This is a genomic window from Streptomyces sp. NPDC057302 (assembly GCF_042667685.1).
Classification (GTDB): Bacteria; Actinomycetota; Actinomycetes; order Streptomycetales; family Streptomycetaceae; genus Streptomyces.
On record NZ_JBHUZJ010000003.1, the window covers coordinates 1 to 54,644 of the forward strand.

General features: G+C 70.3%; 49 protein-coding genes, 1 tRNA gene and 1 pseudogene. 22 read left to right on the forward strand and 29 right to left on the reverse strand.

Features of this window, described 5'->3' with window-relative positions; translation table 11 throughout:
• Positions 1 to 50 precede the first annotated feature (50 nt).
• Positions 51 to 2,834: an SUKH-4 family immunity protein gene (locus ACFUPX_RS03025; protein ID WP_383314882.1), complete on the reverse strand. Its 2,784-nt coding sequence runs from the start codon at positions 2,832 to 2,834 to the stop codon at positions 51 to 53.
• A 7-nt stretch (positions 2,835 to 2,841) separates the two neighbouring features.
• Positions 2,842 to 3,828 carry an SMI1/KNR4 family protein gene (locus tag ACFUPX_RS03030; protein ID WP_383314885.1) on the reverse strand — a complete coding sequence of 329 codons (987 nt, stop codon included), beginning with the start codon at positions 3,826 to 3,828 and terminating at the stop codon, positions 2,842 to 2,844.
• Positions 3,829 to 4,154: 326 nt separating this feature from the next.
• Here ACFUPX_RS03030 and ACFUPX_RS03035 point away from each other — a divergent pair, with 326 nt between their 5' ends.
• Both ACFUPX_RS03035 and ACFUPX_RS03040 read left to right on the forward strand, forming a co-directional pair.
• Positions 4,155 to 4,712, forward strand: coding sequence for a YwqJ-related putative deaminase (locus tag ACFUPX_RS03035; protein ID WP_383314888.1), 558 nt, complete (start codon positions 4,155 to 4,157; stop codon positions 4,710 to 4,712).
• Positions 4,713 to 4,767: 55 nt separating this feature from the next.
• Positions 4,768 to 5,289, forward strand: a complete 522-nt coding sequence (locus tag ACFUPX_RS03040; protein ID WP_383314892.1) for an SUKH-3 domain-containing protein — start codon at positions 4,768 to 4,770, stop codon at positions 5,287 to 5,289.
• A 3-nt stretch (positions 5,290 to 5,292) separates the two neighbouring features.
• Here the strand turns inward: ACFUPX_RS03040 and ACFUPX_RS03045 are convergent, their stop codons facing one another.
• Positions 5,293 to 6,615 (reverse strand): sensor histidine kinase, encoded by a 1,323-nt coding sequence (locus ACFUPX_RS03045; RefSeq protein WP_383314894.1) that lies wholly within the window; start codon positions 6,613 to 6,615, stop codon positions 5,293 to 5,295.
• A gap of 167 nt (positions 6,616 to 6,782) precedes the next feature.
• Between ACFUPX_RS03045 and ACFUPX_RS03050 the strand changes: the two genes are divergently transcribed.
• The 7 genes from ACFUPX_RS03050 to ACFUPX_RS03080 all read left to right on the forward strand — a co-directional run bounded on the left by ACFUPX_RS03050 (position 6,783) and on the right by ACFUPX_RS03080 (position 12,460).
• Entirely contained in the window at positions 6,783 to 7,640 is an 858-nt protein-coding gene (locus tag ACFUPX_RS03050) for a hypothetical protein (protein WP_383314898.1), read from the forward strand.
• Positions 7,641 to 7,667: 27 nt separating this feature from the next.
• Positions 7,668 to 7,739, forward strand: a tRNA-Gln gene (locus ACFUPX_RS03055).
• A 117-nt stretch (positions 7,740 to 7,856) separates the two neighbouring features.
• Complete coding sequence (gene glmU, locus ACFUPX_RS03060; RefSeq protein ID WP_383314901.1) at positions 7,857 to 9,314, forward strand: bifunctional UDP-N-acetylglucosamine diphosphorylase/glucosamine-1-phosphate N-acetyltransferase GlmU; 1,458 nt, start codon at positions 7,857 to 7,859, stop codon at positions 9,312 to 9,314.
• A 119-nt stretch (positions 9,315 to 9,433) separates the two neighbouring features.
• The gene (locus ACFUPX_RS03065) at positions 9,434 to 10,411 is read left to right on the forward strand and encodes a ribose-phosphate diphosphokinase (RefSeq protein ID WP_383314904.1); all 978 of its coding nucleotides are present in this window, start codon (positions 9,434 to 9,436) and stop codon (positions 10,409 to 10,411) included.
• Between the two features lie 219 nt (positions 10,412 to 10,630).
• On the forward strand, positions 10,631 to 11,221 hold the full coding sequence (locus ACFUPX_RS03070) for a 50S ribosomal protein L25/general stress protein Ctc (RefSeq protein ID WP_383314907.1): 591 nt from the start codon (positions 10,631 to 10,633) through the stop codon (positions 11,219 to 11,221).
• A 108-nt stretch (positions 11,222 to 11,329) separates the two neighbouring features.
• Positions 11,330 to 11,932, forward strand: a complete 603-nt coding sequence (pth, locus tag ACFUPX_RS03075; protein ID WP_383314910.1) for an aminoacyl-tRNA hydrolase — start codon at positions 11,330 to 11,332, stop codon at positions 11,930 to 11,932.
• 54 nt (positions 11,933 to 11,986) lie between these two features.
• Entirely contained in the window at positions 11,987 to 12,460 is a 474-nt protein-coding gene (locus tag ACFUPX_RS03080) for a hypothetical protein (RefSeq protein ID WP_383314913.1), read from the forward strand.
• A gap of 45 nt (positions 12,461 to 12,505) precedes the next feature.
• On the opposite strand, the gene ppc is transcribed toward ACFUPX_RS03080, so the two are convergent.
• Positions 12,506 to 15,238, reverse strand: a complete 2,733-nt coding sequence (gene ppc / locus ACFUPX_RS03085) for a phosphoenolpyruvate carboxylase (RefSeq protein ID WP_383314917.1) — start codon at positions 15,236 to 15,238, stop codon at positions 12,506 to 12,508.
• A 303-nt stretch (positions 15,239 to 15,541) separates the two neighbouring features.
• Between ppc and ACFUPX_RS03090 the strand changes: the two genes are divergently transcribed.
• Positions 15,542 to 16,558: an acyl-CoA desaturase gene (locus ACFUPX_RS03090; protein ID WP_383314921.1), complete on the forward strand. Its 1,017-nt coding sequence runs from the start codon at positions 15,542 to 15,544 to the stop codon at positions 16,556 to 16,558.
• Entirely contained in the window at positions 16,555 to 17,241 is a 687-nt protein-coding gene (locus tag ACFUPX_RS03095) for a TetR family transcriptional regulator (RefSeq protein WP_383314925.1), read from the forward strand. Before ACFUPX_RS03090 ends, ACFUPX_RS03095 begins: the two co-directional genes overlap by 4 nt.
• Positions 17,242 to 17,476: 235 nt before the next feature.
• Here the strand turns inward: ACFUPX_RS03095 and ACFUPX_RS03100 are convergent, their stop codons facing one another.
• Both ACFUPX_RS03100 and ACFUPX_RS03105 read right to left on the reverse strand, forming a co-directional pair.
• Positions 17,477 to 17,857 carry a VOC family protein gene (locus ACFUPX_RS03100; protein ID WP_383314928.1) on the reverse strand — a complete coding sequence of 127 codons (381 nt, stop codon included), beginning with the start codon at positions 17,855 to 17,857 and terminating at the stop codon, positions 17,477 to 17,479.
• A 4-nt stretch (positions 17,858 to 17,861) separates the two neighbouring features.
• Positions 17,862 to 18,701, reverse strand: a complete 840-nt coding sequence (locus ACFUPX_RS03105) for a trans-aconitate 2-methyltransferase (protein ID WP_383314931.1) — start codon at positions 18,699 to 18,701, stop codon at positions 17,862 to 17,864.
• 166 nt (positions 18,702 to 18,867) lie between these two features.
• Here ACFUPX_RS03105 and tamR point away from each other — a divergent pair, with 166 nt between their 5' ends.
• A complete protein-coding gene (gene tamR / locus ACFUPX_RS03110) occupies positions 18,868 to 19,365 on the forward strand; it encodes a MarR family transcriptional regulator TamR (protein ID WP_383314935.1) in 498 nt (165 codons plus the stop codon).
• Here tamR and ACFUPX_RS03115 read toward each other — a convergent pair.
• Positions 19,324 to 20,100 carry a LuxR C-terminal-related transcriptional regulator gene (locus tag ACFUPX_RS03115; RefSeq protein WP_383314939.1) on the reverse strand — a complete coding sequence of 259 codons (777 nt, stop codon included), beginning with the start codon at positions 20,098 to 20,100 and terminating at the stop codon, positions 19,324 to 19,326. The genes tamR and ACFUPX_RS03115 overlap by 42 nt on opposite strands.
• A gap of 273 nt (positions 20,101 to 20,373) precedes the next feature.
• Between ACFUPX_RS03115 and ACFUPX_RS03120 the strand changes: the two genes are divergently transcribed.
• The gene (locus ACFUPX_RS03120) at positions 20,374 to 20,829 is read left to right on the forward strand and encodes a GNAT family N-acetyltransferase (RefSeq protein WP_383314943.1); all 456 of its coding nucleotides are present in this window, start codon (positions 20,374 to 20,376) and stop codon (positions 20,827 to 20,829) included.
• Between the two features lie 2 nt (positions 20,830 to 20,831).
• Here the strand turns inward: ACFUPX_RS03120 and galK are convergent, their stop codons facing one another.
• The 3 genes from galK to galT are packed head-to-tail and all read right to left on the reverse strand — an operon-like array spanning position 20,832 to position 24,065.
• Positions 20,832 to 21,995: a galactokinase gene (galK, locus tag ACFUPX_RS03125; protein ID WP_383314947.1), complete on the reverse strand. Its 1,164-nt coding sequence runs from the start codon at positions 21,993 to 21,995 to the stop codon at positions 20,832 to 20,834.
• A gap of 22 nt (positions 21,996 to 22,017) precedes the next feature.
• Positions 22,018 to 22,986 carry a UDP-glucose 4-epimerase GalE gene (gene galE / locus ACFUPX_RS03130; protein ID WP_383314951.1) on the reverse strand — a complete coding sequence of 323 codons (969 nt, stop codon included), beginning with the start codon at positions 22,984 to 22,986 and terminating at the stop codon, positions 22,018 to 22,020.
• Entirely contained in the window at positions 22,983 to 24,065 is a 1,083-nt protein-coding gene (gene galT, locus ACFUPX_RS03135) for a galactose-1-phosphate uridylyltransferase (protein WP_383314955.1), read from the reverse strand. The genes galE and galT overlap by 4 nt, the downstream gene beginning before the upstream one ends.
• Positions 24,066 to 24,268: 203 nt before the next feature.
• On the opposite strand from galT, the gene ACFUPX_RS03140 reads away from it, so the two are divergent.
• Both ACFUPX_RS03140 and ACFUPX_RS03145 read left to right on the forward strand, forming a co-directional pair.
• Positions 24,269 to 25,951, forward strand: a complete 1,683-nt coding sequence (locus ACFUPX_RS03140) for a sodium:solute symporter family protein (protein WP_383314959.1) — start codon at positions 24,269 to 24,271, stop codon at positions 25,949 to 25,951.
• Positions 25,952 to 25,975: 24 nt separating this feature from the next.
• A complete protein-coding gene (locus tag ACFUPX_RS03145; protein WP_383314962.1) occupies positions 25,976 to 26,257 on the forward strand; it encodes a hypothetical protein in 282 nt (93 codons plus the stop codon).
• 22 nt (positions 26,258 to 26,279) lie between these two features.
• Here ACFUPX_RS03145 and ACFUPX_RS03150 read toward each other — a convergent pair whose 3' ends face one another.
• The 11 genes from ACFUPX_RS03150 to rsmI form a co-directional block, all read right to left on the reverse strand.
• Positions 26,280 to 27,005: a LuxR C-terminal-related transcriptional regulator gene (locus ACFUPX_RS03150; protein ID WP_383314964.1), complete on the reverse strand. Its 726-nt coding sequence runs from the start codon at positions 27,003 to 27,005 to the stop codon at positions 26,280 to 26,282.
• 262 nt (positions 27,006 to 27,267) lie between these two features.
• Positions 27,268 to 29,127: a PQQ-binding-like beta-propeller repeat protein gene (locus tag ACFUPX_RS03155; RefSeq protein ID WP_383314967.1), complete on the reverse strand. Its 1,860-nt coding sequence runs from the start codon at positions 29,125 to 29,127 to the stop codon at positions 27,268 to 27,270.
• 67 nt (positions 29,128 to 29,194) lie between these two features.
• The gene (locus ACFUPX_RS03160) at positions 29,195 to 31,015 is read right to left on the reverse strand and encodes a PQQ-binding-like beta-propeller repeat protein (protein WP_383314970.1); all 1,821 of its coding nucleotides are present in this window, start codon (positions 31,013 to 31,015) and stop codon (positions 29,195 to 29,197) included.
• 145 nt (positions 31,016 to 31,160) lie between these two features.
• Positions 31,161 to 32,987 (reverse strand): ABC-F family ATP-binding cassette domain-containing protein, encoded by a 1,827-nt coding sequence (locus ACFUPX_RS03165; protein WP_383314973.1) that lies wholly within the window; start codon positions 32,985 to 32,987, stop codon positions 31,161 to 31,163.
• 97 nt (positions 32,988 to 33,084) lie between these two features.
• Positions 33,085 to 34,428 (reverse strand): acyltransferase, encoded by a 1,344-nt coding sequence (locus ACFUPX_RS03170; RefSeq protein ID WP_383314977.1) that lies wholly within the window; start codon positions 34,426 to 34,428, stop codon positions 33,085 to 33,087.
• Positions 34,429 to 34,504: 76 nt separating this feature from the next.
• The gene (locus tag ACFUPX_RS03175) at positions 34,505 to 35,398 is read right to left on the reverse strand and encodes a 4-(cytidine 5'-diphospho)-2-C-methyl-D-erythritol kinase (RefSeq protein ID WP_383314980.1); all 894 of its coding nucleotides are present in this window, start codon (positions 35,396 to 35,398) and stop codon (positions 34,505 to 34,507) included.
• Positions 35,395 to 36,264, reverse strand: coding sequence for a 16S rRNA (adenine(1518)-N(6)/adenine(1519)-N(6))-dimethyltransferase RsmA (rsmA, locus tag ACFUPX_RS03180; RefSeq protein ID WP_383314983.1), 870 nt, complete (start codon positions 36,262 to 36,264; stop codon positions 35,395 to 35,397). The genes ACFUPX_RS03175 and rsmA overlap by 4 nt, the downstream gene beginning before the upstream one ends.
• Positions 36,265 to 36,638: 374 nt before the next feature.
• A complete protein-coding gene (locus ACFUPX_RS03185; protein WP_383314986.1) occupies positions 36,639 to 37,982 on the reverse strand; it encodes a ubiquitin-like domain-containing protein in 1,344 nt (447 codons plus the stop codon).
• 141 nt (positions 37,983 to 38,123) lie between these two features.
• Positions 38,124 to 38,999 carry a TatD family hydrolase gene (locus tag ACFUPX_RS03190; protein WP_383314989.1) on the reverse strand — a complete coding sequence of 292 codons (876 nt, stop codon included), beginning with the start codon at positions 38,997 to 38,999 and terminating at the stop codon, positions 38,124 to 38,126.
• Positions 39,000 to 39,044: 45 nt separating this feature from the next.
• Entirely contained in the window at positions 39,045 to 39,467 is a 423-nt protein-coding gene (locus ACFUPX_RS03195) for a hypothetical protein (protein WP_383314992.1), read from the reverse strand.
• Between the two features lie 195 nt (positions 39,468 to 39,662).
• Positions 39,663 to 40,589, reverse strand: coding sequence for a 16S rRNA (cytidine(1402)-2'-O)-methyltransferase (gene rsmI, locus ACFUPX_RS03200; RefSeq protein ID WP_383314997.1), 927 nt, complete (start codon positions 40,587 to 40,589; stop codon positions 39,663 to 39,665).
• Between the two features lie 62 nt (positions 40,590 to 40,651).
• Between rsmI and ACFUPX_RS03205 the strand changes: the two genes are divergently transcribed.
• The 5 genes from ACFUPX_RS03205 to ACFUPX_RS03225 all read left to right on the forward strand — a co-directional run bounded on the left by ACFUPX_RS03205 (position 40,652) and on the right by ACFUPX_RS03225 (position 47,470).
• Positions 40,652 to 42,391: a dolichyl-phosphate-mannose--protein mannosyltransferase gene (locus tag ACFUPX_RS03205; RefSeq protein WP_383315000.1), complete on the forward strand. Its 1,740-nt coding sequence runs from the start codon at positions 40,652 to 40,654 to the stop codon at positions 42,389 to 42,391.
• Positions 42,392 to 42,541: 150 nt separating this feature from the next.
• Complete coding sequence (locus tag ACFUPX_RS03210) at positions 42,542 to 44,173, forward strand: penicillin-binding transpeptidase domain-containing protein (RefSeq protein ID WP_383315003.1); 1,632 nt, start codon at positions 42,542 to 42,544, stop codon at positions 44,171 to 44,173.
• An 87-nt stretch (positions 44,174 to 44,260) separates the two neighbouring features.
• On the forward strand, positions 44,261 to 46,018 hold the full coding sequence (locus ACFUPX_RS03215; protein ID WP_383315007.1) for a penicillin-binding transpeptidase domain-containing protein: 1,758 nt from the start codon (positions 44,261 to 44,263) through the stop codon (positions 46,016 to 46,018).
• Positions 46,019 to 46,124: 106 nt separating this feature from the next.
• Complete coding sequence (locus tag ACFUPX_RS03220; RefSeq protein WP_383315010.1) at positions 46,125 to 46,622, forward strand: YbaK/EbsC family protein; 498 nt, start codon at positions 46,125 to 46,127, stop codon at positions 46,620 to 46,622.
• Positions 46,619 to 47,470, forward strand: coding sequence for an EamA family transporter (locus tag ACFUPX_RS03225; protein WP_383315013.1), 852 nt, complete (start codon positions 46,619 to 46,621; stop codon positions 47,468 to 47,470). Before ACFUPX_RS03220 ends, ACFUPX_RS03225 begins: the two co-directional genes overlap by 4 nt.
• 13 nt (positions 47,471 to 47,483) lie before the next feature.
• Here the strand turns inward: ACFUPX_RS03225 and ACFUPX_RS03230 are convergent, their stop codons facing one another.
• The gene (locus ACFUPX_RS03230) at positions 47,484 to 47,729 is read right to left on the reverse strand and encodes a DUF397 domain-containing protein (RefSeq protein ID WP_383315016.1); all 246 of its coding nucleotides are present in this window, start codon (positions 47,727 to 47,729) and stop codon (positions 47,484 to 47,486) included.
• Positions 47,726 to 48,568 (reverse strand): Scr1 family TA system antitoxin-like transcriptional regulator, encoded by an 843-nt coding sequence (locus tag ACFUPX_RS03235; protein WP_383315021.1) that lies wholly within the window; start codon positions 48,566 to 48,568, stop codon positions 47,726 to 47,728. The genes ACFUPX_RS03230 and ACFUPX_RS03235 overlap by 4 nt, the downstream gene beginning before the upstream one ends.
• Before the next feature lie 159 nt (positions 48,569 to 48,727).
• Here ACFUPX_RS03235 and ACFUPX_RS03240 point away from each other — a divergent pair, with 159 nt between their 5' ends.
• Complete coding sequence (locus tag ACFUPX_RS03240) at positions 48,728 to 49,177, forward strand: ATP-binding protein (protein WP_383315024.1); 450 nt, start codon at positions 48,728 to 48,730, stop codon at positions 49,175 to 49,177.
• A gap of 27 nt (positions 49,178 to 49,204) precedes the next feature.
• Here ACFUPX_RS03240 and ACFUPX_RS03245 read toward each other — a convergent pair whose 3' ends face one another.
• The 5 genes from ACFUPX_RS03245 to ACFUPX_RS03265 form a co-directional block, all read right to left on the reverse strand.
• Entirely contained in the window at positions 49,205 to 49,957 is a 753-nt protein-coding gene (locus ACFUPX_RS03245) for a hypothetical protein (protein ID WP_383315027.1), read from the reverse strand.
• 113 nt (positions 49,958 to 50,070) lie between these two features.
• Complete coding sequence (locus tag ACFUPX_RS03250) at positions 50,071 to 51,234, reverse strand: serine hydrolase domain-containing protein (protein WP_383315707.1); 1,164 nt, start codon at positions 51,232 to 51,234, stop codon at positions 50,071 to 50,073.
• Positions 51,235 to 51,269: 35 nt separating this feature from the next.
• Positions 51,270 to 52,037 carry an energy-coupling factor ABC transporter ATP-binding protein gene (locus tag ACFUPX_RS03255; RefSeq protein ID WP_383315030.1) on the reverse strand — a complete coding sequence of 256 codons (768 nt, stop codon included), beginning with the start codon at positions 52,035 to 52,037 and terminating at the stop codon, positions 51,270 to 51,272.
• Positions 52,025 to 52,786: a cobalt ECF transporter T component CbiQ gene (cbiQ, locus tag ACFUPX_RS03260; protein WP_383315033.1), complete on the reverse strand. Its 762-nt coding sequence runs from the start codon at positions 52,784 to 52,786 to the stop codon at positions 52,025 to 52,027. Before cbiQ ends, ACFUPX_RS03255 begins: the two co-directional genes overlap by 13 nt.
• Position 52,787: 1 nt before the next feature.
• Positions 52,788 to 53,861, reverse strand: a complete 1,074-nt coding sequence (locus ACFUPX_RS03265) for an energy-coupling factor ABC transporter permease (protein WP_383315036.1) — start codon at positions 53,859 to 53,861, stop codon at positions 52,788 to 52,790.
• Between the two features lie 199 nt (positions 53,862 to 54,060).
• Between ACFUPX_RS03265 and ACFUPX_RS03270 the strand changes: the two genes are divergently transcribed.
• Positions 54,061 to 54,402: an SsgA family sporulation/cell division regulator gene (locus ACFUPX_RS03270; RefSeq protein ID WP_383315039.1), complete on the forward strand. Its 342-nt coding sequence runs from the start codon at positions 54,061 to 54,063 to the stop codon at positions 54,400 to 54,402.
• 8 nt (positions 54,403 to 54,410) lie between these two features.
• Here the strand turns inward: ACFUPX_RS03270 and ACFUPX_RS03275 are convergent.
• Positions 54,411 to 54,644 (reverse strand): annotated as a pseudogene (locus tag ACFUPX_RS03275) (hypothetical protein); the annotation flags it as partial.

A 54,644-nucleotide genomic window follows, 5' to 3' on the forward strand; every position in this document is an offset into this window, starting at 1 on the left:
CCGGTGGGGGCGAGCGCCTCGTCGTGTGTGACGCCCAGGGGCGAGGTACTTCAGAGAAGCCCGTCCCACATCTGCTCGAGCAGCACCGACCACCAGCTCTCCGGCGACGCGAGCGCCGCCGGGTCCAGGGCAGCCAGCTGCCCCTGGAAGTCGACGGTCCAGCGGCCCGCCTGCTCCTGGTTGAGCCCGTAGCGAAGCCGCCACATGCGGCCCAGCAGCGCCAGGCAGCGCGCGAACTCGGGAAGCCCCGTGTTCACGAACTGCGGCGGCACCGGCGCACCGCCCGGCCCCGCCTCCACGGGCACGGCCACGATGTTCGCCGTCCCGTACTGGACGCAGATCGCGCGGCCGAAGTCACTGCCCATGACGAGATACGAGCCCGCGTCCGACGCCGCCTGCACCCCGCGCTCCTGCGCGGTCTCGGCGAGGGTCGGCACCGGACGTCCCGGCTGGGCCTGCGCCCAGAAGAACGGGCCGAAGTCGACGGGCAGACCCGCCACCACGAGCGTGTGCGCCACGAGGTCCGGCACGCCCTGCCGGGACACCGCCCGCTGGTCGAAGCGGAAGATGCCGGGCCCGAACGCGCCCACCAGCTCCTGCGCCACACCCTCCGGCGGAATCGGCGGCGCGGGCTGCACCTGCGGCAGCGGCGCCCGCACCGGGGCGGGGCGCGCGGGACCGTCCGCGACCTGGTGCAACTCGGCCTGGTGCGCGATGAGCTGCTGCATGCCCCCCTGCCGGGACGCGTGGTCCCTGCCGTACGGGGCGATGCTCGTGATCCGTGCCTGCGGCCAGGTCTCACGGATCATCCGGGCGCAGTACGCGCCGGGCAGCTCGCAGGACTCCAGCTCGGTGTGGAGTTCGAGCACCTGCTGCGGCGGCACGTTCATGCCCCGAAGCTCGTGCAGGATCTGCCACTCCGGGTGCGGGGTACCGGGCGCCGAGCGGCGGATGAGCTGCTGCTCGGAGCCGTCCTGCGCGCGGTAACGGAGTACGGCCTGGTAGCCGGGGCCGACGGTCGGCTGCCCGGTGGGCGGCTGCGGGTAGCCGTAGGGCTGCCCCTGCTGGGGCTGGGGAGGCGGCATGCCGGGTAGGCCCGGCCCCTGCGGCGGCATCGGCGCACCCGGGCCACCGACCGCGGGCCCGGCCAGCATGGTCGCGGCATGGTGCACGCCACCGCCGCCGGTACCGGGAGCACCCGGCGCGGCAGGCGGCTGCGGAGCACCCGGAGCACCCGGCGGACCGGGAGGCTGCGGAGCCCCGGGACCCCCCGGCGGCTTGATCCCACCAGGACCACCCAAGCTCGGATCGGCCAGCATGGTCGCGGCATGGTGCACGCCACCGCCACCGGTACCGGGAGCACCCGGCGCGGCAGGCGGCTGCGGAGCACCCGGAGCACCCGGCGGACCAGGAGGCTGCGGAGCCCCAGGACCCCCCGGCGGCTTGATCCCACCAGGACCACCCAAGCTCGGATCGGGCAGCATCGTCGCCGCATGGTGCACCCCACCCGGAGGCGTACCCGGAGCAGCGGGCGGCTGCGGCGTGCCCGGAGTCGCGGGCGGCTGAGGTCCGTCGGGGCCGAGCGCCGAGACCATCTGCGTCGGGACGTAACCGCCCGCCGGGGCGCCCGGAGCACCGGCACCGGACGGCGGCGGCGTACTCCCCGGCGCCACACCGGGAGTCCCCGGAGCGCTGGGCGGAGGCGGCGTACTCGCGCCGCTCCCACGGGCGGCGCGCGGCGGCTGCGCCTTGCTGGTCGCGGCGTCCGCGATGTCCCCGGCACCGGGCGGCACGGAGTGCTGGGCCGCGGCGGGAGCGGCGGGCGCGGCGGGAGCAGGCCCCTGCGGGTAGCCATACGCGGACGGGTCCGGCACGTTCACCCCCGGAGGCGGCGGCATGTTCACCGCGGCACCGGCGGGCGGCGGAGGCAGATTCGGCCCCGGAGCCGCTGGAGCCGCTGGAGCCGCTGGAGCCGCTGGAGCCACCGGAGCTCCCGGAGCCTGCGCACCGGGGCCCTGCGGATAGCCGTACGCGGACGCGTCCGGAACCCCGGGGCCCGCGGGCGGCGGCGGGGTGGAGCCGTCGAGCGCGGGTGCCACCGTCGTCGACGGAAGTCCGCTGCCACCGTGCATCAGCGCGGTCTTGGCCTCGGGCGCGACACCGCGCGGCGGAGCGTCGTCATCGTCACCGCCGACCAGCGGCGGCGCGAACACCGTCGCGGGCGCCTGCACCGAACGGTCGTCGTCGCCGGAGTCCGCGTTGGTGTCCGTACCGGCCCACGGGGTGGCCCCGACGGGCGTACCCGACGAAGCCCCGGCAGCCGGCCACGGCGTACCGCCACCGGGCGCTTCAGGAGCAGCGGACGCGGCGGACGCGGCGGGCGCCACGGGCGCCGAACCGCCGGCATCCCCTGACGAGCCACCCGCGCCAGCGCCGGCGCCGGCCCTGCGATCCGGAATGCCCAACTTGTCCGCCGCCTCCTGGAGCCACTCAGGAGGGCTCAACAGGAACGACGTCTGATTCAGGTCGACCCGCTCCGGCGGAGCCACGGCCGCATCCTCCGGCGCCGCGTCCGCGACCCCGTACTCCTCTTCGTACCGGCGGATCACCTCACCGACCGGCAGCCCCGGCCAGAGCGAGGCATCGCCGCTGTCGCGTGCGATGACGAGCCGCTGACGGCCGCCGTCGGACACCGGACCGTTCTCACGGTCCTCCGCCCACACCACGAAGCCGAGCTCGAACTCCCGCACCCGCACCTCACGGTGCTGATATCCGGGCACATCGCCGTTGATCCACTCCTCGGCGCGCTCCTGCGCCTGCGCGAAGGTCACCATCGACAAGTCACTCCCCCACCGGGACGGCACGCGCGAAGCCGCCGTCCACCATCAGGTTCGCCACGGTCTCCAGCTCCGGCGGATTACCCGCGAGCCGGGACAAGAACGCGTCGAAGTCGTCACCGCACGGCAGCAACAGCCGCTGCACCCGCTCCGCGGGCGCCCAGCCGTCCGTCTCCGAGACGTCACGTGCGTCGTCGTACGCGCAGAACCACACCGAACCGATCCGGTCACCCTTGACCTTCACGGCGAGAATGCCGCCCTGCACGAAGCCAACTCCCAAGTAGTCCTTGGTGAGATGGTCGCGCAGGCACTTGTTCACGTACACCAGGTCGTTGACCGCGGCCTCGTCCCGCACCGTGAAGAACGGCTGGTCGATCAGGAGGCCGAGCTCCGCGTCCAGCGCCGTGCCGACCGGCGCGCAGCCGCCCGCCGCCTTCAGGAAGGAACGGTAGGCACCGGGCAGCCGGTAGCCCAGCTCCTCCTCGGCGCCGACGATCTCCTGCTCGGTCACCGCCACCGACGACTTCGGCAGCGCGAGATGCGCGGGACGGGTCTCCTGGAGCGGGCGCGTGCCCCTCTTGTTCTGGTCCACCGGCGTCGTGGCGAGCCCGCCGTGATGCCGCAGGAGCGCCTTCACCTCCACCGGGACGAGTTCGAGGCGCCGGCCGCCCGGCACGTGGTGCCAGGTCCAGCCGTGCGGGGTCGCCACCGGCGGAATCGTGTCCCACAGGTCATGGTCCGCCGCGGCCATCGCCGCGTTCGCGGAGACGTAGTCCGTCAGACGCAGTTCGTCGACGCCGAAACCCTCCGGGGGCTCGGCGATCTCGGTGGCCGCACGCGCGTAGGCCGAGAAGTCCGGATAGCCGTGCTCGTCCACGCGCACACCCCTGGGATGGCGCGTGGCCCGGACCGGATCCGGGAAGTGCACGACCTGCCCGGCGTAGGCCGCGTTCGGCGGCGCGGCTTGCTGCCCCAGCCGACCTGTCGTCATGGCGGTTGCCCCCTGCGGCACTGTTAATGGTTCTGCGGATCACTGTGCGTGGATGCGCCGTACGTAGATTCTGCGTACTTCTTCCCGCGTTCCGCAGACTGCGGATGTCGACAGCCTATGCGCAAGGACGACACCGGTCACCGGGCCTCCGGTTCCATGACCAGCAGCCACCGAACCGTCACCGTGCGACGAAAGTGCGACGAACGTCAGGCGTGTCGCGGTGCCCCAGCTTCCGCACCACCCGCCCCATTTGGCAGGCTGTCCCCGCAACGCGGGGGCGTGGCACACGCGGTCACACCGCGAGTTGCGGGGAGGGAAGCACCACCATGCACATGGCACAGACCGGTCCGGCCGGCCACACTTCGGCCTCGACAGCGCCTTCGGCGACCGCCGAGAACCACACCGGCGCGGGGGACCCGCGCGTCGGCTGGAGCAGCACCTCCGCACACGCGCCCGCGCTGCGACAGCGCCGCGACGGCATACTTCCCACCGTCGCCGCCGCGCTCTCCGTCCGCGGCGCGACGCTCACCTGCACCGCGGGCCGCGGCGAGGAACCTCCCGCTCTGCACCCACTCGTACAGGACTTCCTCGACACCCTCACAAGCGGTCAGCGCGAACGCTTCACCGGCCGCTGCGCCGAGGCCATCCTCATCTCGCGCCACCTCACGGCGGCCGACGGCAGCCGCTCCAAACGCGCGGCCCGAAAACCGATGACCAACGGCGAGGCCCGCAAGGCCCTCAAGCACTCCAAACTCACCACCCGCCGCATCCGCGAGGACGGCGACCCCCTGCACGGCGGCTTCGCCCGCCCCTGCCGCTCCTGCACCGCCCTCACCTCGCACTTCGGCGTACGGATCGTGGACCCCACGTCATCGGAGTCCTGACCCCCACCACCGAACCGCCGACACCGCCGACCGCGAACCGCAACGAGGGCCGCCCATGCACACGGAACAGCACACCGAGAACCCCGCCCCGCAGAGCGCCGCGTCCCCCCGCTTCCCCGTCCCCGTCGATGCCGCCCTGCGCGCCGCCGGCTGGACCCCGGGGCGCTGGGACATAAAGCAGGCCGAGATCTGGGCCGACGTCCTGCGCCGCCACACCTCACCGGCGGGACATCAGCACGCGGTCTTTCCCGCCGCCGTCGAGGCGTGGGCCGAATTCGGCGGACTGCACATCACCCCGCAGGGCCCCGGCCGCCACCTGGCGCCCGCCTCCGTGCACCTCGACCCGCTGTACGGCCTCCACCTGGCCCGCACCCTCGGCGACCTCGGCCGGGCCCTGGACACCGAGGTCTGCCCCATAGGAGAGGAGACGGAGACCCAGGCCCTGCTCGCCATCGACGCCGAAGGGCGGGTCTACAGCCTCGACCACAGCGGCGACTGGTTCCTGGGCCCGCACATCGACGAGGCCCTCGCCACGCTGACCTCGGGCAGCCGGCCCGAGCGCCTGAAGGCGGGCTGAGCCCTAGGCGACCGCGGGCAGCACCGCGGACACCCGGAAACCACCCGCGTCCGTCGGCCCCGACACGAAGACACCGCCCAACGCGGTGACCCGCTCCTTCATGCCCACCAGGCCGTTGCCCCCGCTCGGCAGCCGGGCGTCCCCGGAACCCGCCTCCGGCGGCGGCTCGTTCTCCACCTGCATCGCGATCTCCGCGCCGCGGTGCGCGAGCCGCACATACGTCTTGGCACCGGCGGCATGCTTGTGGACGTTGGTCAACGCCTCCTGGACCACCCGGTAGGCGGTCTGCTCGACGTCCGGCGCGTACGCACGGGTCTCGCCCTCCACCGACAGGTCCACCGCCATCCCCGCCGCCCGGGACTGCCCCACCAGCTCCTCGAGCTCCTCCAGGCACGGCCCGTCCTCGTCCACCGCACGCGAGGCCGCCGCCGCGGCGGCGAACCCCACGGCGGCCAGCGGCACCACGTCGGACTGCGAACCGTGCCGGCCGCCCACCGCGGGCCTGCTCTCCCCGGTCCGCAGCACGCCGAGCATCTCGCGCAGCTCCGTCAGCGCCTGCCGCCCCATGTCACCGACGAGGGCGGCGTTCTTCACCGCCTTCTCGGGATCCTTGCGGGCAACGGCCTGCAAGGCGGCGGCATGCACGACCATCAGACTCACGCGATGCGCGACCACGTCGTGCATCTCCCGCGCGATCCGCGTCCGCTCCTCGTTGCGCGCCCACTCGGCCCGCTCCTCGGCCCGCTCGGCAAGGAGCTGCAGCTCCCGCTCCAGGCTGTCGGCGCGCTCCCGCAAGCTCTCCATGAGCCGCCGCCGGGCCCCCACGTACAGCCCGAGCAGAATCGGCGGCGCGGTCAGCCCGATGGACGTGGTGATCGCGATGAACGGTATGAACCCCTCCGCGAATCCCAGCTCTCCGTGCTCCATGTCCTGGCGCGTGCGCACCAGCGTCACGATGAGCGTCCCGAGCAAGGACATCCCGGCGAGCGAACCGATGATCCGCCGCGGCAGTTCGGACGCGGCCAGCGTGTACAGCCCCACGACGGTCAGGAAGATGCCCATCTGCGCGGGCGTGATCGCGATGGAGATGAGCACCACGGCGATCGGCCACCGCCGCCGCAGCACGAGCGAGGCCCCGGCGACCACCCCGAACGCGACCCCCACCCCCGTGGGCACCCCCGTGTCCCTCGCGAACGTGATCCCTTCGGCTCCGCACTCCGCCGCCGACGCCAGCGCGAGCCCCACATCCAGCACGGCACTGCGCCGCCGCTCCCACCACCACGGCCCGGTCACGGCCGCGCTGTGGTTCTCCCCCGTCGTGGTCATGCCGTCCAGCCTACGGGCGACAAGCCCTCCTTTTCCGGCGAGTTTCCGGCTCAGTGATCGAACGCACGCGCTGTTCGAGGGGAAGCGAAACCTGCCGTTTTCCCTCGAACTGTTGAACCGCCCGCCATTCCCGACCGGACGTCCGCATTCCGGACAAGAGTCGCCGCATGACGGAAATCACGGGCAAGTACGCCGACTTCGAGGACCTGCGGGAACGAGCGATCGCCTTGCGGCGGGAGGGGCTGAGCCTGCGGCAGATCTCCGCGGAGCTTGGAGTGCGCAACAAGGAGACCTTGAGCCGCCTCGTACAGGGCGAGCCCCCCGCCGAGTGGACCAAGCGCCCAAGGGCGAAGGACGACCTGCGGGACCGGGCACGCGAGCTGCGCCGCCAAGGCCGGACGTACAACGAGATCCGGGCCGAGCTGGGCTGCTCCAAGAGCTCGGTCTCACTGTGGGTACGAGATCTGCCGCACCCGGAGCCCAAGTGCACGCCCGAGGAGCAGCGCGCACGCATGAACGCCGGGCTTGCACGGCTCCGGGCCGACCAGGACCGCGAGCGCCGGGCGACCAAGCAGGCCGCGGCCGCGGAGATCGGCCGGCTGTCGGACCGCGAGCTGTTCATCGCCGGAGTGGCCCTCTACTGGGCCGAAGGGTCCAAGGACAAGCCGTACCGCCGCGCCGAGGCGCTGCAGTTCATCAACAGCGACCCGAATGTGATCCGGCTCCACCTGCGCTGGCTTGCGCTGCTCGGCGTCGAGCCCGACCGCTTGACCTTGCGGGTCAGCATTCACGAAGCCGCGGACGTGGCAGCCGCAGAGCGGCACTGGGCAGACGTCGTCGGTGTCGACGTCCGCGCGTTCAGCAAGCCGACCCTGAAGAAGCACAAGCCCCGCACCACGCGCAGGAACACGGGAGACGGGTACCACGGGTGCCTCGTGATCTACGTGAGGCAAAGCGCTGATCTCTACCGTCGCATGGAAGGCGCTTGGTACGGCATAGTGTTGGGTGCCGAAACGGCAACCTGACCGAATGTCCGATTCGGGTTGCTTTAATCCCCCGTGGTGTAATTGGCAGCACTGTGGCTTTTGGTGCCATCTGTCCGGGTTCAAGTCCTGGCGGGGGAGCTTCTCGGGTTCGGGTCCTGACCGCAAGGTCGGGACCCGCCCTCATTTCCGGCCCACATCGCCCCGGTATCCTGCGGATGTCCAATCCCCGCACATCCGAAGCCGAAGGGCACCCCCGTGAGCGCCAACAGCCCGGCAGCCGTCGTCGTCCTCGCAGCGGGTGAGGGCACCCGTATGAAGTCGGCCACCCCCAAGGTCCTGCATGAGATCTGTGGGCGTTCCCTCATCGGGCATGTGCTCGAAGCCGCGTACGCGCTGAGCCCGGAGCGGCTCGTGACCGTCGTCGGGTTCGCCCGTGAGCAGGTCGTCGCGCACCTCGGGTCGATCGCCCCGGACGTGCGCACGGCCTACCAGAGCGAGCAGAAGGGCACGGGCCACGCCGTCCGCATCGCCCTGGACGAGCTCGGCGGCGCCGTGGACGGGACCGTCATCGTCGTCTGCGGCGACACCCCGCTGCTGACCGGCGCGACCCTGCGGAAGCTGGCCGCCACGCACACGGGCGACGGCAACGCCGTGACCGTGCTGACCGCCGAGGTCCCGGACGCGACCGGCTACGGCCGCATCGTGCGGGACGTCGAGAGCGGCGCGGTGACCGCCATCGTGGAGCACAAGGACGCCACCGAGACGCAGCGCGCGATCCGTGAGATCAACTCCGGGGTGTTCGCGTTCGACGGCCAGCTGCTGGCGAAGGCGCTCGGCAAGGTCCGTACGGACAACAGTCAGGGCGAGGAGTACCTGACCGATGTTCTGGGGATCCTGCGGGAAGCGGGGCATCGGGTGGGCGCCGCCGTCACCGGTGATCACGAGGAGATCGCGGGGATCAACAACCGCGTACAACTGGCCGCGGCCCGCCGCACCTTGAACGACCGGCTGCTGACCGAGGCCATGCTGGCCGGCGTGACGGTCGTGGATCCGGTGTCGACGTGGATCGACGCGACGGTGACGTACGAGCAGGACGCGCTGGTGCACCCCGGTACGCAGCTCCAGGGCGCCACGCACCTCGGTGCGGGCTGCGAGGTGGGGCCCAACTCCCGTCTGAAGAACACCAGGGTGGGCGCGGGGGCCCGGGTGGACAACACGGTCGCGTACGACTCGGAGGTCGGGGAGCAGGCGAGCGTCGGTCCGTACGCGTATCTGCGGCCGGGTTCCCGGCTCGGCCTGAAGGCCAAGGCGGGTACGTACGTGGAGATGAAGAACGCGTCGATCGGCGAGGGCTCGAAGGTTCCGCACCTTTCGTACGTGGGTGACGCGACGATCGGTGATTTCACCAACATCGGCGCTGCCAGCGTGTTTGTGAATTACGACGGTGAGGCGAAGCACCACACGACGGTGGGGTCGCACTGCAAGACCGGTTCGGACAACATGTTTGTGGCTCCCGTCACGGTCGGGGACGGCGCTTATACGGCGGCGGGTTCGGTCATCACGAAGGATGTTCCGGCCGGTTCGCTGGCCGTGGCCCGTGGCCAGCAAAGGAATATCGAGGGTTGGGTGGCGCGCAAGCGTCCGGGGAGCGCGGCGGCGAGGGCGGCGGAGGCGGCGTCCGAGGAGTCCAGGAATTCGGGCGGCGGAAGCTGACCGGAAACAGGTGCGTCGGACACGGCGTACCGTGATAGGTGCACACCATTTCGGCCGACTCAGCGCACGGGACGCGCGGTTTCGGCAGCGGGAAGAACTCGTCTGAGGAGACAAGTGCTGTGACCGGGATCAAGACGACCGGCGAGAAGAAGTTGATGCTCTTCTCCGGCCGAGCCCACCCCGAGTTGGCCGAGGAGGTCGCACACAGGCTGGGTGTCGGCATCGTGCCGACGAAGGCTTTCGATTTCGCCAACGGCGAGATCTATGTGCGTTATCAGGAGTCGGCTCGTGGCGCGGACTGCTTCTTGATCCAGAGCCACACGGCTCCGATCAACAAGTGGATCATGGAGCAGTTGATCATGATCGACGCGCTGAAGCGCGCGTCGGCCCGCTCCATCACCGTGATCGTGCCGTTCTACGGCTACGCGCGCCAGGACAAGAAGCACCGCGGCCGTGAGCCGATCTCGGCCCGTATGGTCGCCGACCTGATGAAGACCGCGGGCGCGCACCGCATCCTCACGGTCGACCTGCACACGGACCAGATCCAGGGCTTCTTCGACGGCCCGGTCGACCACCTCTTCGCACTGCCGATCCTCGCGGACTACGTGGGCGCGAAGGTCGACCGCGACAAGCTGACGGTGGTCTCGCCCGACGCCGGGCGCGTCCGCGTCGCCGACCGCTGGTGCGACCGTCTGGGCGCCCCGCTGGCCATCGTGCACAAGCGCCGCGACAAGGACGTCGCCAACCAGGTCACCGTCCACGAGGTCGTGGGTGAGGTGAAGGGCCGCGTCTGCGTCCTGGTCGACGACATGATCGACACGGGTGGCACGATCTGCGCCGCCGCCGACGCCCTGTTCGCGCACGGCGCGGAGGACGTCATCGTGACCGCCACGCACGGCGTGCTCTCCGGCCCGGCCGCGGACCGTCTGAAGAACTCCAAGGTGAGCGAGTTCGTGTTCACGGACACGCTGCCCGACCCGGGCGACCTGGAGCTCGACAAGATCACGGTGCTCTCGATCGCGCCGACCATCGCCAACGCGGTGCGTGAGGTCTTCGAGGACGGTTCGGTGACGAGCCTCTTCGACGAGCAGGCCTAACAGGTCTGGCGGGTCCGGCCCTGGCGGGCCCGATCGATAGATCAACTTTGAGGCGGCCTCCCCCGCCGGGTAGACTCACCGAGTTGCTCGGCGAGGGAGGCCGTACTCATTGCAGTACGGCGGTCCGTTATCGACGCGCTCTTCGAAGCAGGCCAGTAAGTCGTATGGCCGGGTGACTCCCTCCATCCGATACACCTGATCCGCTTACGAGGAGTGCACATGTCCGAGGTCAAGCTCGCCGCAGAGACCCGCACGGAGTTCGGCAAGGGCGCTGCCCGCCGCATCCGCCGCGAGCTCAAGGTTCCCGCCGTCGTCTACGGCCACGGTGGCGACCCCATGCACATCACGCTTCCGGGCCACGAGCTGCACCTCGCGCTCCGTGCGTCCAACGTCCTGCTCGCCCTGGACATCGACGGCAAGAAGCACCTCGCGATCCCGAAGGCCGTCCAGCGTGACGCCATCAAGGGCTTCCTCGAGCACGTCGACCTGCTGCTCGTCCGTCAGGGCGAGAAGGTCACCGTCGACATCTTCGTCCACACCGAGGGCGAGCTCGCCCCGGGCGGCAACCTGCTGGAGCACGTGCTCAACGCGCTGCCCGTCGAGGCCGAGGCCACGCACATCCCGGAGTCGGTGACCGTCTCCATCGCCGGTCTCGAGGCCGGTGCGACCATCCTCGCCAAGGACATCCCGCTGCCCGCCGGCACGACGCTGAACGTCGAGGACGACGTGGTCGTTCTCCAGGTGCTGGCCGCGCAGGCCGAGGAGGCCGAGGCCACCGAGGGCGAGGCCGACGCCGCCGCCGAGGCCTGAGCCTCGACCACGATCGACCGGGTTCGATCCAGTTCCGGCTGAGCTCGACTCTGCCAACCGCCGCTCCGCGCTCCGTGCGCGGGGCGGCGGTTGGGCTATGAAGGAGACATGCAGATGACGACGGACCCCAGCGCGCCCTGGCTGATCGTGGGTCTGGGCAATCCAGGCCCTGGGTACGCCATGAACCGGCACAACGTGGGCTTCATGGTGGCCGATCTGCTCGCGGAGCGGATCGGCGGCTCGTTCAAGCGGAGCGGGCGTACGCAGGCGCAGGTGCTGGAGGGCCGGATCGGCCCGGTGGGTCCGGCGAACCGCCGGGTGATCCTGGCGAAGCCGATGTCGTACATGAACGTGTCGGGTGGCCCGGTGACGGCGCTGCGCGATTTCTACAAGGTCCCGACGGCGAACATCGTGGCGGTCCACGACGAGCTGGACATCGACTACGGCACGCTGCGGCTGAAGCTGGGCGGCGGCGACAACGGCCACAACGGTCTGAAGTCGATGACGAAGGCGATGGGCCCGGACTATCACCGGGTGCGGTTCGGGATCGGGCGCCCGCCGGGCCGTATGCAGGTGGCGGATTTCGTCCTCAAGGACTTCTCCTCGGCGGAGCGCAAGGAGCTGGGCTACTTCGTGGACCGGGCGGCGGACGCGGCCGAGGCGCTGGTGATCGAGGGTCTGGAGCGGGCGCAGAGCTCGTACAACTCCTGAGCGGCTCCCCCAGGCGGTTGACTGAGCGCAGCGCCATGGCCAAGGATCGCCGCCATGAATGCGCTGCTACTCGTACGCCGGACGGCCATGGGCGGGATCGCGGTGCTGCTGCTGGTCGCGGGGTTCTGGGCGTCCTGGGGCACGGCGCAGCACGTGATGCTCTCCGGTGAGCGTGAGCGGGGCACGATGCGGGTGACGCGGTGCTCGTCGGACACCTGCGTCGGTCCGTACGCCCCTTCGTCGTCCTCCTCGGCCTCCGGCTTCAGGCCGCGCGACCGGGTCGAGATCGACCGCTCGATCGCGGAGAAGAAGGGGGCGCGGATCCCCGTGGCGGTGAAGCCCGGTACGTCCGAGGTCGTCCGCACGGGCGGCCCCGGCTTCCTCCACGCGTGGCTTCCGCTGGGCGGAGCGCTGCTGCTCGCCGCGGTGGTGGTCGCCGGTGGTCTGCGCCTGCCCCGTACGGCAGGGGCCCTGGCCCTGGCGGGCGGCGCGCTCCTGACGGCGTCGTTCGTGACGCTGGCGTTCTGACCCGCGGGCGGGCGCTGCGGAACCCGGAGCGCCCGCCCGTAGGAATCAGCCGGTGTTGCGCAGGCCCGCCGCCACGCCGTTGACCGTGAGAAGCAGTGCGCGGCCAAGGAGCGGATCCGCTTCCTCGCCCGCCGCCGCCGCGTCACGCTGGCGCTTCAGGAGTGCGACCTGGAGGTAGGAGATCGGGTCCAGGTACGCGTCCCGGATGCCGAACGTCTGCTGGAGCTCCGGGTGGGAGCCGAGCAGTTGCGTGCTGCCGGTGATGCGCAGGACCTCCGCCACCGTCAGCGCGTGCTCCGCCTCGATCACGTCGAACACGTGCTTCAGCTCGTCGGGGACGAGCGTGTCCACGTAGTGCCGGGCGATCCGCAGGTCGGTCTTGGCCAGGGTCATCTCGACGTTCGAGAGGAAGTTGCGGAAGAAGTGCCAGTGCTCGTGCATCTCGCCGAGCACGGTGTCCAGGCCGGCCTCGCGCAGCGCCTTGAGGCCCGAGCCGACGCCGAACCAGCCCGGCACGATCTGCCGCGACTGGGTCCAGCCGAAGACCCACGGGATGGCGCGCAGGCCGTCGAGCGAGACGCCCGAGCCGGGGCGGCGCGAGGGACGCGAGCCCAGGTGCAGGTCGGCGAGCTGGTCCACCGGCGTCGACGCGAGGAAGTACGAGGGCAGGTCCGGGTCCTCGACGAGCTTGCGGTAGGCGGTGTGGGCCGCGTCGCTCACCACGTCCATCGCCGCGTCCCAGCGGGCGAGCGCCTCGTCCGACTGCCGGGGAGCCGTGTGCAGGGCCGAGGCCTGCAGCGTCGCCGCGACCGTCAGCTCCAGGTTCTCCCTGGCCAGCGAGGGCACCAGGTACTTGTCGGAGATGACCTCGCCCTGCTCGGTCACCTTGATCTCGCCCTCGAGCGTGCCCCAGGGCTGGGCCAGGATCGCGTCGTGCGAGGGGCCGCCGCCACGGCCGACCGTGCCGCCACGGCCGTGGAACAGCCGCAACCGAACCCCGTAACGGTGCGCAACATCGCGCAACCTCCGCTGGGCGCGGTGGATCTCCCACTGGGAGGTGGTGATGCCGCCGAACTTGGAGGAGTCCGAGTAGCCGAGCATGACTTCCTGGACGTCGCCGCGGAGCGCGACCAGCTTGCGGTACGACGGGTCGGCGAGCATCTCGTCGAGGATGACGTCGGCGGCGCGCAGCTCGTCCGTCGTCTCCAGGAGCGGCACGATGCCGATCTTCGCCCAGCCTGCGTGCAGGTCGATGAGGCCTGCCTCGCGGGCCAGGACGGACGCGGCGAAGACGTCGTCCGCGCCCTGGCACATCGAGATGATGTACGACTCGATGACCTCGGGCCCGAAGACCTCGAGGGCCTTGCGCACGGTGAGGAAGACCCCGAGGGTCTTCTCGCCGGCGGCGTCCAGGGGGGCGGGCGAGGGACCGAGCGGCCTGCGCGAACGCAGCTCCTTGGCGAGCAGCTTCTGCCGGTATTCGCGCGGCATGTCCACGTAGCGCCAGGACTCCTCGCCCAGGCGGTCGAAGAGCTGGCCGAGCGCGTGGTGGTGGGCGTCGGCGTGCTCCCGTACGTCCATGGTGGCGAGCTGGAGGCCGAACGCCGCGAGCGTACGGATCGTGCGGTTCATGCGGCCGTCGGCGAAGAGGGCGCCCTTGTGCTCGCGCAGCGACGACTGGACGAGGGTGAGGTCGTGCAGGAGCTCACCGGTGCCGAGGTAGTCGCGCCCGTCCTCGTGGGCGGTGCCGCGGGCGAGGCGCTCCTTGGTGTTCTCCAGCTTCTGCCGGATGCAGGTGGCCTTGAGGCGGTACGGCTCTTCGGCGTTGAGCCGCTTGTAGCGCGGGCTGATCTCGGGCAGCCGCTCCAGGTCGAGCTGGAGGGAGGCCTTCAGTTCCTCGGTGGCTCCGGTGTAGCGGATGGAGTTGGAGAGGAAGCCGCGCAGCTCGTCGACGAGGGCGACGGCGTCGTTGATGCCGTGCTCGTGCTGGAGGATCAGGACGTCCCAGGTGACGGCGGGCGTCACGTTCGGGTTGCCGTCGCGGTCGCCGCCGATCCAGGTGCCGAAGGTGAGCGGCCGGGTGCCCTCGGGGAGCTGGACGCCGACGCGCTCCAGCTCTGCGGTGAGGTCTTCCAGTACGTCCCCGACGGCGCCGGCGTGCAGCTCGTCCAGGTAGTAGATGGCGTTGCGTGCCTCGTCCGCGGGTTCGGGACGCACGACGCGCAGCTCGTCGGTCTGCCACACCAGGTCGATGTTCTCGGCGAGGCGGGTGTCGTGACGGCGCCGGTCGGCCTCGATGACCGGGGTCTCCAGGAGCTCGGCGACGCGGCGCAGCTTGTTGAGGACGGAGCGGCGGGCGGCCTCGGTGGGGTGCGCGGTGAAGACGGGGCGCACGTTCAGGTGCTCCACGGTCTGGCGCAGGTGCTCGGGGTCCGCGTCCTTGAGCCGGTCCGCGGTGCGGGCGAGGAGCCCGCCCTCGGCGGCGCGGCGGGCGCGCAGCTCGCGCCCGCGGTGGACCTGCTCGGTCACGTTGGCCAGGTGGAAGTACGTGGAGAAGGCGCGGACCAGCTTGGCCGCGGTCTCCAGTTCGGTGCCACCGAGCAGGCGGGCGGCGGCCTCGCCGTCCTCGCGGGTCAGGCGGCGGACCTTCTCGACCAGTTCGAGGAGCTCCGAGCCCTCCTGACGTACGAGGGTCTCGCCCAGCAGGTCGCCGAGGCGGCGGATGTCGGCGCGCAGCTCGGTGCTGGCTGTGGTGGTCTGGTCGTCGGCACTGCTCACAGGTGCGGCTCCTTGCAGTGTTGAAGCACGTCAGGTCTGGGAGGGGGTGCCCCGGCCGGATAGAAAACCCGGATTCCGGGGACACGGGGAGATAGAGAGCGGACCGCGCTGTCCGACCGTTTCCGATTCCAAGGATAGGTGTCACATCGCGGCACGGACTCGCGGCTCTTGCCGCGGGGCTCCGCGCTGCCATACTTACGACGCCGTAGGTTACGGGACCGTAGCTAACGCGGTACCCGTGATCGCGCGCCCGCCGCACTCGCGCCGTGACCCTCAATCCTCGACCCCACAGGGGACGTGCCCATGACCACATCTTCCGATGCGTACTCCGACACCGATGTGATCGAAGACGCTTCGCGATCGACGACGGCCGACTCCACGTCGGCGTCCGCCGCCCCCTCCGCGACGCTCGGCGGTGAGCAGAAGCGCTCACTCGAGCAGCTGACACTGCTTCTGTTCATCGTCGTCCCGTTCCTGGCCCTGGTTGCGGCGGTGCCGCTGGTCTGGGGCTGGGGGGTGAGCTGGCTGGACCTCGGCCTGCTGGTGTTCATGTACTACCTGGGCTGCCACGGCATCACGATCGGTTTCCACCGCTACTTCACGCACGGCTCCTTCAAAGCGAAGCGTCCGCTGCGGATCGCGCTGGCCGTGGCGGGGTCGATGGCGGTGGAGGGCCCGCTGGTCCGCTGGGTGGCGGACCACCGCAAGCACCACAAGTTCTCGGACGCGGAGGGTGACCCGCACTCCCCGTGGCGCTTCGGCGAGACCGTCCCGGCGCTGATGAAGGGCCTGTGGTGGGCGCACATCGGCTGGATGTTCGACGAGGAGCAGACCTCGCAGGAGAAGTACGCACCGGATCTGATCAAGGACCCGGCGATCCGGCTGGTCTCCCGCCAGTTCCTCCTCTGGACCATCGTTTCGCTCGCCATTCCGCCGCTGGTGGGCGGTCTGGTGACGATGTCGTGGTGGGGCGCCTGCACGGCGTTCTTCTGGGGTTCGCTGGTCCGGGTCGCCCTGCTCCACCACGTCACGTGGTCGATCAACTCGATCTGTCACGCGGTGGGCAAACGTCCCTTCAAATCGCGCGACCGTTCGGGCAACGTGTGGTGGCTCGCGGTCCTGTCCTGCGGTGAGTCCTGGCACAACCTCCACCACGCCGATCCGACGTCGGCGCGGCACGGTGTGCTCAGGGGCCAGGTCGACTCGTCGGCGCGGATCATCCGCTGGTGCGAGCAGCTGGGCTGGGCGACGGATGTGCGCTGGCCGTCGGAGTCCCGTATCGATGCCCGCCGAAAGCAGCAGACCGTCGGCCCGGCATGATTGACGACGTGGCGACCGACTCCAGCAACACCAGCCCCTCCAGCAAAGAGAAGCAGCCCCGGCGTACGCGCCGGACGCGGATGACGGGTGCCGAGCGCCGGGAGCAGTTGCTGGACATCGGACGCACGCTCTTCGCCGCCAAGGGCTTCGAAGGCACGTCGGTGGAGGAGATCGCGGCGAAGGCCGGCGTCTCCAAGCCCGTCGTGTACGAGCACTTCGGCGGGAAGGAGGGGCTGTACGCGGTGGTGGTGGACCGCGAGATGCGGGCGCTGCTCGACGGTGTGACGGGGGCGCTGACGGCGGGCCACCCGCGCGAGCTCCTCGAACAGGCGGCGTTCGCCCTCCTGGACTACATCGAGACGTACACGGACGGCTTCCGCATCCTGGTCCGCGATTCGCCGGTGGCGCAGTCGACGGGCACCTTCGCTTCGCTGATCTCGGACATCGCGACGCAGGTGGAGGACATCCTGGGTCAGGAGTTCAAGACGCGGGGCTTCGACCAGAAGCTCGCCCCGCTGTACGCGCAGGCGCTGGTCGGCATGGTCGCGCTGACGGGCCAGTGGTGGCTGGACGTGCGCAAGCCGAAGAAGGCGGAGGTGGCGGCCCACCTGGTGAACCTCGCCTGGCACGGCCTGGACGCCCTGGAACCGAAGCCGCGCCTGATAGGCCACCGCAAGAGTTAGCGCCGACGCCTGGGCCACACATCCACCCCCCGCTGCTCACCGCTCCGGACCCCAGACCCCCGGAGCGGGCCTTGCCGCGGGGCGGAGGGGCGGGCGGCCTGCGGAGCCGTCTTCGCCCTTCAAGACCGCCGCTTCGCGGCGGTTCAGTGTGCAGCCGACGACGGCGACAGCGCCCCAGCAGCAGCGGCCGCAACCCGCAGCTCCCGCCGCAGCCACAGCGCCCCAGCAGCAGCCGCTACAACCCCGGCTCCCGCGCCCGCTCCCGCTCCAGGAACTCCAGGCGGTTGCCCACCGGATCCTCCGCGTAGAAGCGCCGATGCCCCGGCAGGGCGTCGTCCCAGGTGACGGCGGTGCCCCGCGAGGCCAGGCGGTGGGCATACGCGGAGATGTCCCGCACCCGCAGCCCGGGATGCGCCTTCCTCGCCGGGCGGAAGTCCACCTCGATGCCCAGGTGAAGCTGCACCGCCCCCGCAAGGAACCAGCACCCGCCCCGCGAGACCAGCACTCCCGGCTTGGGGATCTCCGTCATGCCGAGTACGTCGACGTAGAAGGCCCGCAGCTCCGGCTCGCTCCCCGGCGGGGCGGCCAGCTGGACGTGGTCGATGCCGGTCAGCACGGCCTCACCCCGCCCGCCGGGCCACCGCGAACACCCTGCGGAAGGGAAAGACCGTGCCGCCCGCCCCCGCCGGGTACGCCTTCCGCAGCAGCTCCCGGTACTCCGCCAGGAACGCCTCCCGCGCCTCCGCGTCGTCCGCGAGCGCGGTGAGGACCGGACGCAGGCCCGTCCCCTTCACCCAGTCCAGGACCGGGTCCTGCCCCTCCAGGAGGTGCAGATACGTCGTCTCCCAGGCATCCACCTCGCACCCCAGCGCCACGAGCCGCTCCAGATAGGCCGTCGGCGAGAGCACCGCGTCCGCGTGCCGCAGCCGCCCGCCGAGCCGCTCGCGCCACCGCTCCGACTCGCTCAGCTCGCGCATCAGGACATGGCTGGGGGCGTCGAAGTTGCCGGGGACCTGGAAGGCGAACGTGCCGCCGGGGGCCAGCGCCGCGATCCAGGCGGGGAAGGAGTCCGGGTGGCCCGGCACCCATTGGAGCGTCGCGTTGGACAGGATCAGGTCGTACGCCCCTTCGGCCGGCGCCCAGTCCGCCGCGTCCGCCGCGGCGAAGTCCAGCCGGCCACCCTGCCCCGTGGGGCCCGCGAGGCTCTCGGCCCGGTCCAGCATCTCCCGCGAGTTGTCGTAGCCGGTGACGTGCGCGGTGGGCCAGCGCTCGGCGAGGAGGCGGGTGACGTTGCCGGGGCCGCAGCCCAGGTCAGCGATGCGCGGCGGGCGCTCACCGGTGGCGGGGAGCTCGGGCACGCGGGCCAGCAGGTCGACGAACGGGCGGGCCCGGTGGCCGGAGTGGCGCAGGTACTGGCCCGGATCCCAGGTGGGAGAGGGACTGCCAGGAGCGACGGACATGGGGAGGTCTCCTCCGGGGATCTGGACAAGGAACGAGTCCGGGCAAGGATGAGTCCGGGCAATTCGCCTTCGTATCGGTGCCACGGACGCCGTATCACCATCCTGAACCCCGAAGTATCTTGACGTCAAGAGACTTCATGTCGACAGACCCCCTACACTGATCGTCATGGAGGACGAGGTCGACCGTCTGGTCGCAGCATGGCGCCGGGAGCGCCCCGACCTCGACGTGGAACCACTCGAGGTGCTCAGCCGTGTCAGCAGGCTGGCCCGGCATCTCGACAGGGCCCGTCGGCTCGCGTTCTCCGAGCACAATCTGGAGCCGTGGGAGTTCGACGTACTGACGTCGCTGCGGCGCGCGGGATCGCCGTATCAGCTCTCGCCCGGACAGCTCCTCACCCAGACCCTGGTGACGTCCGGCACGATGACCAACCGCATCGACCGGCTCGCGAAGAAGGGCCTCGTCGAGCGGCTTCCGGATCCCAGCGACCGGCGCGGCGTGCTCGTGCGGCTGACCGAGGAAGGGCAGGACCGCGCGGACCAGGCCCTAGCCGGTCTGCTCAAGCAGGAGCGCGCGATCCTCGCCGAGCTCTCCCGCGGACAGCGTGGCGAACTGGCCGCGCTGCTACGCCAGTTGACCGCCCCGTTCGACAACATCCCCGGCTAGGTCGACCGGCCCCACCCCGGCCCGGCGCGCCAGCGCCACGGCAGCGAGCGTGGAGTGGACGCCCAGCTTCCCCAGCACGTTCTGCATGTGCGTCCGCACGGTGTGCGGGGAGAGGAAGAGGCGCTCGGCCACGGCCTTCCTGCCCAGGCCCGCCACCATGCAGCGAAGCACCTCGCGCTCGCGCGGGGTCAGCGACTCCACCAGGCGCTCGGATTCCGTGCGGTGCTTGCGCGCCGCGGTCAGTTCACGCAGGACGCCGGTGAGCAGCGCGGGCGGCAGATGGGTCTCCTCCCGCAGCACGCCCCGTATGACCGTCAGCAGCCGGGAGAGCGAGCAGTCCTTGGCGACCCACCCCGACGCGCCCGCCTGGAGCGCGAGGGCGGCCCGGCGCGGGTCGTCCTTCTCGGCGAGCACGACCGTGCGGACCATAGGCTGGCCCGAACGGACCCCGGCCACCAGGGATATGCCGTCCACCAGGCCGTCCGCGTTGCCCTCCTGCACGGAAGGCGCGGGGCGGACACCCTGCACGGAGCTCGCGGACGCGCCCAGATCGGCGTCGACGAGCAGCACGTCGTACCGGCGCCCCTCGGCTATCCCCCGCTCCAGGCAGCGCAGTGCGGCGGGGCCGCTGCCCGCCGCGGATACGTCGACGTCCGGCTCCGCCGCGAGTGCCGCTGCGAGCGACTCGGCGAAGATGCGATGGTCGTCGACGACCAGGACTCGGATACGAACCACTGAAACCCCCTCCCCCAGGCTCTCCTCGAAGAGCAGGGGATACCCCCGTCGAAGCAACGTCGGAGGACGTACGGTGCGGGTACGACACCCGGAACGGGGGTCGTCGCAGTCGCACGGCCGCCGCCGAGCTGTGACTGCTACCCCCACGCCGGGTGTCGTACCCGACTGTCTCGCCCCCTGATCAGTGCCGGCCCCCACCGGCACTGCCACTCAGAGTAGGGCCGCACGGCAGGAGCGGAAGGTAATTTACAGAACTGACTGGCCAGCGCGTTTATGGTGAGCCGTATGTTTCGTATTGAGACAGGAGTCGACAAAGAGCGGTTCGCTCTGCTCCTCGCCGGACTCCAGGAAGCGAACTCGACGGCATCTCCCGTGATCCGCGCCCTGCGCGGCACCCCGCAGGACCGTGAAATACCGCTGGCCGTCTGGCTGATGGAGCGCACGGAAGGCCTGATCGGGGGCCTCGCCGGGCACACGTGGGGCCGCTGGCTCCACGTGAACCACCTCTGGGTCAGCGGGAACCACCAGGGCGCGGGGTTCGGCGCCCGGCTCCTCGCCGAGGCGGAGCGCATCGCCCGGGAGGAGCGGGACTGCCTCAACTCCCGGGTGGAGACCTGGGACTTCCAGGCTCCCGGGTTCTACCGCGGGCAGGGGTACGAGGTGGTGTCGGTGATCCCCGATTATCCGCAGGGCGCCAAGGAGTTCACCCTCACGAAGAAGCTGGTCTGACGTCACGCCAGGCGGCGCGCTCCCGCCGACGGCACCGCCGGGAACACCCGGGGGGCCGTGAAGCCCGCCGCGGTGAACGCCTCCAGGATCGACTTCGTCACCGGCTCCGCGTCCGCCTCCTCCACGAGGACGATCGCCGAGCCGCCGAAGCCGCCGCCCGTCATGCGCGCGCCGATCGCCCCGGCCGTGTCGGCGCAGGAGACGACCAGGTCCAACTCCGCGCAGGAGATCCGCAGATCGTCCCGCAGCGACGCGTGCCCCTCGGTCAGGACGGGCCCGATCGCCCGCACCTCGCCCGCGTCGAGCAGGCCGATGACCTGCTCCACCCGGTGGTCGTCGGAGACGATGTGGCGTACGTAGCGGCGGATCTTCTCATCCGTCAGCTTCGCCAGGGCCGCCGGGAGTTGCGCGTACTGCACGTCCCGCAGGTGGGAGACGCCGAGTATGCGCGCGCCTTCCTCGCAGCCGGCCCGCCGCTCGGCGTAGGCGCCGTCGCCCAGCTCGTGCTTGACCCGGGTGTCGACGACGAGCAGCCGCAGGCCGTGCGCGGCGAGGTCGAAGGGGACCTGGCGTGTCGTCAGGTCCCGGCAGTCCAGGTGCAGGGCGTGGCCCTCGGTGGCGCACGCGGAGGCCATCTGGTCCATCACGCCGCACGGCACGCCGACGAAGGCGTTCTCGGCGCGCTGGGCCAGGACCGCCAACCGCGGTGCGTCCAGGCCGAGTTCGCAGAGGTCGTTCAGGGCGAGCGCGGTGACGACCTCCAGGGCCGCCGACGAGGAGAGGCCCGCCCCGGTCGGCACGGTCGACGCGAGGTGGATGTCGGCGCCGCCCGAGACCGCGTGGCCCGCGTCCCGCAGCGCCCACACCACGCCCGCCGGGTAGGCGGCCCAGCCGCCCTGCCCGGCCCCGGCGCTCAGCGAGAGCGGGGTCAGCTCCTCGACGCGCAGCTCGGCGACCGGTGCGTCGATGTCCGCCGAGTGGAGGCGCAGGACGCCGTCGGTGCGGAGCGCCACCGCCGCCACCGCGGTGTGCGGCAGGGCGAGCGGCATGACGAAGCCCTCGTTGAAGTCCGTGTACTCGCCGATCAGATTGACCCGGCCCGGCGCCGACCAGACCCCGTCCGGCTCATACCCGTACAGCTCGGCGAACTGCCCCGCTACGTCCATCGGTTAACCCCTTCAACCCCTGTTAACGCTGGGCGAAAGCCCATGCGTCGGCGACGATGCCCGCAAGGTCCGCGCGGGTCGGATTCCAGCCGAGGCGCTCGCGCGCGGTGGCCGCGGACGCGACGAGGACCGCCGGGTCGCCGCCGCGGCGCGGGGCCATGACCTCGGGGATCGGATGCCCCGTGACCTGGCGGACGGTCTCGATGACCTCGCGCACGGAGAAGCCGTTGCCGTTGCCGAGGTTGCAGATCAGGTGCTCGCCCGAGGTGGCCGCCTCGACCGCCAGGAGGTGCGCCTGCGCCAGGTCCGCGACGTGGATGTAGTCGCGGACGCAGGTGCCGTCCGGGGTCGGGTAGTCGCCGCCGTAGACGGAGATGGCCTCGCGCTTGCCCTGGGCCACCTGGAGGACCAGCGGGATCAGGTGCGACTCGGGGTCGTGGCGCTCGCCGACCATGCCGTTTGAAGGCGTGCCGTACGCCCCCGCCACGTTGAAGTAGCGCAGCGAGACCGCGCCCAGGCCGTGGGCGGTGGCCTCTCCGGTGATCATGTGGTCGACGGCGAGCTTGGACGCGCCGTACGGGGAGGTCGGGGCGGTGGGGTCCGACTCGGTGATGGGGCTGCTGACCGGCTCGCCGTACGTGGCCGCGGTGGAGGAGAAGACCAGCTTGCGCACGTCCGCGTCGCGCATCGCGGCGAGCAGCGCCATCGTGCCGCCGACGTTGTTGTCCCAGTACTTCTCGGGCTTCACGACGGACTCGCCGACCTGCGAGAAGGCGGCGAAATGCAACACGGCGTCGAAGGAGGAGTCCAGCCACTTGGCGGCATCGCGGATGTCGCCCTCGACGAACGTCGCGCCGGACGGGACGCCCTCGCGGAATCCGGTGGAGAGGTTGTCCAGGACGGTCACCTCGTGCCCGGCCTCGATCAGATGCTGGGCCACCACGCTTCCCACATAGCCCGCCCCGCCGGTGACCAGGTACTTACCGCTCATGAACTCGCTACCTCTCGCAGTCGCTGGGCCGCGGCTTCCGGCGGCACGTCGTTGATGAACACGCTCATGCCGGATTCGGAACCCGCGAGGAACTTCAGCTTGCCCGAAGTGCGGCGAATGGTGAAAAGCTCGAGGTGCAGGGCGAAGTCGTCCCGATTGACCGCTGTGTACCCCTCGGCTCCCTCGATCGTGCCGAAGGGCGCCTGGTGCCACGCCGCGATGTACGGAGTGAGCGCCTCGCCCTCGGCCCCACCCTCACCGAAGATCCGGTCGAAGCGCCTCAACAGTTCCAGATAGACCTGGGGAAACTCTGTGCGCGCCGCTTCGTCGAGCCCGAGCAGGTCGGGCACCCGGCGCTTGGGGTAGAGGTGCACCTCGTAGGGCCAGTGCGCGGAGTAGGGGACGAACGCGACCCAGTGCGCGGTCTCCAGGACGACGCGCTCACCCGCCGACTCCTCGGCCACGACGTCGTCGAAGAGGTTGCGCCCGCCCGTCGCCGCCTTGTGCGCGGCAAGGGACCTCAGCATCAGGGACGTACGCGGGGTGACGAAGGGGTAGGCGTAGATCTGCCCGTGCGGGTGGCCCAGGGTCACGCCGATCTCGGCGCCGCGGTTCTCGAAGCAGAAGACCTGCTCCACCGAGGGCAGGTGCGAGAGCTCGGCGGTCCGGTCCGTCCACGCGTCCAGGACGAGCCCCGCCTGCGCCTCCGTGAGGTCGGCGAAGGACGAGTCGTGGTCGGAGGTGAAGCAGACGACCTCGCACCGTCCGGCATCACCGGCGAGCGAGGGGAAGCGGTTCTCGAAGACCACCACGTCGTACGAGGAGTCGGGGACCTCGCTCAGCCGCTCGCCCTCGGAGGGGCAGAGCGGGCACTCGTCGGCCGGCGGGTGGTAGGTGCGGCCCTGGCGGTGCGAGGCGATGGCGACCGCGTCACCCAGAAGGGGGTCCCTGCGGATCTCCGACGTGGTGGAGATGGGGTCCAGGGGCCTGCGGTCGATGGCGTCGCGCACCGCGTCGTCACGTGCGTCGTAGTAGATGAGCTCACGACCGTCTGCGAGACGGGTCGAGGTCTTCTTCACGTCCGTGGCTCCTCACCAACACCCACCCAACATAATCAAACACAACAAACCACAAGGCAACACCATCGTCAAGGGCGCCGAGCTGAGCGAGGGCTATGCGTCCGATCACAATCCAACAAAGAACACCAACAGAAGTCTTCAGTTATTGAAGCGAGAAGCGTAGGTTCCGGTCTGATCAGTTCGCGCAACGAAGCGAGTTCCCCATGCAGTCCCCCACACAGACCCTGGCCGAGGGGCTTCGGCTGCCCACCAACGGCCTCGACTACGCGATCCTCGCGATCTACTTCGCCGTCGTCCTGGGCATCGGCTTCGCCGCCCGGCGCTCCGTGAAGACCAGCCTCGACTTCTTCCTCTCGGGCCGTTCGCTGCCCGCCTGGGTCACCGGCCTCGCGTTCGTCGCCGCGAACCTCGGCGCCACCGAGATCCTCGGCATGGCCGCGACCGGCGCCCAGTACGGCGTCGCGGTCGTCCACTGGTACTGGATCGGCGCCATCCCGGCGATGGTCTTCCTCGGCCTCGTGATGATGCCGTTCTACTACCGCAGCAAGGTCCGCTCGGTCCCCGAGTACCTGCTCCAGCGCTTCGACAAATCGGCTCACCTGCTGAGTTCGGTGCTCTTCGCGTTCGCCGCGATCCTCATCGCGGGCGTCAACCTCTACGCCCTGTCGATCGTCGTCGAGGCGCTCCTCGGCTGGCCGCAGTGGGTGGCGATCGTGGTCGCCGGCTTCTTCGTCCTCGCGTACATCACGATCGGCGGGCTCTCCTCGGCGATCTACAACGAAGTCCTCCAGTTCTTCGTGATCCTGGCCGCGCTCATCCCGATCTGCGTCATCGGCCTGAAGAAGGTCGGCGGCTGGGACGGGCTTTCCGGCTCGATCGAGAAGCAGCACGGCGCCGACTTCATGAGTGCGTGGGGCGGCACCGGCATCGGTGACGCCAACCCGCTGGGCGCGAACTGGCTGACGATCATCCTCGGCCTCGGCTTCGTGCTCTCCTTCGGCTACTGGACGACCAACTTCGCCGAGGTCCAGCGCGCCCTGTCCGCGAAGAACCTCTCCGCCGCCCAGCGCACCCCGCTGATCGCCGCCTTCCCGAAGATCTTCATCGTCTTCCTGGTGATGATCCCGGGCCTGGTCGCGGCCGTACTCGTCCCGAAGATCGGCACGGCGGGTTCGGACCTGACGTACAACGACGCGATCCCGTACCTGATGCAGGAGTTGCTGCCCAACGGCGTGCTCGGCATCGCGGTGACCGGTCTGCTCGCGGCGTTCATGGCGGGCATGGCGGCGAACGTGTCGTCCTTCAACACCGTCTTCACGTACGACATCTGGTCCAAGTACGTGGTCAAGGGCCGCGAGGACGCCTACTACCTGCGGTTCGGCCGTCTGATCACCGCGATCGGCGTCCTGGCCTCCATCGGAACGGCCTTCATCGCCTCGTCGTTCTCGAACATCATGGGCTACCTCCAGACGCTGTTCTCCTTCTTCAACGTCCCGATGTTCGTGGTCTTCATCATCGGCATGTTCTGGAAGCGGGCCTCGGTGAAGTCCGGTGTGTGGGGCCTGCTCGCGGGCACCACCGCCGCGATGATCAACTACTTCTACATCTACAAGCAGGGCGTCATCGACATCCCGACCGACCAGGGCGCCAACTTCGTCTCGGCGATCGTCGGCTTCGTCGCCGGCGCCGTGGTGATGGTCGTGGTCACGCTCTTCACCGCGCCCAAGCCGGAGGCCGAACTGGCCGGTCTGGTCTACGGGACGGCGTCGCCGGGCCTGGAGGAGCCGCCCGCCGAGGGCGACGACGCCTGGTACCGCAAGCCCGCGCTCCTCGGCTGGGGAGCGATCGTGCTCGCCGCGCTCTGCTACCTGCCGTACTCGCTCTAACCCCGATCGGAGGTCTGGAAGAACATGTCTGAACTGCGACGCGAAGTCTCCGAGCTGGAGAGCAAGTCCGCCACGGCGGCCCGCCTCTTCGACATCAGGCGGATCATCGGTGGTCTGTTCGTCGTCTACGGGATCATCGTGACGATCGCCGGCATCTCACCGTCCGACGCCGACATGAAGAAGGCGCAGGACATCAACATCAACCTGTGGACGGGCCTGGCCATGCTGGCGCTCGGCCTCTTCTTCCTCGGCTGGCTGTGGCTGCGGCCCACGGTGGCTCCCACCGAGGCACCGGAAGACGAGTAACACCCCTGGACGGGGCCCGAGTTCACTGCACCGGTGACTCGGGCCCCGTCGGCGTCTCCACGTCGTTGGCGAAAGCGGCGGCGGGCCGCTCCGCGCGGTCGAGCAGGCCCGTACGGGCGGCGAGTGCCGCGGCCTCCAGGCGGGATCCGACGCCCAGCTTCATCAGCACGCGCTGCACGTGCGTGCGCGCGGTGCTGGGCGCGATCCCCATCCCGGCGGCGATAAGCCGGGTGTCCTCGCCGTCCGCGACCCGCACCAGGACCTCGACCTCGCGCGGCGTCAGCATCTGCAGCAGCCGCTGCCCCTCGTCGTCGGGCTGTGCGGCCGGGTTGAGCAGTTCGCTGAAGGCTCCCTGGAGCAACTGCGGGGCGACGGCGGCCTCGCCCGCTCTCGCCTTCATGATGGCGCGCTCGACACCTTCGATGCGCTCGTCATGGCGTACGTAGCCGGAAGCCCCCGCGGCGAAGGCCGCGGCGATGCCGCGCGGGCTCGGCACCGGGCCGAGCACCACCACGGCGACCTGCGGGCGCTCCCGCTTGATCTTCACGACCGGATCGAACATGCCGGGCTCGGCGGGCGTCGCCGTGCCGAGCAGACAGACCTCGGGAGCGCGGCTGATCACCAGCTCGGCCGCCCCGGCCGCGGGCGCGGCCGCGGCGAGCACCCGGTGCCCGCGCAGTTTTAACGCCGAGGCGAGTGCCTCGGCCAGCAGTCGGTGGTCGTCGACCACCATGAGTCGCACACCCATCGAGCAACCCCCCACCTTCCCCCACGGATCCCCCACGGATCGAGGGCCCCCCGGCCCTGCACCCACTCGTTCCCCGGAAGCTACACGCTTGTTCGACGTCGCGCGCCCCCTACCGGCGAGAAGCGGCCCGGAATGCCTAAATCCCGGCCATGCGCGAGTGAAGGGGAGTACGTGCGTACGGAACGTCCCGCGGGGAGAGCGGAACGGCCCCGCTCCTTTTCAGGAACGGGGCCGTTCGGTGCGTACGCGGAGGTCACGAGGGCTACTGGGCGACGAATCCCAGAGCCGTGTACTCCTTCTCGTCCTTCGAGTACGGCTTGCTGATCAGCTCCTTGCCGAGATACAGCTTGCCGTCGCCGTAAAGGAGTTCGTTCGATTTCGGCACCATGCTGCTGATCGCGCTGCCGACGGAATCGGCCGCGGGGGTCTCCAGGAGCTTGGTCGCCTTCATCGTCTTGCCGTTGATGGAAATGACCTGGGCGCCCTTGTTGTAGCCCGCGTCCTTGTACGCCAGGATGTTGCCGCCGTCCATGCGGATGGGGAACATCTCGCCGTCCTCGCCCGCGTCGGCGCGGTCACCGGTGGTCTTTCCGGTGGCCAGCGAGAACGAGATGATCTCGTTCGTCTGGCTGTAGCCGTCACCGCCGCCGTCGTGCTGGCGGGTGGGGACGTAGAGCTTGTCGTTGCCGACCGCGAGCGCGGTGCAGGCGTAGACGACGTTGACCTCGCAGTCGTGGTCGTACTTGCCGTCCGGCAGCGAGATCTTGGCGCGGAGCTTGCCCTGGTCGTCGATCGAGAAGGCGTCCGTGATGCCGCTCGCGGTGATCTCCTGGGTGTCCTGGCCGTAGACGACCGGGCGAGTGGAGATGATCTTGGCGTTGTCGACGCCCGGCGTGACCGGGTAGGTCCACTTGACCTTGCCGTTCGCGGGGTTGAGGAGCTGGATCTTCAGCTTCTCGTCGCCGTAGTCACCGCACTTCTGTACGGCCACGAGCTGCTCGCCGCCCGCGTAGCCCTCGTCCTGGCAATCGTCGCCGGGGGTGGGCTCCCACAGGTGCTTGCCCTTGGTGATCTCGAAGGCGGCGCCGCCCGCGCTGGACCCTGCCGCGACGGTGCTGCCGCTGATGGTGACCTCTTGGATCCGGGCGTCCGCGCTGCCCTCGTCGATGGTCTCCGTCCAGAGCTTCTTGCCGTTCTTCAGGTCGATCGCCGAGATCTGCGAGCAGGTCTCGTGGTCGCCCTTCTTGTTCCGCTTGGCCGCCTCGTACGCGACCGCGGCGATGCCGTCCTTGGTGACCTCGCGCGACGCGGCACAGGTCTGGCCCGCGAGCGGCAGCGTCCACTGCTCCTTGCCGTCGGCCGGGTCGTAGCCGACGATCTCGTTGACGCCCGCCTTGGCGTAGACGTCGTCGGTGAGCCAGGAGCCCTTGATGCTCCAGACGTCGTCCTTGGGCACCTCGGGCTGCGGGATCTGCATGGAGACCGTGGCGCCGGTGTTGGCCGGGACCTTCTCCGTGCCGGGGCCGCTCGGACCCTGCTCGCCGCCGCCCTTGCCCTCGTCGCCGCCGCCCTTGCCGCCGGTCGGGCCCGCGGAGCTCGCCTCGGGGTCGTCCTTGTCGTCCGAGGTCGTGGCGTAGATGACACCGCCGCCGACGATCACGGCGATCGCGACGACCGCCGCGATGATGATCTTCATCTGGCCGCTGAGCTTCGAGCCGCCCGAGCCGGCGGGCACGCCCGGCTGCGGCGACATCGGCATCGTCGGGGGCTGCTGCTGGTAGGCGCCGTACGGGGGCTGCTGACCGTAGGGGGCCTGCTGCTGGCCGTAGGGAGCCTGCTGGCCGTACGGCTGGGTCGGCTGACCCGGGTAGCCGTAGCCCTGGGGCTGGCCCTGCGGCGGCGGGGGCGGCATCGGCGGCTGGGTCGGCGCCGGGGCCGGCGGAGGAGTCTGCGGCGGGGCCTGCGGGTAGCCGTACGTCGGGTTCGGGTTCGGCTCGGGGGCCTTGCCGAAACCGCCGGGCGGCGGATCCTGAGGTGCGCCGAAACCGCCGGGCGGCGGGTCCTGGGGAGCGCCGAACCCGCCCTGCGGGGGCTCGTTGGGCGGCTGGGGCGGCTGCGTCATGACGTCGATTCCTTGGGGACGAGAGATGAACTAGGCGACAAAGGGGCGGCTTGCCCGACGGAGAAGGTCACTTGCCGTAGGCCAGCATCAGCTTCTCCTGGCCCTTTGCGCTGCCCGAGAGCCGCGTGGTGGAGATGTAGAAGCGACCGTCCACGTAGTCGATCGCCTTCGAGTAGAAGCCGCTCTCGATCTCCGAGGTCCCTTCCGGGTTCTTCATGAGCGTCTTGGGCGTGTGCGAACCGGACAGCGGGATCGAGACGACCCGGCCGCCGGAGTCGTACGACGGGTTGACGTAGGCGATGAGCGAACCGCCCTCGACCTTCATCGGCAGCATCGATTCCTCAAGCGGCGACTTGGTGCGCCAGGCTTCCTTGCCGGTGGCGAGGCTGATCGCCACGACCTCGTTGGCGCCGGACGTCGCCTCGGTCGGCAGGTAGAGGTTCTTGTCGTCGGTCGTCGCGCCCAGGCACCCCTGGAGGCTGCCGCCGAGGAACGTCGAACCGTCGCACTCCGGCGCGAACTTCTCGTCCACGCCGACCTCGGAGCGGGTGTCACTGCTGTTGGGCTTCAGCGTCGTGATGTTCCACTTCTTCTTGTCCTCGTTGCTGAGGTAGACGATCGTCGGGCTCTCGGAGTAGATCCGGCCGATCCGCCAGCCCTTGGGGAACTTCTTCGTCCACACCGTGGCGCCGGTCTTCGGGTCGAGCTGGCGCAGCTCGTCGTGCTCGGTGGACGTGCTCGCCCCGCACGAGTAGGCGACGAGCATCTTCTTGCCACCGGCGAAGCCACCGGGGAAGCAGGCGCCCGGGTCCTTCTTCTCGGCGACGAAGAGCTCCTTGCCGTCGCTCACGTTCAGCGCGGTACCGGACTGGGAGCGGCCCACCATCAGCGTGTCACCGGTGATGGAGAGGTCGGTGCTGAGGGACATGTCGAAGAGGCCCTCCTCCTCGACCGGCTTCACCCAGCCCTTGTCACCCGTCTTCAGATCGACGAGCTGAATCTGGTTGCACTTGGAGTTGTCCTTCTGCCCGTCCTTGTACGCGACGAAGATCTTGTCGTCGTCCGTCATCTGCGGGGTCGCGCCACAGATCTTCTGCGGGAACTTGATCGTCGGCCAGGCGCTGTCGCCCGTCTTGACGTTGTAGGCGGTGATCTCCTTGTACGCGGCCTTGACGGCGATGTCGCCCTTGATCCACGTGCCCTTGGCGTCGGCGCCGGAACCGGGCACCTTGGGCGCCTCCTTGTACCAGAGCACCTTCGACTCGCCGGGCTGGCGGCCCGCGTTGAGGTCTTCCTTCTCCCCGCCCCCGTCGCCGTCGCCGTCACCCGGGTTGACCGGTGCGGATTCGCTGGCCTTGGGGTCGTCGCTCTTGCCCGCGACGGGCTTCTTCTTACTGGGGTCGTCATCGCCGCCGCCGACGACCGCCCAGGCAACGCCGCCGATGACGAGCGCCCCGGCGGCCACGGCCGCCACGATCAGGCCGGGCTTGCCCTTGAAGGGGTTCTTGCCGCCGCCGCCCGGGGCGGCGGGCATGCCGGGGCCACCGGGGCCGCCGGGGAACTGCGGCTGCTGCGGGTAGCCGTACTGGGGCTGGGTGTACGGGCCCGGCTGACCCGGCTGGGTGGGCTGGCCGTAGGGGCCCGGCTGACCGGGCTGCGTGGGCTGGCCGTAAGGTCCGGGCTGGTTGTACGGTCCGGGCTGCTGCGGGTAGCCGTAACCCGGCTGGGGCGCGGGCGGCTGCTGCGGGTAGCCGTAGCCGGGCTGGGTCGCGGGCGGTGTCTGCGGCGGCTGGGGCGGCTGGCCCGGTGGCTGCGGCGCGGCTCCCTGCTGTGGATCCTGCGGAGCTCCAAAACCGCCGGACGGCGGTTGGTTGGGCGGCTGAGTCATCAGCGCTTCCCCCTTCACTGATTTTTCGGCACGCCAAGTGGTGCTCGGGCCGACCTTTCTATCACCCTGGCCCCTAGCACAACTGACCGGTCCGTCCCCTGTTCCCAAGGGAGGACCGGCCCGTGATGCGTCTGTTACTAGACCTCTACGCGCTCTCCGCGAGCTCCAGCCAGCGCATCTCCAACTCGTCGCGCTCGCTCACGAGTTCGCGCAACTCGGCGTCCAGTTTGGCCACCTTTCCGAAGTCGGTGGCGTTATCGGCGATTTGGGCATGCAGCCAGGTTTCCTTCGTGGACATCTTGTCCAGCTGCCGCTCGATCTTCTGGAGTTCCTTCTTCGCGGCGCGCGCGTCGGCGGAGGAGACGGCCTTCGGCGCGGCGGCCGGCGCCGCGGACCCCGAGACCTCGGCGACGGGAGCCGCGGGCATCCCGGCGTCCGCCATCCGCTTGCGCCGCTCCAGGTACTCGTCGATGCCGCGCGGCAGCATCCGCATCGTGGCGTCGCCGAGCAGCGCGAAGACCTTGTCGGTGGTGCGCTCCAGGAAGAACCGGTCGTGGGAGATCACGACCATCGACCCGGGCCAGCTGTCGAGGACGTCCTCGAGCTGGGTCAGCGTCTCGATGTCGAGGTCGTTCGTCGGCTCGTCGAGGAAGAGGACGTTCGGCTCGTCCATCAGGAGGCGCAGGAGCTGGAGCCGCCGCCGCTCACCACCGGACAGGTCGCCGACGGGCGTCCACTGCTTCTCCTTGTTGAACCCGAACATCTCGCAGAGCTGCCCGGCGGTCATCTCCCGGCCCTTGCCGAGGTCGACCCGCTCGCGCACCTGCTGCACGGCCTGCAACACCCGCAGCGTCGGGGCGAGTTCGGCCACTTCCTGCGACAGATAGGCGAGCTTCACGGTCTTGCCGACCACGACACGGCCCGCCTCGGGCTGTACGTCGCCGTCGGAGCGCTGGGCCTCGGCCATCGCCCGCAGGAGCGAGGTCTTGCCCGCGCCGTTGACGCCCACCAGGCCGATGCGGTCGCCGGGGCCGAGCTGCCAGGTCAGGTGCTTGAGGAGCAGCTTGGGTCCGGCCTGGACGGTCACGTCCTCCAGGTCGAAGACGGTCTTGCCGAGCCGGGTGGTGGCGAACTTCATCAGCTCGCTGGTGTCCCGGGGCGGCGGCACGTCGGCGATGAGTTCGTTCGCGGCCTCGATGCGGTACCGGGGCTTGCTGGTGCGGGCGGGGGCGCCGCGCCGCAGCCAGGCCAGCTCCTTGCGCATCAGGTTCTTGCGCTTGGTCTCCTCGGTGGCCGCGATGCGCTCGCGCTCGGCACGCGCGAAGACGTAGTCGGAGTACCCGCCCTCGTACTCGAAGACGGAACCCCCCTGCACGTCCCACATGCGCGTACAGACCTGGTCGAGGAACCAGCGGTCGTGCGTGACGCAGACGAGCGCCGAGCGCCGCGTCCGCAGGTGCTCGGCGAGCCAGGCGATGCCCTCGACGTCGAGGTGGTTGGTCGGCTCGTCGAGCACGATCAGGTCGGGCTCGCCGATGAGCAGCTTCGCGAGCGCGATGCGCCGGCGCTCGCCGCCGGAGAGCGGGCCGATGACCGTGTCGAGGCCCTGCGGGAAGCCCGGCATGTCCAGGCCGCCGAAGAGGCCGGTGAGCACGTCGCGGATCTTGGCGCTGCCCGCCCACTCGTGGTCGGCGAGGTCGCCGATGACCTCGTGCCGGACGGTCGCCTCGGGGTCGAGCGAGTCGTGCTGGGTCAGCACGCCGAGCTGCAGCCCGCCGTTGTGCGTGACCCGCCCGGAGTCCGTCTCCTCCAGCTTGGCGAGCATCCGGATGAGGGTCGTCTTGCCGTCTCCGTTGCGCCCCACGACGCCGATCCGGTCCCCCTCGGACACGCCGAGGGAGACACCGTCGAGCAGGGCACGCGTGCCGTACACCTTGCTGACTGCCTCGACATTGACCAGGTTGACGGCCATTAACGCTCCAGGGAAGGGGATCGATCGACCTCCAGCGTAGTCGGAGGCGGCGGCTCTCGGCCCGGCGGCCGGTGCGGGGTACACGCAGGCCCGTGGATCAGCCCGTCCGGCGCCCGGGGAGGGAGAAGCTGCCCGCACGCTCCACGAGGAACCACCCCGCCAACGCAAGACCCACGGCCACCGGCGCCGTCATCCGTACGGCCACCACCATCGCCGTACGCCCTTCGAGCAGTCCCCCGAACCCGACCATGGAGAGCCCGAGCACCCCGAAGAGACAGAGCACGACCCCCACCGCGGCGACGGGCCCCGAACCCCCGCCCGGCTCCCCCGCCGCGGCCGGCCGCTCGAAGCGGCGGAAGGCCGCCACCAGCAGGCCGGTGAGCACCGCGGCGGCCGCCATCCGCGGCGGAACCTGCGCCCACCATGCCCCCGACGCGGGTTCCGGCAGCGGCACGTCCGTCGCGATCAGCACCCCGTACACCCCGAGCATCGCCGTCAGGTGCCACAGGAACGCCGTCATCGAGATCCCGTTCGCGGCCACCACGCCCCGCCAGACCCGGGGCCGCGCGAGCCACCGCACCGCGGGCCCGCGCAGCAGCTCCACCGCGCCCACCAGCCACAGTCCGTGGCACAGGAGCGCGAAGGTCGGCGGAGCCATGTTGGACACGCGCTCGCCCGGCATGCCGACCATCGAGAGCGGATAGGGCCCGAAGGCCACCAGCGCCGAGGCGCCCGCGAGGCCCGCCACGGCCATGGCCGCGGGCGCCCGGAGCCTGCCGTCCGCCCGCAGGAAGCCGAGCTGGTGCACGGCGAGCCATACGAAGGCGAAGTTCAGGAACTCGACGTACGGCACTCCGAAGGCGAAGCGCGCGGCGTCCACCGCCGCGGCGGCAAGCACGAGACCGCCGAACGCGCCCCACCCGTACCGCTCGTGCAGCGCGAGGAGCGGCGGCGTGAAGGCGACCATGGCCAGGTAGATGCCGATGAACCAGAGCGGCTGGGCGACGAGCCGAAGCGTCACGTCGAGCAACGCGCCGCCCTCACCCAGGAGTTGCACCAGCAGGGCGGCCACGCCCCACACCCCGATGAAGACCATCGTCGGCCGCAGCAGCCGCTGGAGGCGGGCCCGCAGGAACGCCGAGTAGACGGACGTGCCCGCTTCCGCCTTCCGGCTCAGGGAGCGGTAGGAGAGCGCGTGCGAGAAACCGCCGACGAAGAAGAACACCGGCATGATCTGCAACACCCAGGTGAGCAGCTGCAGTTCGGGTACGACGGCGAGGAGGTTGCCGACCTCCGTGCGCCCGTCGTCGCCGACCGTCACCGCCGCCATCAGCCAGTGCCCGACGACGACCGTGCCGAGCGAGGCGACCCGCAGCAGGTCGATGTACCGGTCACGCCCGGTGGGCGTCTGCTCGGCCAGTTCGCGAACGCTTGATCCCATGTACGTACGGTCGCGCGCACCGCGGGCCCGGCATCAGCGCGTACGTACTCAGATCCGCGCCTGAGTACGTGGCCCCCTAAACCACCGTGGCACCCGGTGCGGGCGAGAGCGCCACCCGGGCCGAGCGGCAGGTGCCGGAGGCCGTGAGCGCCGCGGCGACCCGCCCTGCGGACTCGGCGTCCGCGGCCAGGAACGCCGTCGTGGGCCCCGATCCGGAGACCAGCGCGGCCAGGGCGCCCGCCTCGGTGCCGGTGGCGAGGGTGTCGGCGAGCGAGGGGAAGAGCGAGAGAGCCGCGGGCTGAAGATCATTGGAGACGGCGCCGGCGAGAGCGACGGCATCCCCCTTGCGCAGGGCGTCGAGCAGTCCGGCGGACGCCTCCGGAGCGGGAGCGTCCGGGGTCAGCCGGTCGAACTCGCGGTAGACCGCGGGCGTGGAGAGCCCGCCGTCGGCAACGGCGAACACCCAGTGAAAGTGCCCACCCACCTCCAGAACCTCGAGCTTCTCGCCGCGCCCTGTCCCGAGCGCGGCCCCGCCCACCAGGCTGAACGGCACGTCGCTGCCCAACTCGGCGCAGATGTCGAGCAGTTCGTCCCGCGAGGCCTCGGTCCCCCACAGCGCGTCGCACGCCAGGAGCGCGCCCGCGCCGTCCGCGCTGCCGCCCGCCATGCCGCCCGCGACGGGGATGTCCTTGGCGATGTGGATGTGCACGTCGGCCGTACGTCCATGCCGCGCGGCCAGCATCTCCGCGGCTCTTGCGGCCAAGTTCGTACGATCGAGAGGCACTTGAGAAGCGTCGGGCCCGGAGCACGTCACGCGCAGCTGCTCGGCGGGGCTCACGGTGACTTCGTCGTAGAGCCCGACGGCGAGGAAGACGTTCGCCAGGTCATGGAACCCGTCCGCGCGAGCGGCGCCCACCGCGAGCTGCACATTGACCTTGGCGGGAACCCGAACCGTCACGCCCTGGCTCACGCGCCCGCTCCCTTGTGCTCGGCGATCCGCGCGAACTCCTCCACCGTCAGCGCTTCGCCGCGTGCCTGGGGCGAGACTCCGGCGGCGACGAGCGCCGCCTCAGCCGCTGCGGCGGAGCCCGCCCATCCGGCGAGCGCGGCCCGCAGGGTCTTGCGCCGCTGGGCGAAGGCCGCGTCGACGACGGCGAAGACCTCCTTCTTCGAAGCGGAGGTCTTGACCGGCTCAGCGCGCCGCACGAGCGAGACGAGACCCGAGTCGACATTCGGGGCGGGCCAGAACACATTGCGCCCGATGGACCCGGCGCGCTTCACGTCGGCGTACCAGTTGGCCTTGACCGAGGGCACGCCGTACACCTTGGAGCCGGGAGGGGCGGCGAGGCGGTCGGCGACCTCGGCCTGCACCATCACGAGGGTGCGCTCGATGCTGGGGAACGTGTCGAGCATGTGCAGCAGGACGGGCACGGCCACGTTGTAGGGAAGGTTGGCGACCAGCGCGGTCGGGGCGGGGCCCGGCAGCTCGCGTACGAGCATGGCGTCGCTGTGCACCAGCGCGAAGGAGTCCGCCTTCGCCGGGAGCCGGGCCTCGATGGTCGCCGGGAGTGCTCCCGCGAGCACGTCGTCGATCTCGACCGCGATGACGCTGTCCGCGGTGTCGAGGAGCGCCAGGGTCAGCGAGCCGAGCCCCGGGCCGACCTCGACGACCACGTCCTGCGGGCCGACTTCCGCGGTACGGACGATGCGGCGGACTGTGTTGGCGTCGATGACGAAGTTCTGGCCGCGCTGCTTTGTCGGGCGTACGCCCAAGGCAGCGGCCAGCTCGCGGATATCGCCGGCTCCCAGCAGGGCCCCGGCCTCACTATTACTCACCCCCCCAGGTTACGGGGCTTGACCCCACCTCCTGGCCAGCCACCGCTCACCCCGCACCCGCCTCTGCCGAACAAGCCTCCCCGCCCACCCGCCCGATCACCCCGCATCCGACCCTGGACGAACAGGCTTTCCCGCCCACCCACCCGATTGCCCCGCAGCGACTTGCGGGCGGGAAGGCGGGGGGGGCAAGCCGCGACGGGTCCGCAGTCGGGAGCGCTCGTGAGGGGACGTGCCGGTATGTCTGCCCGGAGCACGGTTCCTGTCGCTCCCCCGCCGAAGAACCCAAGCGGCCACCGGACGATAGCGAGGACGGACATACCGGCACGGCCCCGCCCCCAAGACGGACCAGCACCGCACCCCGCACCCCGCACCCCCTAGAGCCGCCCCCCACAATGCGGCCACGGACTCGCCCCCCGCTGCACATAAAGCTTCTTAGCGCGAAACGTCTGCTCCCCCGCCGACGCATCCTGCGGCCGCCCCGCCCCACCCAGCCCCTGCCACGTCCGCGTATCGAACTGGTACAGCCCCCCGTACGTCCCCGACGCGTCCACCGCACTCGGGCGCCCGCCCGACTCGCAGTGCGCCAGCGACCCCCAGTTCAGGCCCTCCGCCCCCGCCACCGAACTCGGCCGCTGCTTCGTCCCCACCTTCACGATCTGCGTCTGCGGCTGACGCGCGATCTCCGACCGCACCCGCCGCGGCTTCTGCTTGACGCCGTTGACCGTCCGCAACGCGTACGTGACCCGCCGGGTCCCCTGGTGGCCCTGCCGCTCCACGACCTCCGTACCCACGAACAGCGAGGGATCGTCCGTCCGCCGCACGTCGAACGGGATCGGCTCCTCCCGCACCTCCTTGCGCCCGGAGATCCGCATGACGGTCACCGTCTGCCCGTCGCGCGGAAAGCTGTCGGGCGGCACCGACGTCGTGTCCTGGCCGTTCAGGGTGAGGCCCGACTCCTGGACCGCCTCCGCCACGGTCGCCGCGTTCGTACGGATGGTCCGTTCACGCCCGTCCGCCATGATCGTCACGGTGCGTTCGGTGCGTACGTCCAGGTCAAGGCCGTCCCGCGCGATCCGCTTGCTCCGCGAGGCCGACAGATAGGCGCCTTCGGCCCGCACCCCGAGCTGCCGCAGCGCGCCGTCCACCGTGCGCGCCGTCGTCCACACCTCGCGCCGCTGCCCGTCCAGGGTGAGCTTGACCGGCCGGCCGTAGCGGACGGCGATCTCGTCGCCGCTGGCCAGGGCCGTGGTCGCGGTCGGCGCCACGATGTCGTGCGTGCCGAAGTCCACGCCTTCGTCTTCCAGCAGCTCACCCACGTCGTCCGCGAACGTGTGCAGGGTGCGTGACTCGCCGTCGACGCTCAGCTGCACGGCCTTGTCGTTGGCGACGAAGGCGGAGGTGCCGCCCGCGAGGAAGGCCACGACCAGCGCCTGCGGCAACAGCCGCCGCAACGCGTCGGGCCGCTCCGACGAGGCCTTCGCCCGCCCACCCGACCGCCCGCCCGACCGCGGACCCGCCTTCTTGCGCCGCGCTGCCCGCCGCGCCTCGGCCCGCCCCCCGTCGGGAACGGACCCGGTGGCCTGCCGGGGAAAGCGCTCCCCGGCCTCGGGCTCGGCCCACAGCTCCGGCTCGCCCCTCAGCTCCGGCTCGGCCCACAGCTCCGGCTCATAGGTCGTGCCGCCCCCATAAGACGTCTCGTACTGCGGCGCATGACTCACGACGGGGCTCCAGCGTTCTCGTTCTGGTCCGGATCGGGCGAGGCGGACCAGAACCTAGCGGAGCAACCGTCACTCTCCAAAGCAGCGCGACTACGCAGTGTCGCGGAGATCCCCCGGAGCGGGGGCCGCGGGCGTTATCCGTCAGTAATCAAAGGCACGCGCCGTATTGACCGAGATCGCCTCGGCCATGGCGTCCTCGCCGATCCCGCGCACCTCGGCCATCGCCCGCAATGTGACCGGAATGAGATACGGGGCGTTAGGCCGTCCGCGGTAGGGAGCGGGCGTGAGGAAGGGCGCGTCCGTCTCCACGAGCACCAGTTCCAGCGGCGCGACGGCCAGCGCGTCCCGCAGCCCCTGCGCGTTCTTGAAGGTCATGTTGCCGGCGAAGGACATGAAGTAGCCGTTCTCCGCGCACACTTGGGCCATCGCCGCGTCACCCGAGTAGCAGTGGAAGACGGTGCGCTCCGGAGCGCCCTCCTCCTTCAGGACCCGCAGCACATCTTCGTGCGCCTCGCGATCGTGGATGACCAGCGCCTTGCCGTGCCGCTTGGCGATCTCGATGTGGGCGCGGAAGGACCGCTCCTGGGCGGCCTTGCCCTCGGGTCCGGTGCGGAAGTAGTCGAGCCCGGTCTCGCCCACGCCCTTGACCTGCGGCAGTGCGGCAAGAGCGTCGATCTCGGCGAGCGCGGCGTCGAGGGCGCCCTCGCCGCCCGCCTCGCGCGCGCCCTGCCGGGACCATCCGTCGGGGTCGCCGAGCACGATGCGCGGCGCCTCGTTGGGATGCAGGGCGACGGTGGCGTGCACGCTCTCGTACGCGGCGGCCGTTTGCGCGGCCCAGCGCGAGCCCGCCACGTCACAGCCCACCTGCACGACCGTCGTCACGCCCACCGCCGCGGCCTTGGCGAGCCCGTCGTCCACCGACCCCGACTGCATGTCGAGGTGGGTGTGGGAGTCGGCGACCGGAACCCGCAGGGGTTCGGGCAGCGGCGGCGCGGCGTTCTTGGCGTCGGAAGGCATGCCCCCGATCCTACGAAGGGGGGCGTCGGCCTGCCGAAACGGGCATCATCCCGCCTTGCGGTGGTGGAAGGGATGCAGCAGCGCCGACAGATGCCAGTGGTGCTTGGGCTCACGGGGCTCGGCCGCTTCGGCCCCGGCGTCGGACTTGGCCGCCACCCGCGGCGCGTGATGCCGCTGCATCAGATCGAGCACCGACGACACCTGCCCCGCCCGCATGATCCGTACGACGTGCCCGTCGCAGTTCAGGCACGTCGGCCGGGTCAAAGGCGACGGCACATGCAGGCCGTCCGCCACGTACATCACGAATTCCTTGCCCTTGCCGTCCACGTGATGCTCGATCTCGTACGACTGTTCCCAACCGTGCCCGCACCGCATACAGGCGAAGGCGTACGACTCGTGAACGGTGTTTGTCTTGGATATCGCGTTGGACGCCGTGGTGTGGTGACCGGTGTCGGCGATTTCACTCATGCCAGCTCCTCTTGTCCGCTGGACAAGCGCTGCCGTGCCGGGGTTCTCCTCCCGACCGGAAGCGTGGGGACGGGTGCGTCCCCTTTGACCAGTGGACGCCTTTCCCGGAGTGGGCGCATCAGACCTGTCGACAGTTGAAGGCGATTTGGCCTTTCCATAGCCTTCAGGCCCGGTGCGCGGCCCGCACTTTGCCTTTTACGATAGTCCTTTGCCGTCCGATGGGGCGGCCTGAGCCGCATTCTTTGCCGCCACGACCGCATCGAATACGTCCCGCTTGGGTAGCCCCGCATCGGCCGCGACGGCGGCGATCGCCTCCTTGCGTCGCTCCCCCGCCTCCTCGCGCACCCGCACCCTGCGCACCAGCTCCTCGGGACCCAGCTCACCAGGGCTTTTCTCCGGTGCGCCCTCGACGACGACGGTGATCTCCCCGCGTACTCCGTCGGCCGCCCACTCCGCGAGCTCCTTCAGCGGACCGCGCTTGATCTCTTCGTACGTCTTGGTCAGCTCGCGGCAGACGGCCGCCCTGCGTTCGTCGCCGAACGCCTCGGCCATCGCGAGGAGGGTGTCGTCGATCCGGTGCGGTGCCTCGAAGTAGACGAGAGTGCGACGGTCCTCGGCCACCTCGCGCAGCCGCGAGAGCCGCTCGCCCGCCTTGCGCGGCAGGAACCCCTCGAAGCAGAAACGGTCCACCGGAAGGCCCGAGAGGGCGAGCGCGGTGAGCACGGCGGACGGTCCCGGCACGGCCGTGACCCGGATGTCCTTCTCCACGGCGGCGGCCACGAGGCGGTACCCGGGGTCGGACACCGACGGCATCCCGGCATCGGTCACGAGCAGCACCCGCGCCCCGCCGACCAGGGCCTCGACCAGTTCGGGCGTCCGCGCGGTCTCGTTGCCCTCGAAGTACGAGACGACCCGCCCGCCCACCTGCACGCCGAGCGCCTGGGTGAGCCTGCGCAGCCGCCGGGTGTCCTCGGCGGCCACGACGTCGGCCGATCCGAGCTCGGCGGCGAGCCGCGGCGGGGCGTCCGCGACATCGCCGATGGGCGTGCCCGCGAGGACGAGGGTTCCGGTGGACGGGTTTCCGGGAGGCCGGCTGCTGGGAGAATCTGCGCTTCCTGTCACGGATCCATCCTCGCAGGGGCCGGGAGCGGGACTCACACAGTCGGGTTCCCTACGATGGCGCGGTGACCAGTACCGCGTCTTCCCCGGACACCCGCCAGGGCCAGGCAGCCGAGGAGCAGCAGCCGTCGTGGCAGCACAGGCTGCGCCGCTTCGGTTACGTGGCGCGGCCCACCACCGATGTCCGGGCCCGGCTCGTGCCCGCGTACACCGAACCGGGCCCGCGGCTGTGGGCGACGATCGGCGTGCCCAAGCGGTACGCCGCCCTGCTGGTCCGGTGGTCCGGGTGGATCGGACCGCTGCTGATCACGCTCGTCGCCGGGATCACCCGGTTCTGGAATCTCGGCAACCCCAAGGCCGTGATATTCGACGAGACGTACTACGCGAAGGACGCCTGGGCGCTGATCCACCGGGGCTTCGAGGTCAACTGGCCGGAGAAGGTCAACGACACCGTCCTGGAGCAGGGATCGAGCATCACGGTCCCCACGGACGCCGCGTACGTGGTGCATCCGCCGGTCGGCAAGTACGTCATCGGCATCGGTGAGTGGATCTTCGGCTTCGATCCCTTCGGCTGGCGCTTCATGACGGCGGTGCTCGGCACCCTGTCGGTCCTGATGCTCTGCCGGATCGGGCGCCGGCTCTTCCGCTCGACGTTCCTGGGCTGTCTGGCGGGCGGGCTGCTCGCGGTGGACGGGCTGCACTTCGTGATGAGCCGCACCGCGCTGCTCGACCAGGTCCTGATGTTCTTCGTGCTCGCCGCGTTCGGCTGCTTCCTGATCGACCGGGACAAGGCGCGGGAGAGGCTCGCGGCCGCGCTGCCCACGGACGGGGACGGCATCGTCCGCCCCGACGCGTACGTCGCCGAGACGCTGCGCCTGGGGTGGCGGCCCTGGCGGTGGGCGGCCGGTCTCTGCCTGGGGCTCGCGTTCGGGACCAAGTGGAACGGCCTGTACATCATGGTCTTCTTCTGCTTGATGACCGTCCTGTGGGACGTCGGCAGCCGCCGCGTCGCGGGCGCCGAGCGCCCCTACCTCGCGGCCTTGAAGCGGGACGTCTTCCCGGCGTTCGTCTCGACGGTGCCGGTCGCGATCGGTACGTACGTCCTGTCCTGGCTCGGCTGGGTCCTCTCCCCGACCGACGGCACGGGCGGCTACTACCGCGACTGGGCGGCGACGGACGGCAAGGGCGGCTCCTGGACGCTGCTGCCGGACTGGCTGCGCAGCCTGTGGCACTACGAACACGCGGTGTACGACTTCCATGTGGGGCTCTCCTCGCCGCACACCTACCAGTCGAACCCGTGGAGCTGGATCGTCGACGGCCGCCCCGTCTCGTACTTCTACGAGTCACCGCTGCCCGGCAAGGACGGCTGCCCCGCGGGCACCGCGGAGAAGTGCGCCCGCGAGGTCCTCGCTCTCGGTACGCCGATGCTGTGGTGGGCGGGGGCGTTCGCGCTGCTCTACGTGCTGTGGCGGTGGGTGTTCCGCAGGGACTGGCGTGCGGGGGCGATCGTGTGCGGGATCGCGGCGGGTTATCTGCCGTGGTTCATGTACCAGGAGCGGACGATCTTCTTCTTCTACGCCGTCGTCTTCGTGCCGTTCCTCTGCCTGGCCGTGGCGATGATGATCGGCGCGATCCTGGGTCCGCCGGGGTCCAGTGAGCGGCGCAGGGTCGTGGGCGCCGCGGCGTCGGGAGTCCTGGTGCTCCTGATCCTCTGGAACTTCATCTGGTTCTGGCCGATTTACACCGGCCAAGCCATTCCCATCGATTCCTGGCGGGCCCGCATGCTCCTGGACACGTGGGTCTAGACATCACGCGGGTCCGGGCATCTGGCTGTAGTGGGCATCTAGGACACCTTCGGATAACAGCTCCCTCACACGTCACCTCCTCCGCTTAAGGTTCGGTGCGAACCACCCTCCCGAACGCATTCGGGAGGGCTCCTGGGGAGGGGGCGCGGAATGCGCAAAGGGGTAAAGGTCACTCTGGTCGGCGGGGTGTTCGCCGTCATGGTCGGGGGCGCCGGATACGGCGCGTACAACTTGGTGAACGGCGTGACCGGGGCGGGCGGTTCGTCGGGGGCGGGCCCCTCGACGGTGAAGGCGGGGCCGCCGACGAGCCGCGAGATCGGCGAGACGACGGAGAAGTTCTTCGCCGCGTGGGCCAAGGGCGACGCCAAGGGCGCCGGGGAGTACACGAACAACGCGGAAGTGGCATCGGCGATCCTGACCGGTTACCGCGACGACGCCCACCTGACGAAGGTGAAGATCGCGCCGGGCAAGGCCACCGGCGCCACCGTGCCGTTCTCGGTCGAGGCGACGGTGTCGTACGAGGGAAAGACCAAGCCTTTCGCGTACGAGTCGGAACTGACCGTCGTCCGGGGCAAGACCACGGGACGCGCGCTCGTCGACTGGGAGCCCTCGGTCATCCACCCGGACCTGAAGCGGGACGACACCCTGGAGACCGGCGAGGCCGCCGCGCCCGCCCTCCAGGCCGTCGACCGGCACGGCACGGTTTTGGACAAGAAGGACTACCCCTCGCTGGGCCCGGTCCTGGACCAACTGCGCGCCAAGTACGGCGACAAGGCGGGCGGCACTCCCGGCGTCGAGCTCTACGTCCAGCACGCGGACGAGGACGCGGGCACCGAGACGCTCCTCACGCTCGCCAAGGGCAAGGCGGGCCGGCTGAGGACGACGCTGAGCGCGCCCGCGCAGCGCGCCGCCGAGAAGGCGGTGGCGCAGCACGCGAACTCCTCGGTGGTCGCCGTGCAGCCGAGTTCCGGCGAGGTCCTCGCGGTGGCCAACCACCGGAAGGACGAGTTCAACGCGGCGTTCGAGGGCAAGCTGGCGCCCGGCTCGACGATGAAGATCGTCTCGGCGGCGATGCTCATCGACAAGGGCGTGACGAAGGCGGGCAGCCCCGCTCCCTGCCCGGAGACCGCGACCTGGCAGAGCACCACCGTCGGCAACCTCCCGGGCCTGGCCCCGAACGAGAAGGCGACGCTGGAGGACAGCTTCGCGCGCTCCTGCAACACCGCGTTCGTGAAGCTGGTCGACGAGGACGGCATCACGGACGAGTCGCTCACCGAGGAGGCCCAGAACCGGTTCGGCCTGGGGCTCGACTGGAAGGTGGGCGTCGTGACGACCGACGGCTCGGTCCCGGCGTCCGGTGGCGGCGACCGGGCGATGAACATGATCGGCCAGGGCCAGGTGCAGCTGAACCCGCTCAACATGGCGTCGGTCACGGCGACCGCGATGACGGGGTCCTTCCGGCAGCCGGTCATCGTCCCCCAGAGCCTGGACGACCGTGAACTGGCGCAGGCGGACGGCCTGCCCGCGTCCACCGTCCAGCAGCTGCGCCGGATGATGAACCGCACGGCGGTCAGCGGCACCGGCGCCCGTGCCATGGCAGGGCTCAGCGGCAGCATCGGCGCCAAGACGGGCTCGGCGGAGGTCCAGGGCCAGGAGCGGCCGGACAGCTGGTTCACGGGCTACCGCACGGACGTGGCGGCCGCCGCGGTGGTCCAGGAAGGCGGCCACGGAGGGGATACGGCGGGCCCTATCGTGGCGGCGGTACTTGCCGCAGGCAGTTGAGGTGATTGGTCGGGGGCTTCATGAAAGCCCCCTAGTGTGGGGCCTTCCGGTGCAGAGCTTGGGGGCTCTGGGATCTGCGGAGGGTCAGTGGGCAAGCGAGGGCGCGCCAGCGAGCGCAAGGGCATCAAGAACATCACGGGCAGACCGGTCACGCCGGGCGCACCGGGCGCGAAGAGCGCCAAGGTGCACCCCGGGGTGCTCGGCGGCGCCGCCGCCGTGGTCGTGTGCGGCGTGGGAATCGCCGCGTACAGCCTGATCGGCGGCGGCTCGTCCGGTGACGGCGACGGGACGGTCGACGAGAAGCCGGTGGCCTCGGGCCCGCCGACGGCCGCCGAGGTCCGCGCCACCACGCAGGGCTTCCTCGCCGCATGGGAGAAGGGCGACGTGGCGAAGGCCGCGGCGCTCACGGACGACCGGACGGCGGCGAAGACCGCGCTCACCGCGTACGCCAAGGACTCCCACCTCACCAAGGTGAAGCTGGCGCCGGGCAAGCGGGCGGGCGCCAAGGTGCCGTTCTCGGTGACGTCCACGGTCTCGTACGAGGGAAAGAGCAAGCCCTTCGCCTACGGGTCCGAGCTCACCGTGGTGCGCAGGAAGCACGACGGCAGGACGCTGGTCGGCTGGCAGCCCTCCGTCGTCCACCCGGACCTGAAGGACGGCGACCGTCTGGTCACCGGTGAGGCCGGGGACCCGCCGATCAAGGCGGTGGACCGGGACGGCGGCGAGCTGACCAAGGCGAAGTACCCCTCGCTGGGCACGGTGTTGGACAGCATGCGCGAGAAGTTCGGCGAGAAGGCCGGCGGCACCGCGGGCGTCGAGCTGCGCGTCGTACGCAAGAACAGCGCGAAGGCGGCCGAGAAGTCGGCGACGTCGAAGGACGACGACAAGGCGACGCCCGACAAGACGCTGCTCACGCTCTCCCCCGGCACTCCCGGCACCCTGAAGACGACCTTCGACCCCACGCTCCAGGCGGCGGCGGAGAAGGAGACCGGCAAGCGCAAGCAGGCGTCGGTGGTCCTGGTGAAGCCGAGCACGGGCGAGATCCTGGCGGCGGCCAACTCCAACCCCAGCGGCTTCAACACGGCCTTCCAGGGTTCGCTCGCCCCCGGCTCGACGATGAAGGTCATCACGTCGTCCCTGCTTCTGGAGAAGAAGCTCGCGGGCGTCGACAAGAAGCATCCGTGCCCGAAGTACGTGACGTACGGCGGCTGGAAGTTCCAGAACGACGACAAGTTCCAGATCAAGGACGGCACGTTCCGCGCGAGCTTCGCCCGGTCCTGCAACACGGCTTTCATCAGCCAGGCCAAGAAGCTCCAGAACGACTCCCTGACCAAGCAGGCCCAGGAGGTCTTCGGTCTGGGCCGCGACAACTGGTCCATCGGCGCCCCGTCCTTCGACGGCGCGGTCCCGGTGCAGAGCGACGCGCAGATGGGGGCGTCGCTGATCGGGCAGGGCGGGGTCCGCATGAACCCGCTGAACATGGCGTCGGTGGCGGCCACGGTGAAGTCGGGCGGTTTCAAGCAGCCGTACCTGGTCTCCCCGGACGTCGACAAGCGCACGCCGGCGACCGCCCCGCGCAAGATGTCGGGCGCGACGGCTTCAGCTCTGCGCGATCTGATGCACTACACGGCGGTCGCGGGCACGGCGGTGGAGCCCATGTCCGGGCTCGGCTCCGACATGGGCGCGAAGACGGGTTCCGCGGAGGTCGACGGCCAGAAGAAGCCCAACGGCTGGTTCACGGCGTACCGCGGCGATCTGGCCGCGGGAGCGGTGGTGCAGCAGGGCGGCCACGGCGGCGACTCGGCGGGGCCGCTGGTGCGGGCGATGTTCCTGGCGGACAAGTAGTCGGGACAGGCAGCCGGGGACAAGCAGCCGCTCTCCTCGGTACGGGTTGTCCGGCATGCGAATACACGGTCGCGTGCCCGGTACACGGACAGCTAGCGTGCCGGGCATGAGCGCTACAGATTCCCCCGCCAGCCCCCGTTTCGCCGAGGCCGCGCGCCGGCTGGGCCTCGGCGAGCTGATCTCAGAGGTCCGCAGCTTCCCGGAGGGAGCCCGCACCGCCCAGGAGGCCGCCGCGGCCATCGGCTGTGAGCTGAGCCAGATCTGCAAGTCACTGATCTTCGCGGCGGACGGCGTCCCGGTCCTGGTCCTGATGGACGGCGCCTCGCGGGTCGACCTGGAGCTCGTGCGGTGGGAGTTGTGCGCGGCGAAGGTGACGCGCGCGAAGGCGGACGTCGTCCGGGAGACCACGGGGTACGCGATCGGCGGCGTACCGCCCTTCGGCCACGCGACGAAGACGCGCGTCCTCGCGGACCGCTCCCTGCTCGCCCACGAGGTGGTGTGGGCGGCGGCGGGCACTCCGTACGCGGTCTTCCCCATGGCACCCAAGGACCTGATCGCCCACGCGAACGGCACCCTGGTGGACGTGCGCGAGCTCGCCAAGTGACGCCGCTGGTCACGGCGGCGGTCCTGCTGGCCGCCGTCACGCACGCGAGCTGGAACGCGATCGCGCACCACATCACGGACAAACTGGTCGGCTTCACCCTCATCTCCGGCGGCGGGCTCCTGATCGGCCTGCTCATCGCCCCGTTCGCGTCGATGCCGGCCGCCGGGGCGTGGCCGTACTTGATCGTCTCCGCGGTGATCCACGTCGGCTACTACGCCCTGCTCATGAAGTCCTTCAAGCTCGGCGACTTCGGCCAGGCGTACCCGATCGCACGCGGCACGGCGCCACTGGTGGTCACCGTCCTCGCCGCCGTCTTCGCGGGCGAGATCCCCGACGGCTGGCAGGCGGCGGGCGTCGCGGTCTCCTGCGCGGGCCTGACGGGCCTCGCCCTGTGGGGCATACGAGGATCGGGCCGACGCCCCGACTGGACGGCGATCGGAGCGGCCCTCGCGACGGGCGTCTCGATCGCGGCGTACACGGTGGTGGACGGCCTCGGCGTCCGCGCCTCCGGCTCCTCGATGGGCTACATCGCCTGGCTAATGATCATGGAAGGCCTCGCCATCCCGCTGTACGCGGCGTACCGCTGGCGCGGGGCTTTCGTGGCCCGCCTGCGCCCGTTCGCGGCGGTGGGCCTGCTCGGCGCGGCCCTGTCGGTGGCCGCGTACGGCCTGGTCCTGTGGGCCCAGACGAAGGCGGACCTGGCGCCCATCTCGGCGCTGCGGGAGTCGTCGATCATCGTCGGCGCGGCGATAGGCGCGATCTTCTTCAAGGAGAAGTTCGGGGCGCCGAGGCTCGTGGCGGCAGGGCTGATGGTGGCGGGCATCGGCTTGATGCTGCACGCGGGGTAGGGCGGGCGCGGCGTCAGTCCTGGGCCGCGTACGAGAGGAAGCTCTGCCACGCATCTGCGGCGACGGCGAACTGGGGACTCTGGTGCACCTTGGAGTCCCGCACGTGGACGGTCGAAGGGCAACGAGCCACCTCGACGCAGTCTCCGTCGCTGCCGCTGCTGTAGCTGGACTTCCACCAGGAGAGGGCGACTTCGACGCAGTCGTCGCCGTCGGAGCCGCTGTAGCTGCTCTTGAACCAAGCCAGATCGGACGTGTTCATAGCGCTCCTCGCATCCGCTTCAACAGGCCCTTGGAGTCCTCGGGGGTGAGAGCCTGTGAGCGCAGTCTCGCATAGCGCTGAAGCATGATGCTGACCTCTTTGGGGTCAGTGATCAGCAAGCCTCCGCGCTGCCCTTCGGCATAGCCGAACCACTTGTTGTCAGCCGTCTCCAGCACCCGCAACGGCCCATCGAACCCCGCGTGATCCGGTTGCAGCAACGGCATGACCTGGAACTCGACGTTGAACTGCCCTGCCCGCTCCAGCAGATGGTCGATCAGCTCTCGTGTCGCCTCTGGCCCGCCGGTGCGACGCTCGATCAACGCCTGCTCAATGATGAAGCTGAACGTGATCGGCGGTCGTCGCTGAAAGAGCCTCTGACGTTCCAGGCGGGCCACCACCTGCTTGTCGACTTGCTCGCCATCCTTGACCGGAGGGACGCTGACGGTCACTGCCCGTGCGTATGACTCCGTCTGCAGCAACCCCGGAATGACTCGGCACTCGTAGGTCCACAGAGTGACCGCCTCCGCCTCGAACTTCGCCCACTGCCGGAACCAACTGGCCAGCCCCGGCTGCCGGGACAGATGCCGCGCCGCACCCCGTAGCGCGCCGAACGCGTCCAGAGTCTCCTCGGCCCGCTCCACGAAGTCCGGCTGCGGAAAGCGGCGGCCCTGCTCGATCTTGGCGACCGTCTGGACCGAGTACCCGACCAGCTCGGCGAACTCCTCCTGAGTCAGGCCCGCCCGTTTGCGGAAGGCCTTGAGGACTTCGCCGAACGTCCGCAGACTGTCCGACACCTCCGGCTCACCGCAGCCCTGCGCCCCGCCCGCATCGTCCGTCATGTGAGGACACCTCCGTTGCGCTCGCCCCGCGACTCACCGCCAACCCACTTATGGTTACGGACAGTTGCCACCCCTGTCCACTATCCGTACTAGTACTCTCACGCAGAGTACGAGTGGCTGACCTGGCACGCTGAACCCACAAGCGGCCACCTTGATGCCATGACAGTCAGCCCGACTCCCCAAGTGACCGTTACCGTGCGTGTGTTCGCCCAGCGGTTCAGCTCCACTCCGCGTGGTGCGCGTCTCGCCCGGCATCTCGCCGTGCACCGGCTGGACGCCTGGGGCATCCCGTACGACTCCGACGCCTCGGACACCGCCGCGCTGCTCGTCGCCGAGCTGGCCGCCAACGCCGTCACCCACGGCCGCGTACCCGGCCGTGACTTCGAGGTGCGGCTCAGCCTCTGCGCACACACCCTCCGCATCGACGTGTCGGACCCGCGCGGCGAACGTCGGCCCGACGGGCCGGGCACCGTCGACGTTCCCCCGGCCGGTGCGGACGGGGGGCGAGGGCTTCTTCTCGTCGAGGCGCTGGCCGACCGGTGGGCCGTCCTGGACCGCCTGCCCGTCGGCAAGACAGTCCGCGCCGAGCTGGACCTGCGTTATCACTGATCACGCCTGGGCGGACGCGAGCCATTTCTATGGGTGCGACTGAGTCAGCAGCACCCATGCGCCGTTAACCCACGTGTACGCATCCCCGCAAGAAAGCGCAAGCCAAACAGCACCTACCGAGAACCAGTGAATCTCGAATTCACCCGGAAGGGTATCGAAAGTCAGCCCTGCCAGGGTTTCGAATCCGCGTACCGAAGTACCCTTGTCCAGATGAATGGAAGATCCACTCGAATTCTTGAAGACAACACTCTCCAAAGTCCAACTCGGGGCATCCGCACCCGGTAGGTTGATCTTCTTCTTCAGAATGGATTCACACCTGGCGAAAGGGTCGGACCCGGAGGTGGAAGCCCGACCTTTAACTACCTGGAAGCAGTCGCGGGCAGCTTCTTGGAGGAACGACTTACTGAACTCTATCGAGGCGCTGGCCAAGATGGCACCTACTGTCACTGCGACAGGGTCCACCTGGAATGATCCGAGCGTGAGAGCGATAGGTATCGACGCTCCACCAACCGATAGATATTTACCGTCCGAGAGATCGGCCAGGCGCTTGAACCTGTCGCCAAGCTGCCGCTCATCTACCGTTTCGACTTTGAAGGATGCACCTTCATTGGGCCACCACAAGGCTGTTTCGTTGAACGCTAGGCCTGCTTCCGCCGGGGTACCACTCACCGAGGTTGACTCGCGACGTAAGAGCGATTCTCCATATTTCCTCGGAAATGTAAGGGACGACTCTTCGTTGGATTTCAGTTCTCGCTGCTTCTTTGGGAACTGTTTTGACATAGGGAGCCCCCTGCCGCGCCGACTGTCCTTACTGGTGTACCGCGAGGATCACCGCTTGTCAGCCGGCAAGCATGGCCCCGCGTCAGCGGAGGTAAGAGAGGGGACAAAGCCCCCTACAGCAACCCCCTCACTACCCGCACCAACCCCTGAGCCCGAGGATCCGCAGTAACCCCCTTGTTCATCCCATTGGTCACGTACCCGAACCCCACCCCCGACTCCGGATCGGCGAAGCCGAGCGCACCCCCGCGCCCGGGATGCCCGAAGGACCCGGCCCCCAGCAGCGGGGAAGCCCCACCGTGCAGCATGTAGCCGAGCCCGAAGCGCGTGTTCACGACCAGCACCCGGTCCGCCCCCGCGGACACCTCACCCCGCGCCAGCTCCACCGTCTCCGGGGTGAACAACCGCACCCCGCCCTCGACTTCACCGATCAGCGAGGCGTAGAACCGCGCCAGTGACGCGGCCGTCGCGATGCCGTTCGAGGCCGGGAGGACCGCCGCCCGGTACGCCGGGTCGTTCTCGTCCGGCGAGGGAGTGATCGCGCCGAACGCCCGCTGCGTGAGCGAGTCGGGATCGGCGTACGCCTCGGCCACGTTCCGGCGGGGGCGGATCTTCAGACCCCCCGGAGCCTCGGGCGCCGCGATGCGCCCGATCCTCCCGACCCGCCCCTCCTCGGCAGGGGGAAGCCCGACCCACAGGTCGAGGCCGAGCGGCCCGGCAACCTCCGAGGCCACCCACTCCCCCATCGACCGCCCCGTCACCCGCCGCACCAGCTCCCCGGTCAGCCAGCTGTACGTCTGGGCGTGGTAGCCGTGGTCCGTGCCGGGCTCCCACGCGGGGGTCCGCGCGGCGACCGCGGCGGCGGCGAAGTCGGGGTCCGCAGCCTGGGCGGGTGTCAGCGGGACGTCGAGCGCGGGCACTCCCGCCCGGTGCGCGAGCAGGTCCCGGACCAGCGCACCCTCCTTGCCCCGCGCCTTGAACTCCGGCCAGTAGGCGCCGACGGGCGCGTCCAGGTCCAGCTTCCCGCGCTGGTGCAGCAGGAGCAGGACGGCGGCGGCCACGCCCTTGGTGGCCGAGCGGACGATCTGCGCGGTCCCGCGCTCCCACGTCCCGCCCCCGTCGAACGACTCCGTGCCGCCCCACAGGTCCACGACCGGCCGCCCGTCCCGGTAGACCGCGACCGCCGCGCCCTGCTCACCGAGCTCACGGAAGTTGCGGACGAAAGCGTCTCGGACCGGCTCAAAACCCTCGGCGACCGTGCCGCGCACATCGACATCCATGACGGAGCCAACAGCCACCCACCGCCATGGATTCCCTACCGGTTCACCTTCGCCGTCTTCGGATCGAAGCCGAACGGCAGTTCAAGGCGGTGCGCGCCCATCAGGTCGTCGTCCGCGAGGAGGTCTCCCGTCGGGCCGTCCGCCGCGATCACTCCCTCGCTCAGGATCAGGGCCCGGGGGCAGAGTTCGAGTGCGTACGGCAGGTCGTGCGTGACCATCAGGACCGTCACGTCCAACGAGCGCAGGATGTCGGCCAGTTCGCGGCGCGATGCGGGGTCCAGGTTCGAGGACGGCTCGTCCAGGACGAGGATCTCCGGCTCCATCGCGAGGACCGTCGCCACCGCGACCCGCCTGCGCTGGCCGAAGGAGAGGTGGTGCGGGGGGCGGTCCGCGAACTCCGCCATTCCCACCTGCGAGAGCGCCTTGTGGACCTGTGCCTCCAGTTCGGGGCCGCGCATTCCCGCCGCCGCCGGGCCGAACGCCACGTCCTCCCGCACCGTCGGCATGAAGAGCTGGTCGTCGGGGTCCTGGAAGACGATGCCGACCCTTCGCCGGATCTCCGCCATGTGCTTCTTGCCGACGGGCAGGCCCGCGACGGTGACCGTGCCCGCGCCGCCCGTCAGGATGCCGTTCAGGTGCAGGACGAGCGTCGTCTTGCCCGCGCCGTTGGGGCCGAGCAGCGCGACGCGCTCGCCGCGGCCGACCGTCATGTCGACGCCGAAGAGCGCCTGGTGCCCGTCGGGGTAGGCGAACGCGAGGCCCGAGACGTCCAGAGAGGCGGGAGCAGTAGTCACAGGGTCCATCCCAGCAGGCAGACGACAAGAGCGGCGCCCGGCAGGGCGAAGGCGTACGTCCACTGTGCACGCGAGGCGGTGACCTCGTCGATCACCGGCATCGAACCGGCGTAGCCCCGGCTGACCATGGCCAGGTGCACCCGCTCGCCCCGCTCGTACGAGCGGATGAAGAGCGCGCCCGCGGACTTCGCGAGGACGCCCCACTGCTGTACGCCCCGCGCCTCGAAGCCGCGCGACTCACGGGCGATCTTCATGCGGCGCATCTCGTCCGTGATCACGTCGCCGTAGCGGATCATGAACGAGGCGATCTGGACGAGCAGCGGCGGCAGCTTCAGGCGCTGGAGGCCCAGGAGCAGCGAGCGCAGTTCGGTGGTGGAGGCCAGCAGCACGGACGCCGCGACGCCGAGGGTGCCCTTGGCCAGGACGTTCCAGGCGCCCCAGAGGCCGTTCACGCTCAGGGACATGCCGAGTACGTCGACGCGCTCGCCCTCCGCCACGAACGGCATGAGCACCGCGAACGCCACGAACGGGACCTCGATGAGCAGCCGCTTGAGGAGGAAGGGGAGCGGGACGCGGGAGGCGTGGGCCACCGTGCCGAGCAGCACCGCGTACAGCGCGAACGCCCACATCGCCTCGCGCGGGGTGGAGACCACCACGACCACGAAGCAGAAGACCGCCGCGAGCTTGGTGTGCGGGGGCAGCGCGTGCACCGGGGAGTGGCCGTGCCGGTAGAGCCGGTGGGCGTGGCCCGCTCCCATGTCAGGCTTTCTCGGAGATCTCGGAGACGGAGTCCGTGGCGGCCGGGCCCGCGTCCGTCGTACGGCGGCGGCGCAGCGCCCAGAAGATCCCCGAACCCGCGACGACGGTGACGCCGACGCCGATCACGCCCGCGAGGCCGCCGGAGAGGCGGGTGTCGGTGATGTCCTTGACCCCGTAGTCGGCGAGCGGGGAGTCCGACGTGGCGTGCTCCTCGGCCTTCTTGTCGATGCCCTTGTCGTGGGCGACCTTCTCCAGGCCGTCGGGGTTCGCGGAGGCGTAGAAGCTGACGAAGCCCGCGAGGACCAGGGAGGTGATCAGGCCCGCGATCCACACCTTGCGGTGCGAGCGTGCGGCGACGGGTGCGGGCACGGGCTCCTCGGCGGGGACGTCGACCAGTTCGCCGCCGACCCGGAGCTTGAGCTTCTGGGTCAGGCCGCGGGCGCCGTACACGAGGTCGGGGCGGACCGCGATGACGGCGCCGACGGTGAGCGCGGTGATGGCCGCCTCGCCGATGCCGATCAGGACGTGCACGCCGATCATCGCCGTGGCGACCTTGCCGAGGGAGACGTCGGTGGTGCCGCCGAGCGCGTAGAGGAACGTGAAGGCGACCGCGGCGGCGGGCACGGAGATCAGCGCGGCGACGAAGGAGGAGACGGTGATGGAGCGGCGGGAGCGCGGGAGCACCTTCACCAGGCCGCGGAAGATGAGATAGGCCACGACGGTCGTGACGATCGCCATGTCCGTGATGTTCACGCCGAGCGCGGTCAGGCCGCCGTCGGCGAAGAGCACGCCCTGCATCAGCAGGACGACGGAGACGCACAGGACCCCTGTGTAGGGGCCGACGAGTATCGCGGCGAGGGCTCCGCCGAGCAGGTGGCCGCTGGTGCCGGCGGCGACCGGGAAGTTCAGCATCTGCACCGCGAAGATGAACGCGGCCACGAGCCCGGCGAGGGGCGCGGTCCGTTCGTCCAGTTCGCGCCGTGCGCCGCGGAGGCTGACGGCTACCGCGCCGGCGGCGATGACCCCGGTGGCGGCGGAGACGGGTGCGTTGATGAATCCGTCGGGGACATGCATGCGCGCGCTCCTGGGCAGGACAGGAAGAAAGCAGGAAGAGGACCGAGCGGACCGCTCGTGAACCGTTCAATGATAGTGCCTTGTTGCGAACGGCTTGCAAGAGCGCCGGATACCCAGTTATCTGCGAATCCCTGGAGCGAGAATCCGAATATATGGGACATTAGAGGGCAGAAGGCATGTGATGGTGAGGAGTTCGGCGATGTCCGCAGTAGAGCAGTTCACCCGCGCCCACGTCGTCACGGACTCCCCTGACGACCAGCTCGCCGTCCCCGCCGTCCTCCGGTACGACCCGGAGGCCGACCCGCAGTCGGTGCGGATCGGCCTCCCTGGTTCTCACGAGTGGACCTTCGCGAGGCAGCTGCTCGAACAGGGCATGCGGGCCCCCACCACCAGCGGCGACGTCCACATATGGCCCTGCGGCCGGGTCCAGACGGTCCTGGAGTTCCACTCGGCGCAGGGGGTGGCGATCGTGCAGTTCGACGCTTCGGCGCTCATCCGCTTCCTGCGCCGCACGTACGCGACCGCCCCCGTCCCGCACTGACGCCCACGTCAGACACGGGCGAACTCCCGGCCCTCGTCCGAGGCCCCCTGCGCGCCCGCCTCACCGGCGTCACGCAGCCCCTCACCCTCGACATCCACGTTCGGCAGCGCGAGGACCGCCGGGACCAGCGCCATGCGCACGATGAAGGCGTCGAAGAAGACCGCGATCGCGAGGCCGAAGCCGATCATCTTGACCATCTGCTCGCTGGAGCCGATGCTGCGTCTTCCCGGGGGACACCCCCG

Coding starts and splice junctions, on each gene's coding strand:
- ACFUPX_RS03235 (WP_383315021.1), bottom strand. CDS start 48,568: ATGACGGACGATGCGGGCGGGGCGCAGGGCTGCGGTGAGCCGGAGGTG.
- ACFUPX_RS03155 (WP_383314967.1), bottom strand. CDS start 29,127: ATGACGCAGCCGCCCCAGCCGCCCAACGAGCCCCCGCAGGGCGGGTTC.
- ACFUPX_RS03145 (WP_383314962.1), top strand. CDS start 25,976: ATGTCTGAACTGCGACGCGAAGTCTCCGAGCTGGAGAGCAAGTCCGCC.
- ACFUPX_RS03230 (WP_383315016.1), bottom strand. CDS start 47,729: ATGAACACGTCCGATCTGGCTTGGTTCAAGAGCAGCTACAGCGGCTCC.
- galE (WP_383314951.1), bottom strand. CDS start 22,986: ATGAGCGGTAAGTACCTGGTCACCGGCGGGGCGGGCTATGTGGGAAGC.
- ACFUPX_RS03240 (WP_383315024.1), top strand. CDS start 48,728: ATGACAGTCAGCCCGACTCCCCAAGTGACCGTTACCGTGCGTGTGTTC.
- cbiQ (WP_383315033.1), bottom strand. CDS start 52,786: ATGGGAGCGGGCCACGCCCACCGGCTCTACCGGCACGGCCACTCCCCG.
- ACFUPX_RS03035 (WP_383314888.1), top strand. CDS start 4,155: ATGCACATGGCACAGACCGGTCCGGCCGGCCACACTTCGGCCTCGACA.
- ACFUPX_RS03195 (WP_383314992.1), bottom strand. CDS start 39,467: ATGAGTGAAATCGCCGACACCGGTCACCACACCACGGCGTCCAACGCG.
- ACFUPX_RS03270 (WP_383315039.1), top strand. CDS start 54,061: ATGTCCGCAGTAGAGCAGTTCACCCGCGCCCACGTCGTCACGGACTCC.
- ACFUPX_RS03090 (WP_383314921.1), top strand. CDS start 15,542: ATGACCACATCTTCCGATGCGTACTCCGACACCGATGTGATCGAAGAC.
- ACFUPX_RS03040 (WP_383314892.1), top strand. CDS start 4,768: ATGCACACGGAACAGCACACCGAGAACCCCGCCCCGCAGAGCGCCGCG.
- tamR (WP_383314935.1), top strand. CDS start 18,868: ATGGAGGACGAGGTCGACCGTCTGGTCGCAGCATGGCGCCGGGAGCGC.
- ACFUPX_RS03025 (WP_383314882.1), bottom strand. CDS start 2,834: ATGGTGACCTTCGCGCAGGCGCAGGAGCGCGCCGAGGAGTGGATCAAC.
- ACFUPX_RS03050 (WP_383314898.1), top strand. CDS start 6,783: ATGACGGAAATCACGGGCAAGTACGCCGACTTCGAGGACCTGCGGGAA.
- pth (WP_383314910.1), top strand. CDS start 11,330: ATGCAGATGACGACGGACCCCAGCGCGCCCTGGCTGATCGTGGGTCTG.
- ACFUPX_RS03045 (WP_383314894.1), bottom strand. CDS start 6,615: ATGACCACGACGGGGGAGAACCACAGCGCGGCCGTGACCGGGCCGTGG.
- ACFUPX_RS03255 (WP_383315030.1), bottom strand. CDS start 52,037: ATGGACCCTGTGACTACTGCTCCCGCCTCTCTGGACGTCTCGGGCCTC.
- ACFUPX_RS03265 (WP_383315036.1), bottom strand. CDS start 53,861: ATGCATGTCCCCGACGGATTCATCAACGCACCCGTCTCCGCCGCCACC.
- ACFUPX_RS03150 (WP_383314964.1), bottom strand. CDS start 27,005: ATGGGTGTGCGACTCATGGTGGTCGACGACCACCGACTGCTGGCCGAG.
- ACFUPX_RS03170 (WP_383314977.1), bottom strand. CDS start 34,428: ATGGGATCAAGCGTTCGCGAACTGGCCGAGCAGACGCCCACCGGGCGT.
- ACFUPX_RS03030 (WP_383314885.1), bottom strand. CDS start 3,828: ATGACGACAGGTCGGCTGGGGCAGCAAGCCGCGCCGCCGAACGCGGCC.
- ACFUPX_RS03080 (WP_383314913.1), top strand. CDS start 11,987: ATGAATGCGCTGCTACTCGTACGCCGGACGGCCATGGGCGGGATCGCG.
- ACFUPX_RS03165 (WP_383314973.1), bottom strand. CDS start 32,987: ATGGCCGTCAACCTGGTCAATGTCGAGGCAGTCAGCAAGGTGTACGGC.
- ACFUPX_RS03190 (WP_383314989.1), bottom strand. CDS start 38,999: ATGCCTTCCGACGCCAAGAACGCCGCGCCGCCGCTGCCCGAACCCCTG.
- ACFUPX_RS03140 (WP_383314959.1), top strand. CDS start 24,269: ATGCAGTCCCCCACACAGACCCTGGCCGAGGGGCTTCGGCTGCCCACC.
- ACFUPX_RS03160 (WP_383314970.1), bottom strand. CDS start 31,015: ATGACTCAGCCGCCCAACCAACCGCCGTCCGGCGGTTTTGGAGCTCCG.
- ACFUPX_RS03250 (WP_383315707.1), bottom strand. CDS start 51,234: ATGGATGTCGATGTGCGCGGCACGGTCGCCGAGGGTTTTGAGCCGGTC.
- ACFUPX_RS03245 (WP_383315027.1), bottom strand. CDS start 49,957: ATGTCAAAACAGTTCCCAAAGAAGCAGCGAGAACTGAAATCCAACGAA.
- ACFUPX_RS03070 (WP_383314907.1), top strand. CDS start 10,631: ATGTCCGAGGTCAAGCTCGCCGCAGAGACCCGCACGGAGTTCGGCAAG.
- ACFUPX_RS03210 (WP_383315003.1), top strand. CDS start 42,542: ATGCGCAAAGGGGTAAAGGTCACTCTGGTCGGCGGGGTGTTCGCCGTC.
- ACFUPX_RS03105 (WP_383314931.1), bottom strand. CDS start 18,701: ATGTCCGTCGCTCCTGGCAGTCCCTCTCCCACCTGGGATCCGGGCCAG.
- ACFUPX_RS03220 (WP_383315010.1), top strand. CDS start 46,125: ATGAGCGCTACAGATTCCCCCGCCAGCCCCCGTTTCGCCGAGGCCGCG.
- ACFUPX_RS03095 (WP_383314925.1), top strand. CDS start 16,555: ATGATTGACGACGTGGCGACCGACTCCAGCAACACCAGCCCCTCCAGC.
- ACFUPX_RS03120 (WP_383314943.1), top strand. CDS start 20,374: ATGGTGAGCCGTATGTTTCGTATTGAGACAGGAGTCGACAAAGAGCGG.
- galK (WP_383314947.1), bottom strand. CDS start 21,995: ATGGACGTAGCGGGGCAGTTCGCCGAGCTGTACGGGTATGAGCCGGAC.